The organism is Echinicola marina, assembly GCF_020463795.1.
GTDB classification, from domain to species: domain Bacteria; phylum Bacteroidota; class Bacteroidia; order Cytophagales; family Cyclobacteriaceae; genus Echinicola; species Echinicola marina.
In genome coordinates this window covers 3,493,945-3,551,615 of the sequence record NZ_CP080025.1, presented here as the reverse complement: position 1 = coordinate 3,551,615, position 57,671 = coordinate 3,493,945, and the positions used below count along the sequence as shown (strand labels likewise).

The following is a 57,671-nucleotide window of genomic DNA, read 5'->3' as shown; positions in this document are numbered from 1 at the left end:
AGCAACCAAAAAACTGGCACCAATGCAATCCCCACATATTCGGCATTCACAATGGATAACATGAGCCCCAAGTCATCCACAACCACCATCACCCCATCTGAAGCTGCCCAAATACTTACAGCTACCATCATTGCCCCAAACCATCTCACATTTTTGTTGAGCCCAATAAAAACCACCACTGACAAAAAAAGTGTTAAAACGGAAAAAATCAGCAAGGTAAGCGAATATGCGCTAAGGGTAAATTCCATTATAAAATTACTTGGTGTGCAATAACATTCCGAAAATAAATAAATCCCACATAATATATGCGAATTTCACAATTCATTTTTCACATTAAGATTAAGCGAGCTTAACATTTCCATTTTAATTTAAAATTACGATCATCAACACTAAGTTTAATTCCCATCGCATTTTTCATTTATAATTTCAGGTAAATAAAACCAATAACAAATTACATTATTAAACATTCAAACTACAAATATACCATTATATTGTTTCCATTAATAACTATAGCACGCAACTTTACTTACCTTTCTCATTTTTTCACTCCTATAATGTTCCAAATATTCAGCAGTAAAAATTACCAAATATTTTATTTACTCCTTAGTAAATACCATTTTAAAATACATGAAACACAAAAAACAACTACACTTTCCTCCAAATAAAACATCAAGTATCAGATAAATTATGCTCTTATGAGATAACAATATGAAAATCATTCTGTATTTTAATTGGACATTCTACTTAACTCAGGGAATATCACAGTTCCATTTTCAAACTACTCACGCACTTACTCAACTCTCAAAACATGGACAAATTTCTAAAAGCAGCTATAGAAGAAGCCCAAAAAGGACTTAATGAAGGAGGCATTCCAATTGGCTCCGTCCTAGTCTATGAAGGCAAGATAATAGGAAGAGGACATAATCGAAGAGTTCAAAAAGGAAGTGCCATATTGCACGGAGAAATGGATGCCATAGAAAATGCTGGAAGACAAGCTGCTAAAGTTTATCAAAATAGCGTTTTGTACACCACCCTTTCTCCATGCCCCATGTGTTCCGGAACCATATTACTCTATCGTATCCCAAAAGTTGTCATTGGTGAAAACCAAACATTTATGGGAGAAGAAACGCTTCTAAAATCAAGAGGTGTGGAAGTTATTGTCAGCAATGATAATACCTGTAAGCAATTAATGGAGACTTTTATCACTAACCATCCAAGCCTGTGGAATGAGGATATTGGCATATAATTTCCAGACCTTTATACGTCAGTTGCCCGCAACGAAAAGGGCTTTACAGCTCATCTCTTTGAGCTATTTCACCCTCTTGGGAAACCTGCTGTATGCGCAAAAACAAAACCATATGGCACCCCAAAACCCATCACCTATGACAGAAAGTATTCGTCCCCATGAACGGATAGCCCCGGTTGACCTTCCGGGGAAACATTTAGATCTTGACGTAGGTTTGCCATATCCCGCCCATCTTTATCTTCCTGACGACGAAATCCGAGACAGTGTTTCCCTATTGATCCATTTTCACGGTCCCCACGAAATAGCCGATCATGCTATAAAAAATAAAATACACTGGGCTGCTTTGACTATCAATCTGGGCAGTGGTTCGTCTGCCTATTCCCGCCCTTTTGACCAATCAGATGCTTTTGGACAGTTATTAACGGTAACAGAGAAAGCTATTCAAAACCCCATAAAAGCCATTTATCTATCTGGATGGAGTGCAGGATATGGAGCAATAAGATCCATTCTGAAACAGGAATCCCATCCCAAAATGGATGGGGTAATACTTTTAGATGGAATGCACGCCGGATATATCCCCAAAAACCAAACCTTAGCCACTGGTGCCAAAATCAAGGAGGAAGATTTAGCCGTTTTCCTTTCTCTTTCGCATGAGGCCATGAAAGAAAATATCTCCTTTACATTCACTCATAGTAGTGTATTTCCAGGGACTTATGCAAGTACCACGGAATGTGCCGACTACTTGATCCATAAACTTCAATTAGAGAGAAATCCAGTCTTGAATCATGGGCCATTGGGAATGCAACAGCTAGCTGATAATCATGTAGGAAAACTAAGAATAAAGGCCTTTGCGGGCAATTCAGCCCCTGACCATATAGACCATTTGCATGCTCTTTTCTACTTTCTTGAAGAATTGACACGGTAAATACACATAACCTCAGTGCTAAAATAGCCAGAAGTGTTTTACCAATCACCCTAAGCATATATCTTTGGGCATGAAAACAATCCAAATTATAGGCGTTCCAGAACATTTTAATTATCCCTGGATCCAATTGGTCAATGAACAACCTCTGCTGGAAAAAGGCATCAAACTTGCGTGGAAGGATGAATCCAAAGGTTCTGGAGCCATGAACAAGGCCATTAGAGAAAAAGAAGCGGATATAGCCATTATTCTCACAGAAAGCTTTATCAAAGATAAAATTGAAGGAAATCCAGGCAAAATAATTGGTTACCATGTCCTCTCGCCTCTCACATGGGGAGTCCATGTTCCTGCTAAAGCAGGAGTTAAAACTGTAAATCAACTACAGCATACACCTTTCCTCATCAGTCGATATGGATCAGGCTCCCATCTGATGACCTATCTACTGGCCAAAGAAAAAGGTTGGCAGCCTGAATCACTGCAATTTGAAGTAGTAGGGAACATGGACGGTGCAAAGGATGCCTTTGCTGATCAAAAGCCAAAAGGATTTCTATGGGAGAAATACACTACCAAACCTTTCGTGGATGAAGGTTATTTCGACAGAATCGGCGAAATCCCCACACCTTGGCCTTGCTTTGTTCTTGTAGCTCAAGAGGAACTTGTTGATTCGCATGAAAATGAACTCAAACTTATCCAAGACTTGATTTACCAAAAGTCCATGGAAATCAGAAAACAAGATAATTTATCACAAATACTTTCTGAGGCCTATGGTATTCAGGAACCCGATATCAGTGCATGGTTAGAGCAGACCACCTGGGCAACCAACAATCAGCTTAGCACAGAAAGCTTGAACAATACCATGGACATTCTATTTGAACTGGGATTGATCAAGGAAAAAACAACCATAGAAAACCTGACAGCCAAAGAACTGGTAGACCTGATATAATAAAAGCCCCAGAATTGGGGCTTTTTGAATCCATTTTCGAATCGATCTCCATTTTTATTTCTGATCAATCCTTTTTATCAAATCACCATCTTCCAACTTTTTACTTACAATATGGTAAGGACCGGCTACAATCTCCATTCCTTCCTCCAGCCCTTCTAATATTTCAATATTTTCAAAGTCTGATATTCCCGTCTTTACTTCCTCTAATACTGCCTTATTTTCCTGGATTTTAAACACCAGTTCTTTTAAATCACTGGATTGATCTGTGCTATCCTTCTTCATATTTTCACGGGTAGTTACCGACGCAAGGGGCACAGATAATACATCCTCCTTTTTATCGGTTATGATCTCCACGCTGGCGGTCATCCCCGGCCGGAAAGGAAAGCGATTTTCTTCCGTGATCAAATGCTTATAAGAATCATTGATGATTCTTATCCGAACTTCGAATTCTGTCACAGCGTCTTGGCTGGCCTTTTCATTGGCCGAATTGGCAATGGATGTCACGATTCCTCTGAATTCATCTCCAGTACTCGAGTATGCATCGACATCGATAAGTGTTGTATCCCCCAAAGAAAGCCTCACAATATCATTTTCATTCACATCTACCCTTACCTCCATCTTACTCATGTCAGCTATCCTTAGCATCTCTGTACCTGCCATCTGTTGGGTACCTACCACCCGTTCACCTTTCTCCACCAACAATTTTGAAACCACTCCATTTACCGGCGCAAAAACATTGGTCAAGCTCAAATTCTCTGAAGCTTCATTTACGCTCGCTTGGGCACTTTTCACAACATACTTGGATGCTTCAACAGATTGCTTAGCCGCAGCCAGGTCATTTTGTGCAGATATATAATTGGCCTTTGCTTGCTCAAATTCCGAATCAGAAATCACCTTGCTCTCATATAGGTCCTTATTTCTTTCGTATTCAAGCTGAGCCCGTTCAAACTGGGCTTCAGATCGATTCAGGGCAGCTTCTGACTGGGCCAAATTAGCCTTTTGCTGACTCAGATTCGCTTTGTTTCTATCTAGTACTGAAATAAAATTATCAGGACGTATTTTTACCAGCAGATCATTTTGCTGCACCGAATCTCCTTCATTTATATTCAATTCAATAATCTCCCCTGCTACATCTGGACTAAGCTTAATTTCTGTTTCAGGCTGAATCACTCCGGAAGCACTGACTTTTTCTACTATCGTCTTCTTGGATGCTTTGATGGCTTCCACTTCCGTCTCTGAAGGGCCACCTACCCAGCCCATAGACTTACCGATCAAAATCACCACTACCAACAGCACCAGTGCGCCAGAAAGCCAATAAATAAGCTTGTTTGATTTCTTTTTAGCCATGGTATAATTTTATTAAAGTGTTAAGGGATTGCCCACATAAAAATCCAATACTTTTACACTAAAAATATATTGGTATTTTGCCTGAAGCAAATCTGCCTGTGCATTAAATAAGTTGTTTTGTGCTACTTGAAAATCAACAGCATTGATCATGCCTACTTCAAATCTCTTCTGAGCCATCCTAAAAGCTTCATTCAAAGAAGACACTCTCAAAAGTGAAGATTCATAAGACTGCTTAGCAGACAATGCATTGGTATACGCCGTCTCAATATCCTGTCTTAACCTGTTTTGGACTTCTTTGACATTGATCTTACTTAATTTCTTTTGAACCTTGGCTCGTTGCAAGTTAGCTTTGTTCGAAAGGTTGGAAAAAATAGGAATATTTAAATTGACGCCAATCACCTCACTTAAATTCCCATCAAACTGTTCCCAAAATGGTACAACATCCTTATAGAGTTCATTAAAGTTTGTGCTGGCATTAGCACCAAAACCCAAAGTTGGATAGTAAGCCCCTTTGGCCATTTTAACGCCATACTCTGCACTTTCAATCCCCAATTGCGCGGCTTTCACCTCAGGCATAAGCGCCAAGGCTATGGCATAAACCTCATTTACACTGTGTTCTCCTATCAAATAGTTCTCTGCTTCCAAATCAGGTACAGATACATCGAATTCCTCCTCATAGGGAATTTGAATGGCCTGCATCAAATTCAACTTGGCCAACCTGAGATTATTCTGGGCATTGGTCAGTTCCATATTGCTGGTCGCATTCTGGGCCTCCAAATCATACTGGTCTGAAATAGGAAGCGCTCCCACTTCCACCAACTTCCTTGTCCTCTCCAACTGGTTACTGGTAACTTCCAACTGCGATTTAGCCACGTTCACCTGCTCCTTGGCAAATACTACATTGACAAATAGATTGACAATATTCAGTGTGATATTGTTTTTTGTGGCCTCCACATTTAATTCTCCCGTTTCCAAATCTACCGCGGCCTGGTTGATGCTATTATTAATTCTACCGCCAGAAAATAAGCTTACATTACTTCTAACACTGAAACCGGCACTACCAAAACTACTACTTGGTAAATAATCATTGGTGACATTATCAAGTGCGCGTCCCCAACTATAGTTATAAGAAGAGGTCATGGAAAGTGAAGGGTAGCGTTGCCCTTTTGCTTCCATCAGATTGGCTTGATTATTTTCTTGGTTCAAAACACTACGTTGGAGTTCCAAATTGTTTTCCAAGCCTATCTGTACACACTCTTCCAAGGATAAATTAGAAACATTACCTTGACTCCAAGCATCTAAAACATTAAAAACAATTACGGTTAGGGTTATAAAAAATCTCATAATCATAACAAATACTAAAGGTCTATTTTTGGAATATAAATCAATTCATGAATCCATCCAATACTTTTTAGATATTGTACGGTAATCGGGTTTAATCCTGAATCCATTTCTATCACATGACATGCTATTTCCCGCTTACCTTTTCTGGACACGGACATGGTAGCTATATTTGCTTTCTCTTGGGCCAGAATACTTGTAATAAAGGCTATGGCTCCCGATACATCATCCGCTTTTATAATCAGGGTATGCTCTTGTGCTGAAAAATCTGCATGAAAGCCATCAACCGCACTGATATTGATCAATCCTCCTCCTAAACTTTCTCCAATTACCTCCACTTTTCTTTCTCCTTTTACCAGATTAAGTTTTATGGTATTGGGATGATATACAGAAGCGTTGCCGATTGATTTAAAAGTAAATTCAAGTCCCCTTTCTTCTGCCAAATCCAAAGACTGCTTGATCCTTACATCATCTGTCTTGAAATCCAACAGGCCGCCGATCACTGCTTTATCACTCCCATGCCCCTCATAGGTACTGGCAAAAGAATTATAAAAGGTTACTAAAGCCTGATCGGGACTTGATCCCAATACCTTTATTGCCGCACGGGCAATTCTTACTACTCCTGCGGTATGTGACGAGGAAGGACCTATCATTACTGGCCCAATCATATCAAATACACTACTTTTTCTAGCCATGTCTAAGCCCAGTTCACTAATTAATATGCTAATCTACTATTAAAGATTTAATTATCACTCAATCTTTCCTTTAATTCAAGCTAAGCCCCACAATTTGATTTATTTTAACTTAATTTTAGCACTATTGATTAAAAAACGAAAATAGCGCCTCTATTTCTAACCTAATATGTCCATTATTGAAACCGTCTTTTTATCTCCAAATCCAGACAAACAATACCACCAAATAGATCAGCGGCTTGCTAACAGGGCCTCTTTTTTTGGTGATGGAATTTTTGAGACCATGATTTTTTCTAATGGGAAAATCAGATTTGCCCATGCACATGAGGAAAGGTTAAATATTGGACTGGAAAAATTAAAAATCTATCCTAAAGGGCTTTCCTCACTGAAGCAGCTGGAAGGATTCCTTATCAAAGAATATGGAAAAGACTGTATGCTCAGAATCAGATGGAATGTTTTTAGGTCCGGCCTAGGGAAATACACTCCCCAACAATCCGCTACAGGAGAAATCATTATGATACAAGCTCATTCCCCTGGCTTTTCAGTTAAAGACCAAGCCTATATAAGTACTAGCATAAAAATCTCATCTTCACCTTGGGCCAATTGTAAAACCCTTAATGCCCTTCCCTATGTCATGGCCAATATAGAGCGTGTAGAAAAACATATGGACGAGGTGATTCTACTGGATGATCAAAACCACATATCAGAAGCAGGTGCTGCCAATATCTTTTGGGTTAAAGACGGAGAATTTCACACCCCTTCGCTCAATTGTAATTGCATCGCTGGAGTAGGGAGAAAAATGATCATTGAAACCATAAAAAAAGCTGGTAAAAAACTAAATATCGGTGAATACAATGAGGAAAGCCTATTAAGTGCAGAACAGGTTTTCACCAGTAATGTCACAGGCATTGCCTATATCAAAAAAATAAAGGAAACAGACTTTGACATCAAGCCCATTTCCTTTATAGAAAATATCTTCTATTAATCCCCTTGCTATACGGCTACCGGAGCCTTGATATGCGGGTGAGGATCATAATTCAATAGCTCAAAATCCTCGAATTTAAACTCAAAGATATCCTTTACATCAGGATTGATTTTCATGCTTGGCAATGGCCTACAGTCTCTAGTAAGCTGTAATTTGGCCTGCTCAAGATGGTTAGAATATAAATGGGTATCACCAAAAGTATGGATAAACTCTCCCGGCTCCAATCCACATACCTGTGCTATCATCATGGTAAACAAAGCATAGGAAGCAATATTAAAAGGCACCCCCAAAAACACATCAGCACTCCTTTGGTATAACTGACAGGAAAGTTTTCCCTCTGCCACATAAAACTGAAACATGGTATGACAGGGAGGCAAAGCCATATTGTCCACGTCAGCCACATTCCAAGCACTCACCAATAACCTTCTGGAATTAGGATTAGTTTTTATTTGATGGATGAGGTGCTTTATTTGGTCAATTTCTCCCCCTTTCCCATCAGGCCAATGTCTCCACTGATAACCGTACACGGGACCCAAATTCCCATTTTCGTCAGCCCATTCATCCCATATCGAAACTTTGTTTTCTTTAAGGTATTGGATATTACTTTCTCCCTTCAAAAACCACAACAACTCATGAATAATTGACTTTAGGTGGCATTTTTTGGTGGTCACCAAAGGAAAGCCTTCCTGCAGGTCAAACCTCATTTGATAGCCAAAAACACTTAAAGTCCCAGTGCCTGTTCGATCTCCTTTTTGGGTACCATTATCAAGAATATGCTGTAATAATTGATGGTATTGTTTCATTTTTATGGGTATTCAGTAAATCTCTATGCGGAAGTATTATCAAAAGCAACATGCCAACGATTATATAATATTCAGCGCCTGCTCTTTTATTTTTTCCAATTCGTCTTTCATGATAATCACATGCCTTTGGATATTGGCATCATTGGCTTTGGATCCTATGGTATTAATTTCCCTGCCAATCTCCTGACCAATAAATCCTAATTTCTTTCCTTGGTTGGTACCATTTGCCATGGTCTTATCGAAATATTCCAGGTGAGTCCCTAATCTGACAATTTCCTCGGTAATATCCAATTTTTCAAAATAGTAAATCAACTCTTGCTCAAAGCGGTTTTCGTCAAAGCTATTTTCTTCCATCCAATCCTTAAAATTGTTACGGATTCGAGCTTTGATTCTATCTTTACGCTTCGGTTCCTCTTCTTGGATTTGCTTCAAACCTGAAGTAATTACCTGCAGATTTTCCTTGAATTTACCAAATAAGGTTTCTCCCTCATCTTTTCGGAATTCATCGCATTTCTCGGCAGCTTCAACCACCACTTTTTTCACAGCATCCCACTCTTCTGGGTCATCGGACTTTTCACTTAATGTAGTGACCACATTGGGCGCTTGCGCTGCCATCCTGAACAAATCCATTCCTCCATCCAGACCGACTTTGTCTGCCATTCCTTTATAGGTTTTGAAATAGTTTTCAAATAGGTCCTGGTTGATACTTACAGGCAGGTCACTGCTGGATTTAGCTGTAAATTCTATAGTCAAACTCACCTTGCCTCTACCCAAAATATCTCCGACCAAGGCCCTAAGCTCTATTTCTCGATCGGAAAATTGTCGCGGACTTCTCAGACTTAAGTCCAAAAACTTTGAGTTAAGGGTTTTGATCTCAGCACTTATCGTGTAGTGTTCATTTTCAAAATTGGCTATACCATAGCCTGTCATGGATTTAATCATGCCACAAACTTAAACAAATAAAATAAGAATCATTCTAGAAATTATACCCCAGGGTCACGTAAAACTTGGTCTCTTCCACATCATAATTACGGATGGGACGTGCCATATCAAACTTCACATAGTAATTCAACAATACTGTCCTCAAGCCTCCACCAAAACTCTGTAACCAAGGGTTGTTAAAATTATTAAGGGTGATCACAAAGGGAGAACCATCTGTATTGATCACCTCTGTATTTTGATCATTTATCCGCTCCCAAGGTGCTGCTTTATCCCACGAAGAGCCCGCATCATAGAATCCAACCAACTGGAAATTCTTGATAAAATTGGAAGCTATATTCCCCCTGGAAAGGTAAGAAAACAAGGGAATCCTCAATTCAGCAGAAAAGGTGATCACGTTACGCCCTCTTATTTCATCATAATCATAGCCCCTTAAGTCCACAAATTCTGCAAAAAGGATATTGGAATTTTCTCGCCCATCATTGTTTCTGATAGGGGAAGACTCGGGCCTGTTGGATGGTGGCTCATAAAACTCATTAAAGAGCCAGTTTTTCATCCCTCCCACCAAATAACTTTGTGGATTGTTTCCCATAAAGGACCCTGCATATAATCTGGTGGCAAAAGTGATGTTCTTGTGGATTTTTTGATAATTTCTTAAATCAAGGTAAAAATTACTAAACGAGCGATCTGCCTTTCCAATACCCTGATAATGCTGAAAACCTGCTTTTCCTTTGAAACCTTGCTCCATATACAAGCCCAACTGTCTGGTCTTGTCCACCACAAATTCAGCCTTACCGCCGATATAATTCACATCAAACCTATTCTGAGGGCCATCACCTCCCCTGATCAATGAATCGGGATTGAGGTTATAATACTGGGTTTTGGCGAAGAAAGGTGCAGCTGTAAACCTACTATGTACCGTAAATGGATAAGAAAAACCCAATTCTGTCTTGGTCAACACATACCTTTGATAGGTAACATCTCCCTCTGCCATTACCAATGCCTTACGGTCAAACCTGCCTCTAAAGTCTATCCTACTTTTTAAATACTGGTATTCAAAGAAGATATCACTTCCTGACCTAAAATCCAAGGTCGTCATTATTCCGCCTTTGAAAATATGGTTATCCAGTAAGTCGGCCATTTGACCGTCAATATTGATTCCAAATCCCCTTAAAGGATCTACCACAAAAGTCGTCCTTAAACTATGTGCCATAAACTGGGAAGTATAAGGACTCGGCCCTCTCACGGTATTTTTCAGACTCTGTTTTCTAAAGGCCTCCAGAATACTGCTCCGACCGGTAGTCCTTGGACTTGGTTGTTCTTCGCTAGGAACAGGTACGGTATCGAAAACATAATTTTCGGTATTAATACCTCCTTTGCTTTCAAAACGAAGCCTGTCAATATTGATCGCTCCTGTTGATTTACTAGGCAACGTAACTGTATCCTGCGCGAACTCTTTCAGTTTCTCAATTACGGGCTCCTCAACCACGACTTGATTATTGTCTTTTTGGTTTTCTAACCTTCTAGCTGCCAACCTTTCATTCAGGGCCTTCGCCTGAGAAAGCTGTACCCTGGGGGTTCCTGGCGTAAATTGATCCCTGTTGGGATAAGACTCCAACACCAACTTACTGCCAATTCCGTCCTTAATGGCGTATGCCCATTTATTAGAAATGGGTGAATAATCAAAACTTTCCACACTGGCGTTAAACGCAGACACTTGACTGGAAATATCACTTCCAATACCAAGCCTCATCACATTGCTGATCCCACTTTGGTCACTTAGGTGCAATACAAAGTTCTGGTTCATCACCCTGGGCATATAGTTTTTGGAATTCATATTGGTCAACTTCGTTATGACCATACTGTCTCCCAGATCAATTTTAAACAGATTAAAATATTCTGGCAATTTCCTCACGTCCGGAGCCTTGCTCATCACGCTATCCGGCAAATCAGTTTTATTAGAAGAATAGATTATCGTGGAATCATTGATAAATACTGGTGTAATATCATCAAACACATCATTGGTCAGCCTTCTACCCTGCCCCCTTAAATTAAGGGTATAGATATTGGTTCTTCCCCCCGCCATTGCTGACAGCACCATATTTTTCCCATTGGGAGAGAAATCCAAGCTTTTGATTTGGGTGATGTTCCTGAGGAAAATCTTATCTTGATTGCTTCCATCGATACTCCTCATTCTGAGTGTTGTGAGTCCCTTTTTAAAGGTAGCGATAGTAAGGTTCAAAGTGTCTCGCCAAGCTATTACCGGCGTGGTGAAATTAGGTTCTTGATCATCTGCCACATAGCCGCCTTTGTAGATTGTTACCTCATTATTGGTACCCAGCTCTCTCACGATGACTTTATACTTTCCATCATTATTGATGACATAGGCTAAATGCTTTGCATCAGGACTAAATTTAATATCATTGATCGCCCCTTCATTGTTCTTTTGGGTACGCGCAATGCTACTTTCATCATTGGCTTCCTTGAAAGTCGAAAAAACCGGTTCATTGATCCTCTCATAATACTGCTTCCACTGTTCCACAAAGCTCTTGAAGCTGACTCCCAAAGTATTGGCTATACTGTTTTCCTCGTTTCTGTTGATCCTGCTAAGGTTCAAGACACTGGAAATATACCTCTTGCCATATTTTTGAACCACAAAATTCCAAATGGACTGTCCCACCAAAGCAGCTTCTTTTTGGTCCAGCTTAAATAGTTTGGGCTGATTATTATCATTTAGGTAATGACGTACATAATCATCCATTTCCATGCTCCACCCCTTGGCCAAATACAGCGCTGCCCCATCAATGAACCAATCCGGAAAACTGGTAATCAAATTGGACTGAAAAGCATCGGCTATGGTACTCCCAAAAAGCATTTCTTCTAAAATCACCTTGCTCGTACGGTACAATAACTCTTCCTTGAATGAAGCCATGTCCCCCGTATATGCCACTTCAGCCAACAACTTAGAAAAATAGGTTTGGCCATTTACCGTATAATTATTCTCAAAAAGATCCTTGTTACTCTGCAACCATTCCTCATGGCTATTATATATATAGATCTTGGGCTTGGTATAGGCTACATAACCAATCAATTGGGTTATCCTTTCGAATTCATTCTCCAGATAATCTATCGCCATCCGGGCATTGTCCCTACCTCCGCCATAATAATAAACTTCAAAATTATTGGAAGTGAAAAAATACCAATCAAATTCTTGGTGCTGGATGCGATTTTTTCCAAATCTTTCCTGGTCAAATTGGGCCTTTGAAACACTGAAAGAACCAAGCCATAATATTGTAAAATAAATAAAAACTAATTTTACCTTCATTTAACTTTTATGTTGTCTTTGTTCTAAATATACTTAAAAAATCGACTTATGTTCACATCTTTTTCAGGTTCAATTTGACTTTCCAATAAGTCGAACATCATATTACTGTAATAAGGTACTAAAGAAACACCCTTGGCTCCAAAGCCATTAAATATATAAACGCTTTCGCCATCTGGATGTTTTCCCAAAAACGGCTTTCTGTCTTTGGTCGCCGGTCTGATTCCTGTTTTGTGACTACACAATTCCTTTTCCTCTGTAGGGACTATTTTATTCAACCGCTCAAAAATCTCCTTTTTTGCCCTCTCCGTGGGACCGGTATCCAAATCATGCCAACTGTAAGTAGACCCTACCCTAATGGTATGATCTGGCATGGTAATTCTAAAAACACCCCGATTAATGATTTCATTGGGCGTAAAATCATCCTTCATTTCAAGGATTTCTCCCTTCACCGGAGCAAAAGGCAGGAAATCAAAAAAACAACTTTTCATGGCTCCCAGCCCATTGCAATAGACAATTTTCTCAGCTTCAATATCCTTATATTTCCATTTTCCTGCTTTTTTCCCTAACTGGGTCTCATCATAAACCTCATCCCTTATACAAGCAAATTCTTCGAACCATTCCCTATACCCATCCAATAATGTATTAATATCCACATATCCTGAATTCTTGAGCATGATCCCCCCATAGGGATCATTGACTTCGGGGTAAAGGGAATTGAGCCGAACCTCCGACAAGTATGCCTGCAAGCCTGCTTCAATACTCTTTCCCATCCATTCATTTTGCTCCTCTATAGTATTAAAAGGTCTATAAATAGGCTTGGAATAAATCACTCTCTTTCCTATCAATTGCTCTAGTTCTGCATACAAGGGTAATATTTCCGGAAACAAATTATCTGCGTTCCAGGTCTTTACCATTTTTCTCCCGGTAACGGGGTTAAACAGGCCTGCAGCCACCCGGCTACTATTGTTATCTGAAGCCTTATCCAAGATACATACTGACTTCCCCGCCTGATGCAATTTATAGGATAATACTGTCCCAGCAATCCCTTGTCCAATGAGTAAAAAATCCACTTCCATACCCAAAATTAAATTCTTTCTTCGTTATTTTGGCATGAATTCAAAAATGTTTAGGACATGCTCCACATTAAAACTTTTACCTTTAATCCTTTCCAAGAAAACACTTATATCTTATACGATGATACCAAAAAAGCCGTCATCATAGATCCAGGCTGTTATGAAAAAAGTGAAAAGGATCAACTGATAAACTTCATAGCATCTAATGAGCTTCTACCGGTAAGGTTGCTCAACACCCATTGCCATATTGACCACGTTTTGGGTAATGATTTTATCCATCACCAATATAAATTACCCTTGGAAATCCACCCAAAAGAAGAGGTGGTGCTAAGATCAGTAAAAACTTACGCCTCTAATTATGGATTCCCGGCTTATGCTGAATGCGAACCAGATACTTTCTTTGAAGAAGGAGAAAAAATCAATTTTGGCAATACTGAATTGGAAATCATCTGGGTACCGGGCCATGCTCCCGGACATGTGGTGTTTTATCATCCAGCATCCAAGACCTGTATCGGGGGTGACACCCTGTTTCAAGGAAGTATAGGCAGAACAGACCTCCCTGGCGGTGATCATAAAACTTTACTTGCGGCCATTAAAAACAAGCTTTTCACCTTGCCAGATGATGTAAAGGTTTATCCGGGGCACGGTCCTGCCACCCAAATCGGTATTGAAAAAATCCATAATCCATTCGTAGGTAAAAACGCACAATTTTGAACATTAAAAAGCATATCCCAAATGCCATTACCAGCTTGAACTTGATCAGTGGAATGGCAGGCATCTTCTTTGTACTAGATGGAAGGATACTTTATGCCGCTTATTTTATCATAGCTGCCGCCATTTTCGATTTTCTGGATGGTTTTGTTGCCAGATTACTCCAAGTCCACAGTGAAATCGGAAAGCAATTGGATTCTTTGGCTGACCTGGTCACCTTTGGAGTTTTGCCTTCATTCGTGATATTCAAAATATTAATGGAAGCATTTCCCGGTAGTCACATTCCTTTTCTAGCCTTTTTTATTGGCGTTCAGTCAGCGATGAGACTGGCCAAATTCAATATCGACACCCGGCAAAGTGACCAGTTTATAGGAGTCCCTACTCCTGCCAATGCCCTTCTTTTATGTACCTTGCCTTTTCTGGCCAATAAATTTATGTGGGCCGAAAACCTCATTTCCAATGGTTATATCCTACTTGGATTTTCCTTATTAATGGCTTTTTTGCTGACAGTAGAGTTACCACTGATTGCTTTAAAATTCAAGAATTTTGGTTTCAGGGACAATATTTTCCGTTACTTGACCATCTTGATAGGATTCATTAGTATTATTTCCTTAGGCATTGCTGGTGTTCCATTTGTCATTATAGGTTATATTTTGCTTTCTTTGGTAGAGAGTTGGATAAAACCGCATGAAATTTAATCCTAACATAGCTTTTTTATACCTGTTGACTAGCCTCATACTATGCTGCCAGTCAATAACCCTACATGCCCAGTCCAGCTATTTTAAAATCCCTATCAATAAATCGGGCATTTATAAGATCAGCCAGAGCGATTTACAACAATTTGGGGCATCACAGATAGATCAAATTAGCATCTATGGAAGGAAGGGAATGTTGCCTCAAAAGCTAGCTCCCTCAGAACTTGAACTTCAAGAAATCCCCACGAAGATCGTCAACGACCAACTTTTTGTGTTCTTGGAGGGCCCCCATTCTCTTGGGATCAGTGCAGACTCAATCCATTATCAACACCATTTCTATTCTGACACCGCTTTTTACTTAATTAAAACTAATAACGAGCAGCCCAAAAGAATAGAGAATAAGGACTATTCAAGCCCAACAGTCAAACAGGAGTTCTTATACCAGATTTATGCCTATAAAGAAGCAACTCAGAATCTATTATCATCTGGCAGAAAATGGTACAGCAACAGACTTTTCAATGGTGGCATTTCCAGTTTTAATATTGACATTCCTTCTTATGATCAAGGGCCACTTTATTACCAAGCGCGGGTAATGGCCCAATCCCTTTCAAATAGTACATTAAGCATTCGAACAGGCACCAATACATTTTCCCAAATTGACATTCCCTCCGTACCCAATTCAACCTATGGACTCAAAGGCAGGGAAGGATTTGACCATGGGTTTATCGCACATACCGAATTGGGGAATATATCCAGCTTCAACCTTGAAATGAAGGGAAATGATAATGGAATTGGCTTTTTGGATTATTTCCTACTCGGCCTGCCTTTTGACACCCAACAACTGGAAGATGGAATATACTTTGCCTTAGGAAATCCGGCCATATCGATCAAGCTAAGGGAAAACCTACACTACTGGGATGTAACTGATTTCCACCAACCTGCAATCATCAAAAGTCAAGGAAACAAAATTAGTCTACCTCAAGGAAGAATAATGGCCGTCTTCAACCCAGAACAAGTTCAAAATATTCCCCTTCCTGAAAACATCGATCTTAGTGCTAGAAACCATCAAGGCAAAGCTGAGTTGATCATCATTGCTGCCCCTTCACTGTTATATCAATCCGAGCGGTTGGCCGAGCATAAAATGAAAAAAGGTATTAGTTGCCAAATCATAACTCCTCAGGAAATCTATGATGCTTATAATTACGGCACCAGAGATATTACAGCCATCAGAAATTTTTTAGCGGATCAGTACCATACATCCGGACAATTAAAAAATGTACTTTTAATGGGAAAGGGAACTTTTGACTATAAAAACATCATTGATGGCAGACCCAATTTGGTCCCTACCTACAGCTCTCGAAATAGCCTTAACCCATTAACCTCCTACAGCTCAGATGATTATTTTGGATTTCTGAAATTTGGCCAAGGAGATTGGCTGGAAAATGAAACTGGTGACGAAGTGTTGAGTATTGGAATAGGCCGGTTACCGGTGATCAATCCGCAGGAGGCGAAAAATATAGTGGATAAAATCATCCATTATGAAAACACAGCGCTGCAATTGGGGAACTGGAAATCAAAGCTACTTTTCCTGGCAGATGATGGAGACAATAATATTCACTTAAAACACAGTGAAGCCCATATCGAAAGGATAAGGGAAGAGCATCCAGAATTTATGACTGAACAGTTGTACTTGGATGATTTCAAACAATTACAAGAAGGTGATTACCAAAGCGCTCCTGCAGCAAAGGCTGCTTTAACCGAAAAACTGGAAGAAGGCGTTTTACTCCTCAATTATATTGGTCACGGAAACGAAAACACTTTGATGGCTGAGCGGATCTACCAAACCAGTGACCTGCAAAATTGGCCAGAAAGCAAGCACTATCCGATTTTTATAACAGCCACCTGTGAATTTGGCAGACATGACAGTCCCTTTATCCGCTCTGGTGCAGAAGAACTATTAATGGGTCAAAAAAAAGGGGCTATAGCCTTATTGACCACCGGAAGACCCGTTTTTAGCAGTATCAACTTTGACCTGAACAAGGCCTTTATTGCAGCACTTTTTAGTCAAAAGAATGGTCAATATTTAAGTTTGGGTGAAATATTCAAAATCACTAAAAACAATAGTCTCAATGGCCCATATAACAGAAACTTCTCTCTATTGGGCGATCCAAGCTTAAGGTTGGCCTTGCCGGACTTGGCGATTCAAACAGCCATTGAAGCAGCTGAAATCACCATTACAGCAGACAGTCTCAAAGCTGGCAATAAAGCACTTATAAAAGGAAAAGTGATCGATCCCCTCACAGGTGCTTGGATGCAGCATTTCAAAGGTGAATTTCACCTGACTATTCTGGATAAACCCATTGAAGTGGAAACCTTAGGTGATGAAGGACCAACAATTAAATACACCAAAGACAACAATAGCTTATTCCGAGGAACAGGCGAAATCATTGCCGGGGAATTTGAATTGGAAGTATTAATCAGTCCACAAATCCATCAAAACTTTGAAAAGGGAAAAATCAGGATTTTCGCCATTGACAGTCAGAGTAAGCTGGAAGCTTTTGGTGCCAAATCAGTCCTTCTAGGAGGAAAACCTGAAGCTGCTACTGATGATAGTAGTGGGCCAATTATTCGATTATTCGCAGAGGATAGCCTCAGAGACATCCATACCATATCATCTACCCAAATTCGATTATTGGCACGGCTCAAAGATGAGAGCGGCATTCAAATTTCCAATCACCCCGAGGGCCAAAATATATCCTTAAAGGTAAATGGGAATGCAGCTATTGATATTAGTAAATATTACCATTCCATCAACAGCTCCTTTAAAGAAGGATTTATAGACACTACGGTGAAGGGCCTACAGGAAGGTATTAATATACTGGAACTAACTGCTTATGATCAACTTGGAAATAGCAGCACGGAAAGTTTGGTAATTACAGTTGAAGGCAGCAATCACTTAAAGATCCTGGATCATAAAACCTACCCCAACCCTACCAATAGTATCAGCCATTTTTATATCAGGCACAACCGTCCGGATGAGAACATAAATTTGCAGCTCAACATATATAATATGATGGGCAGCATAATATATTCAACAGCCGAACGTTTAATTAAAGCTGATCCCGAAATCAAAGATTTAGAATGGATATTTTTGCGTGACATCACCAAAATTCCCGCAAAAGGAACTTATATTTACAAATTGCAGCTATTCAGTGAAGCGGATGGAACATCTGATCAAGCTATTGGAAAAATAAATATTCAATGAAGATATCAAGTGGTTATTTAAAAGGCTTTATTTTTTTAACTGGACTTAGTTTAACAGTTTTTACTGCTAAAGCTCAGAACAATTCTGTTATCCTTTCTGGTCAAGATGATGGTCGAAGAGTACTCATTGCGGCTGTCCCCTTCTTGAATTTTGCACCGGACAGTCGCCACTCAGCAATGGGTGATGCTGGTGTAGCGACATCACCAGATGCGAATTCTGCTCATTGGAATGCAGCAAAGTTAGCTTTTGTAAAGGATAAAATGGGCTTTTCACTATCCTACTCTCCTTGGTTGGGGAAATTAGTACCTGATATGTCCTTAAATTACCTAAGTGGCTATATGAGAATAGACGAAATGTCCACTTTTGGATTAGACCTCAGGTACTTTAATATGGGCGATATCCAACTCACCAATGGTTCTGGGCAGGACATTGGACAGTTTAACCCACGGGACATTGCCATTGGAAGTACTTATGCGAGGAAATTATCCGAACAACTTTCTTTGGGTATTTCTGCAAGATTTATTCATTCTAATCTTTCTGGCAATATTAGCTCCGGTGGTGGCAGTGATAGTAAACCCGGAATTAGTGTGGGCGTTGATGTTGGCGTGTATTACACCAAGGAAGTTTTGTTTGGAGGAAAGGAAGCCAACTGGTCACTTGGCGCCAATATCGGCAATATAGGCCCTAAAATCACTTATAATAGTGCCGATGATTTAGATTATATCCCCACCAATTTACGCTTGGGCACTGCCTTGGAAATAGCATTAGACGATAACAATGATTTGACATTTGCCTTTGACATCAACAAGCTATTGATACCGACACCTCCTATTTATGATAGAAATGAAGACGGTTCCCTCAAAACAGATGCTGAAGGAAACCCCATTATCCTAAAAGGAAAAGACCCAAACAGACCCTTATTAAGCGGAATGTTTGGCTCCTTCACTGATGCTCCTAATGGCTTCAGTGAGGAAATGCAGGAATTGATGATTTCTTTTGGCGTCGAATATGAATACGCTGAAAAATTTGCCGTTAGGACTGGATATTTCCACGAAAACAAGAACAAAGGTGGAAGACAATATTTCACCATGGGTGTAGGCTTTGATATCAAACGCTTTGGCTTTGACTTCTCCTACCTTGTACCCCAAAAACAAAATCACCCATTGGCAGAAACATTACGCTTCTCCCTAGCTTATAATATACCACAGTAATGATAACGCTTGACCGCTCAAAAGCTCCACAATTCAAAATACCGGAGCATATAGAACTGATAAAACCTGAAAAGCGGACTCTAAAAAATGGAGTCCCTTTGTATTTTATTCCCACTCCAGAAATTGATGCCATCAAGCTGGAAATAATTACCCGCTCAGATAAATCACTCTTGAAAGAAGAAGATTCTTTGGTACCCTTCTTTGCCCTTCATATGCTTTTGGAAGGCACCAAGGAAATGAGTTCTCCCGAACTCGACCACTTCTTCGATCATTATGCCTCTGAAGTGGACATCATCTCTTCTTTTGAACAACAAGGCATCTCCCTCCTTACCACTAAAAAGCATTTTGGAAATGTACTTCCTGTATTCAGATCATTGCTCACGGAAGCTATTTTCCCAGAAAAGGAATTAGAGAAAAGAAAATCCCAGAAAGCCCTTACGATTTCCTTGCAGTTGGAGCAAAATGGAGCCAGAGCAAATCAATTATACAGAAAAGCTATTTTTGGTACGGATCACCCCTATGGATTTATAGCGGAAGAAAGGCATGTCAATGCGGTAACAGCCGAAAAATTAAGTGATTTCTACCAACAGAAATTCTTGGTGAAACCAGAAATATTCGTCATAGGCAATTTAAACGAGCTTGAAATTGAGGCGATCATCTCGGAATTTGAAAACCTGGAAATTATTGAATCTCCAAATGTATCAACCGATTTTCAAATTTGGCCTGATAAAAGGATCAGTGAAATAAAAGAAAAAGCAGTACAATCCAGCATCCGATTAGGACAGCACCTCATCCCCAAAACCCATCCAGACTATCATCCCTTGACAGTGTTTAACACCATTTTGGGAGGATATTTTGGAAGCAGGTTAATCAAGAATATTAGGGAAGATAAAGGACATACATATGGCATTTACAGCTCCATTGGCAGCTTGGAAAAATCCGATTATTGGGTGGTCATGGCTGATGTCCAAAAGGGATATGCTGATGAGGTCATCGAAGAAGTTTATAAGGAAATTGAATTGTTAAAAACAGTTCCTGTCGGTAAAGAAGAATTAGAAACCCTTAGAAACTATATGATCGGGCATTTCCTGTCCAATTTCAGCAATGCCTTTGACTTGATCAATCGTTTTAAGGCAATTCATCATGCTGGCATGGATTACGATTTTTACGAAGCTCAACTCGATTATTTCAGGTCATTCCAGCCTGAGGAAATCATGGAAATCGGCCAGAAACATTTTGACAGAAAGAACATCATTGAGGTGGTTGTAGGTTAACTTCCTGCGTAAAGTCTATAAAAAAATGAGAGGTCCAGTTTCAGAAAAGCCCAAGCTTTAAGCAAAATAAATCCAAAGCCTTTTGCTCCAGACTCATCTGCTAACTGCAATAAACATTTGGCAACCTCAAAATTAGCCGATGAAAGGGCATGCTTGGCCTCATACTTACATCTTGAAACCAAGGCGCCCCTCTCTACCTCGGACTGATTCAACTGGACAATTTTTTGACAAACCCTGTAGGTCGACCAAAGCATTTCGGACTTACGGACTTTATATTGCTGCTGTGCAAAGGCTCTTGAATGTATCCTTTTCTTCACCCCAATATGCGGACTGAAAGTAAAGCTATATTTACGGGCCAATCTCACTATAATATCAAAGTCCTCATAAACCAAACGATCATCATAGCCCCCCTCTTGTCTTAAAATAGCTGAACGAAAAACCATCGTTGGCGTGCACAAACAATAGTTCCGAACTACCTCTTTATAAATATCACCTTTAGGTTCCCAGTCAGCAGGGACTTGTTTATTGGAGAGCGGAAAAAAGTAATTGTTTTTCCCTTTCTCTTCATGATACAAAACCGCATTGGATGAACACAAGGCAGATTGAGGGGAATTTTGCAAGGCCATTACAGACGCTTCTAGATGTTCAGGATAAAGCACATCATCCCCAGAAAGATCTATTACAAATTCTCCTTTTGTCAATTCGAGGGCCTGATTAAAAACTTTACAATAATTAATGGAATTGGGATAAAAAACCGTCTTCACCTCTTCTATCAGACCATTTTCTTGTAACCATACTTGAATCTTCTCCTGACTTGAATCCGTACTGCCATTGTCCACCATAATAAGCTCAAAAGCTTCGTATGATTGCTTAAACACACTTTCAAGGGCTGCTAAAATATAATCCTCTTGATTATAGCAAATACATATTATGGAAACTAATTTTTTTTCCATCATTGAATCTAAAGCTCCAAAATCCAAGTTAGCTTATTAGCTGTGGCATTAGCAAATTTACTTTTAAATCGTATCAAACTATGGTTTGTGGCCCCATCAAGATCCGACGAACCAAAATCAATGAAATCTACTCCCAAAGCATCTCCCAACTGAATCACTTCCAACATCATGGCCTCGCCACTATAGGTTACCTGCATCTGTGGATTAATCGCCGGAAGGTAATAATACAAGCTGTTACTGGTTAATTTCACGCAAAGCACATGAGAAACAGGTGTCTCATCATGATAAATTGAAACCAAAAAATACCGATCTGGAAAGCTGCTGATTTGATTGATTAAACTTTCTTCCTGGACATTGTATTCATGCCCCCTGATCCTACGCCATTGCTGGATGTCCTTTAAAAAATTGAAGCTTTTGATGCTTCCTTGCTCTACGCTATAACCCAGCTTCTTCATTTTCTTTTTGTGCTTAGGCAGCTTGGCCATCAATAGCCCCTTAATAATTTTCCTATCTTCCAAAAATTGGTGCAAAAGCATCCCCTTAAGCTCAAATCCTTTGGAATATAAAATATAATGGATCAAAGCATTATTACTTTCATATAAACCCGGTGCCTGTACTACTTTTAAAGACCTGCAAGGTATTTTTTTCAGATGAACAATCAGCTCCTCCAAGAAATATTGGACAGCCTCAGATGAGACCTTCTTCTCTACCCAAAAACCACCAAAAGGGGTGTTTTTAAGCGATACTGCCTGACCATTGGAGAGCAAAACAAAGTACAATAACATCTTGCACTTGTTCTTCTTCAGTAGTTTAGCACAAAAATACCTGTCTCCCTTAGACAATATCCCCTCTTGCAAAAAGTAATCATGAACATCACTAGGATTTTCATGAAGTACAAAATCATAGTTTTTAGGATCCATTTTGGAGTTTTTCAAAATCAACTTTGTTTCTAATATAATCAGCCTCTGAAAAAGCCTTATTGGAAAGCACCAATAAAACACTGTTTGCCTCAAAAGTAAAACTGGACCATACCAAAGCAGGTAAATAAAGCGCTTCTGCAGGATCATCCAAAATAAAATGGTATTCGTTCTTCGCTATATCTTCCAATTCCACAGTTACCTTTCCCTGCAAACAAATCGTAATTTGCTCATCAGCATAATGGGCATGCACTCCTCTTTTCTCTCCAGCTGGAACCCCAGTTATCCAAAAAGAACGTGCGACTTCAAAAGGGAATATCTCCTGATTCCAAAAGCAAAGGTTACCGGAATCCCGCTTCACTGCACCCAAAGAAAAAACATAAGGTTTAACCATTTTATTGATCTGCAAATTGCTACTTAAACTTATCATTCTAATGGCTAATTTAAATATTTTCACCATCCCTCCTTAGGATATTCCTAAAGAATTAGTGTCCTTTTTCAAATATTCTCCTTCATGAAAATACAGGGTATTAATAGCCATTATTTTTGCCAATCCATAAAAGAGGTTTTACTTTTGGCTGCTTGAGCAAAAAAGAATCCATCAATATGAATGCAGAAGATACTTTTTTAACCTTGGAAGGGGAATCAGAGGGATTGTACAAGGAAAAAGGCAGTAAGTTTTTGGCTTATGCTTATCCTGTCCATGATGAGGATGAAATCAAAGAACATATAGAGACATTAAAAAAGAAATACTATGATGCGAGGCACCATTGCTATGCTTATATCCTTGGCAAGGATCAAGAACAATTTCGTGCCAATGATGATGGAGAACCAAATCATTCAGCAGGGGACCCTATCCTCGGTCAATTAAGATCAAACAACCTAACCAATGCACTCGTGGTAGTGGTCCGGTATTTTGGAGGTACCAAACTGGGAGTTGGAGGGCTTATCCATGCTTATAAAACAGCCGCAGCAGAAGCCATCTCCAATGGCAAAACCATTACTGCCATCGTCAAAAAGACCGTAAAGTTTTACTTTGATTATCTGGACATGAACGATGTCATGAGGTTAATAAAAGATTATGATCTGGAAATAAAAAAGCAGGAATTTGACAATACCTGCCTGATGCATCTCTCCATTAGGGCATCGCTATACGAAGAAGTCATGGATAAGCTAACTGATATCGGATCTTTTAAAGCTATTGATTAGAAAAAAGTTGATCCAAATAGCCTTTTTTATAAAGTTCTTCAAAGATTTCCAAACAGGCCCAAGCATCGGTAGCCGCGTATAATTGCTGTTTCATACTCAATTTTTCTGCTTCCCAATTGGATACTTGCTCAGATTTTGAAATCCTGATATTAAGCACCATGGCACTGAGGTTTCTCACCCCTACATTATGAAAGCCCACTTTTTTAAGTTCCTCATTCAAATCAAAGAAACTGGCCTGTTTAAAAGAGGGATCTAGCTTTTTCAAGGCTTTGATATCATCCCTTACTGCCGCACCAATTTTCACCCTGTTCGGATCTTCCAAGAGCATCTTCACCTCACTAGGAAAGCCTACATGGTTTAGGCGAAACAAAAAGGCCTTTTCAGGTGTAGACAATTGCAATAAGGAAACATCATATTTCACCCCTTTTCTAAAAGATGGACGGGTCTCCGTATCAAAGCCGATCAACCTATGTTTCCTTAGTTCCTGAATGGCTTCGGGAACCAGTTTTTCATCTTCAATCAACATAATATCGCCCTCAAAATGCCCCAAGGGCAATTCGTTTACTTCTTCTTTTGCTATCTTAAAAGGTATCATACAGCCAGTTCTTTTTGAATTTCTCTCATTTCTTCTTCTGTATAATAATTAATCCCCAATTTCAAATAACCATATAATACAGTCATAAAGGGGCTAATTATATTAAAAAAACAATACGGTGCATAGGTCAAGGTAGCCACGCCCAAAACAGAGGCTTGGGTAGCTCCACAAGTATTCCAAGGAACCAAAACGGAAGTTACCGTTGCACTATCTTCCAGCGTACGGCTCAGGTTCTCCGCTTTTAGGCCTCTTTTCTTATAAATGTCAGCATACATTCTTCCCGGCACCAAAATGGCCAAATATTGATCCGAGGTCGTCAGGTTAAAGAACACGCAAGTAGCAGCCGTAGAGGCGATCAAAGAGCCTAATGAATGTACTTTTGCGATAACTGCTTCTGCAATGACAATTAACATGCCGCTTTTCTCCATAATTCCTCCAAAAATCATGGCACTAATGATCAACCAAATGGTATATAACATGCCAGCCATCCCTCCAGTGGATAGAAGCTCATTCACCATATCGTTACTGGTCACGATACTTATATCTCCATAAAGTGCCATCATCACTGCCTTGAATGACTGATAGCCATAATTCCTACCTGACTCATCAGCGATAGTCTGGATAATATGTGGTTGGAAAATCACCGCAAAAACACCTCCCAAAAGTGCTCCTGAAAGCAGTGCAGGTACCGCAGGCACTTTTTTCACAATCATGCCCAAAACCAAAACCGGAACAATAAATAACCAACCAGTGATATTGAATCGATCAGAAATCACCTCAGAAATCCCCTTCACCTGATCTACAGACCCCTCCGCACTGATGGTATAGCCCATAACCCCAAAAATCACCAGGGTAATCAAGATAGATGGCGTGGTGGTTTTGGTCATGTGCTTGATATGGGTAAACAAATCTGTCCCAGCCATGGCCGGTGCCAGATTAGTGGTGTCTGATAGTGGTGACATCTTATCCCCAAAATAAGCTCCTGAGATAATAGCACCTGCTATTACCCCCTCTTCAAATCCCAATGCCTTACCTATCCCTAATAATGCTACCCCCACAGTGGCCACGGTTGTCCAACTACTTCCTGTAGCAATGGACACAATAGCACTTACCACACAGGCTGCTAGCAAAAATATTCCTGGACTTAATATCTGAAGGCCATAATATATCATCGCAGGAACGATGCCACTCAACAGCCATGTACCAGCCAAGGCGCCGATCAAAAGTAAAATAAGTATGGAAGGCATAGCCGCTCCTATGCTATTTACTATTCCTGTTTGAAGGGCTTCCCAACCAATTTTCAGCCTAAGAACCGCCACCAAACCGGCCACAGCTGATGAAATAATCAAGACCATTTGGTTAGAGCCAGATAAACTGTCTGTTCCAAAAATACGGATATTGATCACCAATAATAAAATCAGAAATATAATAGGGACTAAAGCCTCTCCCAAACTGGGCTTTCTTTGAAGATTGGTCATTGATATTGGATCAAAATAAAATTACAAAGTCAAAATTAACAAAAAATATGATTTTTTTAAGAACCCAGAAGATGGGCAAGCTCCTTTCCTGCCTCCCACCCAATAGCGACCCCCATCCCTCCTAACCTTACTCCAACTGCGACCCTAGCATTAACCTGCTGTATAATAGGTCTTTTCATTTCCCCAAAGGCCATTGATCCAGACCATTCGTTTTCCCACAGGAGATTTTTACCAGGAAAAACAATATTCTTGGCTTGCTCGACCAAATAGTTCTTTATGACACTATTGATACCACGATCAGTTGTCATCTCTGTGGATTCATCCAAGTTCCTTCCACCACCTATCAAGAGCCTATTATCCACGTTTCTAAAATAAACATATCCCTTGTCCATATGAAAAGTACCCTGCCATGGAAAATCGGGTATGAATTCACTGACCATGATCATCCCCCTTCCAGGCTTAATATCCAAACCTCCAATCAACTGGTTCACAAAGGCATTGGTACATACGGCAAGTAACCTTCCTTGGAAAATGATATCCTCATCATAAAAGGAATGTACATGGACTTTACATGATTCCTCCTCCAAACTTGTCACCTCTGCACCTGTAAGGATATTGATTTGTAAGTCCTGGCACTTTTGCCAGAGACATTTTAAATATTTTGCTGGATCCAGTTGCCCCTCATACCTGTTTTTCACCAAATGAGATATTTCTTTCCCAAACCCAAAACTTTTGGGCTTGGCCATCTCAAAAACTTCTCCACCAAAGACTGTCCTAAGCATACCATTTACATAGCCCAATTTGCCTAGACATGCCTCATCTTGGGGTCTGATCAGGTCAAAACCTCCTGAGGGAGCATAATCCAAAGCTTCATCTCCAAAAACACTCCTGATATTCTTTAAACCTAATCTACGCTTTACGAGCAAATCAAAAACAGTCTCTTCTGATGTTTTCTCCAAATCATCTAAAATTTCTGTAAGACTGCCAAAACAAGCAAAACCTGCATTTCTGGTACTGGCACCACTCGGAAACACACCCCTTTCCAATACCAACACTGATCTTCCGGGAAAATTTTCTTTATAATGAATGGCTGTGGACAATCCCACAAAGCCTGCCCCAATAACCACTAAATCATAATTTAATAGGTTTTTCTTCTCCCAGTAACTTAACATATCTGCATAGGTAAATTATTTTTTGATTAAGATTCCTTAAATTAATAGAAAGTATTAACCGTACCAAATACCACTACAATGCCCCAGGCCACAACTAGAAAAATAGACCAATTGCTTCAAGAATATGGAAAAAGCCATCAGCATCCAACCAACAAAATGATACATTGGATATGTGTGCCAGCCATATTCTTCAGTATTGTGGGGATGATCTTTAGCATCCCGGTTGGCCCCATTGACTTTCTGATCGATTATCTTGGGCCCTTTGCCAACTGGGCCACTTTCGCTCTTATCCTTGTTTTGTGCTATTACTATTCGCTGTCGCCACCTTTAGCACTTGGTATGTTTTTGTTTGTTGCACTATGTGTATTCCTGTGTAACCTGATCACCATTGTCTCACCTGTTCCCCTTTGGCAGATTAGCATAAGCTTGTTTATTTTATCCTGGATCTTACAGTTTTATGGGCATAAAATCGAAGGAAAAAAGCCCTCTTTTTTCAAGGACATTCAGTTCCTATTAATTGGACCCGCGTGGTTAATGCACATGATATACAAAAAATGGGGCTTTGCCTATTAATCGGAGAATATCAGCACTTTTTATGTAATTCATAGATGATGTTGTATTTTTAAACCATTAATCACTAAGCCTTTTATTTTACCATAATGATTTATTCTTTATTAGCTGCCGCGCAGCTTCCCATGTTGCAGGACATCGTCATCATTTTCGGATTGGCAACGCTGGTGATCCTGCTATTTATGCGCCTAAAAGTGCCCACCATCATTGGCTTTCTTTTTACTGGTGCTCTGGCTGGTCCTTATGGTTTGTCCTTGGTCAATGCCTCCACTACGGTGGATGTGCTCAGTGAAATAGGTGTGATACTTTTACTGTTTGTAATAGGGATGGAATTCTCGCTGAAAAGCCTCATGTCCATAAAAAAAGCTGTATTTATAGGGGGAACATTACAGGTCGGTCTAACTATTTTTGTAACTGCTCTTCTCGCCCATGCTTTTGGTTTCAACTGGAATGTAGCAGTTTTTATTGGCTTTCTTTTGGCACTAAGTAGCACGGCCATTGTCTTGAAACTATTGCAGGAAGGTGGACAGGTCAACAACCTTTCAGGCAAAACTATTTTGGCAATTCTGATATTTCAGGATATCATCATCGTCCCTATGATGTTATTGACGCCCATGCTGGCCGGAGAGTCTGAGAACATTGCTCTTTCCTTGTTGCTCATGCTATTTAAAGGAGCACTGGTGGTCATTATGACCATTCTTTCAGCAAAATACCTGGTCCCTAATTTATTATACAGAATAGCAAGAACCAGAAATGAGGAATTGTTTCTGCTCAGCATCATCGTCATTTGTTTTGCTGTTGCATTTTTGACTTCCCTATTGGGCTTATCTTTGGGCTTAGGCGCCTTTTTGGCTGGCCTGATCATTTCTGAATCGGATTATAGACATCATGCCACGGGAAAGATCCTCCCCTTCCGGGAAATTTTCCTCAGTTTCTTCTTTGTATCTGTGGGGATGCTCTTTGATGTAAGTTTTCTGTTTCAGAACATTTTGGTCATTTTGACCATTGTGCTGATTGTCTTCCTTTCCAAATTTATCATGACCACCATATCGGCCAAAGCTTTGGGAATGAGTTTTAGAGAAGCCTTCATCGTGGCCTTTTCAATCTTTCAAATCGGTGAATTTTCTCTCTTATTGGCCAAAGTAGGCATGGATTACGAACTCTTGGATGACACCAATTACCAATATTTTTTGGCCGTCTCTATTTTAACCATGGCCATTACCCCCTTTGTATTGAGCAACAGGGAAAAGCTTTCCTATAAATTGGTCAATCTACCTTTGCCCAAGGGCCTTAAGACACATTTTGTCCGCACTACAGAAAGTATTTCGATGGCCAATGTTGGAGGGGAAGAACTGAGCGACCACCTGGTCATTATCGGCTATGGGCTAAATGGACGTAATCTTTCCAAAGCAGCCAAAAGGGCAGAAATCCCTTATGCCATTATAGAAATGAACCCTGAAACCGTCAAAATAGAAGGGGAAAAAGGTGAACCCATTATTTTTGGCAATGCCTCCAATGAAACAGTATTGAAACATGTCAATATCCACCGGGCAAGGGTAATCGTCATCGCCATTTCAAATAGCAATGCCACAAAAAGCATCATTGCGGCTATTCGTCAACTGACTCAAAATGCTTCCATAATCGTAAGGACCCGTTATGTAAATGAAATTTCCGATAATCTATCCATGGGTGCGGATGAAGTTATTCCAGAGGAATTTGAAACATCCATTGAAATTTTCACCAGGGTACTGAACAAGTACCTGATTGCCAAAGATGAAATAGAAGATTTCACAGAGGAAGTCAGGTCTGGAAATTATGCAATGTTTAGGTCATCCCTTACCAAAGGACGAGACCGCTTAAACATTGACCTTCCCGAAATTAATTTTGTTAGCCTTCGGGTCGGAAGGGACTCTGGCAACTATATCAACAAGCCCTTGAAAAAAGCAAGGATCAGAGAAAATCTAGGCGTAAACTTGGTGGCCATCAAAAGAGACGGAAAAACCAGCTCAAAAATAGATGGAGACACCAAACTTCAATTGGGAGATGTAGTGTATGTAGTGGGAAAACCCGATGCGCTCAACCAATTCGAAATGGAAGTAAAGGAAAAATAAATGGCGGTACCAGACCATTTAATACGCTTCAAAAATGGTCTGGAGCTCCTGAAGCGCATTCCGATTTTGTGTACTGCCTATGCAGTCAATTATATCTTTCTTTTCTCTTGAAGTTAACCTCCAATTGAGTGATGCCCTTTGGATTTCCAATTCTTTTAAAGTGACATCATCACTAATGCCATTTTCCTTTTTGGCTTCCAGATAATCCTTGGATGAATATTCAAACTCCACCCGCTCGAGAGCAAAAGGCATGGTTTCCCTCATATAATTATAGAGGGTTTCATTATTTAAGGTCTGTACATTGTCCCAATTGATATAGATATTTTTTAGAGGAGTCACTAATTTTTGAAAGACTGTAGGTGGGGTTTTCTGTTCGATTTCGAGGATTTTCTCAGAATCACGAATGGTAATCAACAATACCCCTGAAGTATTTTCAGCAATCCATTCCTCAAACACATAAATAAAGCGCATGGCATCACCGATCCCAAAATTATCTGATAAACCGGAATCCATTATTTCCATTAATGGGTCAGAGGGCAGCTGTATATTCGGTGTAATAAAAGGAAAGGTAGCCCCCATTCTCAGCGCACTGATAAATCTTAAATTTTCTGCATCCTGCTCCCTAAAGAACCTCATAAAATCTATGGCCTGACTTTTTTCCTCTTTGTCCAATACCCCATCAAGGAATGTCCCCATATAACTCATAGAATGTGGGGAAATAAACAACTTCCGCCCATCATTAACGATCAACGGAGTGATAGGCAACATGGGAATGACAGCTTCTCTTTCTGGTTTTTCATAAGCTATAAGCGGCTTATCCAAGACCCCTTTTGTATTTATATTCAACTGATTTTCAAAAGCAAATCCCCTATCCTGCAAGTATTCTCGTCCATTATACTCCACCTTTTGATTTCGGATCAACAAGTCATTGACCATCAATGTAAAAATGATAGGGTTTAAATTATCTGCAGATATTTGATCAAGGTAAATTTCATCGCTCAGGTCAATATGCCCCCCCTCCTTAGACCTAAGGTAAAGCTCCCTAAAAAACGCGGCACCGACCACTCCACCAGATGCCCCAGTAAAGAGTCGGGTGTGTTTCATAAACTTCCCCTCAGTCACTAAATGGATTTGCTGCAAGACATGCAAAGTCCATAAAGCAGCACGTTGTCCACCTCCGCTACAAGTGATCAGTACCATCTTTGGCTTCTCTTCAGCTGGAAACTGTGCCCTCCAATTATCCAGGATTTGAATGGTATTGCGCTTGTCTTTTTGAACTGTATCTGGATGCACCAGACTGTCCAGACGATTCAAGTTATACACTGCTTCTGTATCATAGTCCATTCCCAAAGCAGAATGGGGTCTGTTCATGAACTCCGTTTTGGAAGCACTGTTGAATATCAAAAAGATGGCTATGGCCGCAAATGTGGACCAGCTTCTCAACCAAAACGTAACAGCGCCTACCAACAATGTCAAAATAGAGAACATCAGCATCACGCTCATCCCAGCAGGAAACTGTAATAATTCATTGTCCCTGAAAAATCCTAGAAACAAAATAATGGCCACCAAGGCTATTTCAATGATAAATAAATTAAGGTGATTTTGATCAAAAACCTTCAGCAGCATATTCCCTTCAAATTGTGACAGGTCCGGCCGGACCTCTTTGAGCCTGAGATCAATATCCAAATAAGTCCCCACTGAGTCCAAAGCCCTCTTCCGGTCCTTATACCGCTTGATCACATTGGCACGGGACACCTTAGTCTTTCTCAGTTTCTTGTCCAATGTATCAGTAAACATCAAAAAGAAATGCTTATTGGTCAAAGCGAAATAGGCAAATAATAACAGGAAAGTCAGCAAACTCCCAATCAAAAATCCGATTACATATCTAAAAATCTCCCAATTGCTCTCCAACTCATTATCCAGTTGAAAATTGACAATACTAGCGATATAGACCAAATAAGCCATTAATGGAATCAGACTATTGTTGATACAAAACCTGATAAAAGGCCTGGAAAGGACCGCCAAAAATTTAAATCGGGCAGCATCCATGATATAAGTGGTCATATGAAAGGCCATGGTAAAAATGGCCAAGCCTATCCCCATCATAAAAAAACCAATCCAAGAAACTTCATTGAGGTACTCTGGATCCAAAAAAAGATAGGGAATACCCAAAACCTTACCGAAATTATTGGAAATCACCAGTACCAAAAGTCCCCAAATTGCCACCAAGGCAATATTCTTTTTGAAATGGAGCATGAGTAATTGAACTGGGAAACTATGCAAAAGGCTATTCCACATAAATTGTATTTTTGTAATAGTTAATATACACTTTTTGGCGGCTTATCAGTAAGGATTACCTAAAAAAGAATAGACATCTGCTCACCTTTTAAGCCTTGTCATAAGGAATATTAAAATTTATATTTGGGCTTTCTACAATAGGTATTACCTTAGTCATCCGAAAAGTCTAAAGAGGAAAAATATGAGAATTTGGTTTTTGTGCAAAGTAAAATATGCCAAGGAAAACGAGCAGGGATTGCTAAAGAATGTAAATGAACAATACCTCATCGACGCTGTGTCATTTACTGAAGCAGAGGCGAGGATCTACGATATGCTCGGTAGTGTGATCAGGGGCGATTTTCAGGTGACCAATATCAGCAAAAGTAATATTGTTGATGTATTTTTCTATGAGGATATTGATATCTGGCATAAGTGTAAAATCACTTACGTGGTTACAGATGCTGATAGCGGTAAGGAGAAGAAGGTCACCCAATACATGTTGGTTTCTGCACATGATGTAAAAGAAGCCTATGATAGGATTCACGAAAGCCTAAGCAATATGCTGGTAAGCTTTAGGGTACCTGATATCAACGAAAGCCCTATCGTAGAAATATTCCCTTATGAAAGTGAAGATGAAGAATTACTTCCCCCTCCACCTTCCAACCTTAAACCTGTCAGTGAAGTAAGGGCTGATCAAGCCAGAAGAGAAGAAGCAAGAGCTGCCAATGCTCCCGTAAACACTCAAGAAGAAGAGGAAACTGAGGAGGTTATTGCTGAAGATAATTATGAAGAATCTTTTGAGTCAGAGGAAGAAGAGCCAATTGACCAAACTGATGAAGAGCAACTGGAAGATGAGGAGTTGGCTTCTGAATCCGAAGAGGAAGAAAAATAAAAATCGAATATGCACGTACCTGCTTTAAGGTATCACCAATAGAAAAGGGGCTTGACAGCCCCTTTTCTATTGGTGATAAATAAGTATATCTTTATCGTTTAGAAGGAATTTTCAGCTTCAGATTGACCAAGTGATTTACGACACGGTAACCTTGCAATCAGGAAATCACTGCTCAACCAATCACCACTTCATCTATAAATACCCATCCCTTACCTCCAGCACTCCTATGCCATGATGGTAAATGCTGATTTGGGTGAATTTCTATCCTGAGATGATCATAATGGGCCCCATCTAATGGATAACTCACCTGTTTCATTCTACTAGCCCTTCGCTTCTCAGGAACTTTCGGACTGTCTTCTATTATGGTCTTCCAAGCACCTTCCCCCATTTTACCCTGTACCAATATTTTTACTGGGGGAAAAATATGGGCTTGCTCATGATAAATAAAACTGAAAGCAATATTTCCTGCATTCCCCCCCTCCGGAATACTTAGCTCCAAAATCATGGGTTCATCCTTAAAACCTAACCAGTCCCCGGAAGCATAATTACTATCTCCTTTTTCTAAATCAAATAGGGTTTCCTTTCCTTTTCCCTGGTATTGACCTGAAGGAGACGTTTTTAGATCCACATTTTCTGGTCGAATCCCTGATTTATAAAAATAGGCTTCCGTCAAGTTACTTTTGGTCCAGCCTGTAGCAAAAGCCCTGGCTTTAAGGTTTGAAGTTTGATCAATTATTATCGGAGATTCATATTTGAGACTATTAATACTATCAGGTTCTGATCCGTCCAAAGTATAAAACACTTCCACAGAACTTATACCATGTTTGATTTCAACCTTTTCTTTCTGGTCAAAAATCACTTTGCTGTATTTAATCTGTGGGGGATTGAGGGCATAAACTATCCCATCATCACTGAATCCCCATTCCAACATTACATGTGGAGACTCCTTTTGATACCTTTTGGCATCTTCTTCACTAAGTCCTGTACTCCATAGATATACATACGCTAAGTTGTCAGCTTTGGCAAGAGTTTGGAAAATATCAGGACTTAGCTTATTTCCTGCCAAAGATAAACTTCTTAATCTTGGCATAGCCCCCAGTACTTTGAGCTGCTCTGTACCAAGATCACAAAAATTAAGCTTTAATTCTTCTAGGTTCTTAAATTCGGCCAATACTGATAAATCCACCTCTTTCAATGGCATCTTATTCAGGCTAATCCCAACAATTTGGTCTTTCACTTTCTTCAAGTCTTGTAATGAAGCGGGATCAAAAGCACTTGCTCCAAAATAAGATACCTCCAAGGCCGGTGACTCAGGATAAAGCGGTGCTACCACTCTGTAAAAATTGTTTAAAGAGGCTAATAGATCAGCATCAGCAGTTTCAAAATCATATGGAGCCTCTTTTTGTAATTGTAAACTGGCCAATTGGAATAGTGGACTTTCCTCTCCAGTATCCTTTAGTTTTTCATCATATTTAGCCCCTCCTTTTACCCATTCCTGTAAGATCTGTAGTTCTTCGGGACTCAATTGAGCCTTTCCTTTAGGTGGCATATGCCCCTTTTCTTCAATTGGCTTTACCAAACGTTTTACGAACAAAGAATTCTCCCAATCCTTTTCATCAAATAACACACCGTTTTTGCCACCCTTCTGGATCATTTCGACTTCATCCAGCCTCAATTGTCCTTTGCTCTTACTGGCTTGGTGACAGGAATTGCATTTTTGTTCTAAGATAGGCTGCACCAAATGGGCAAATACTTCGGCTTCTTCCAAGTTCACCTGTACACCATCATTTGAAGTAATAGGAGCCATCAAAAAATCAGTGCCGTGGGTTAGGTTAGCTCCCCAGTGCCCAGCACCAATAAGGACCAACAATAATGCTAAGCCCATCCCTTTCTGCATTTTGGGCTGCTTTTCCATCAAGAAATAAATCAAAACGGCCAGAAAAAATACCGCCACCCCCATCCATTTGTGAAGTATTAAATTATCTCCTTCATAGCCTTCTTCCTGACTCAGCATCCAGCCTGTTAGCACAGTAATTCCCGCAAAAAAACAGGCAAATAACAAGGACCACCTTGCCACTTTTTGTTGATAAGGCGAAGGAAGTAGATTGGGAACCAGAACAAAAACCAAGGCCAATACCATCAGTACTATGGGGAAGTGCAAAATCAAAGGGTGACTTCTCCCCAAAACCTGTAATATTGGAGGCACCAGCATCCTGTCCCCTCCAATGATAAATATGATAATCAGACCTGAGAAAACAATTAAGAGATTTTCCAACCAGCCCTGTAGGTTATTTCTAATATTCATTCTTTATTCAAATATACTTAAAGGAGATGCCCAGAAATGAACAGCCTAATTTCTTTATGGATGATAATTCAACTATACAATGATTTCTTTCACCACAGTCCCTGCTACATCCGTGAGTCTGTACCTTCTTCCTAGATGTTTATAGGTCATTTTTTCGTGATTGATCCCCATCAAATGAAGAACGGTTGCCTGAAAATCATGCACATGTACAGGATCTTTGGTAATATTATAGCCAAAATCATCAGTTTCTCCATGCACAATACCGGACTTCACTCCTCCTCCGGCCATCCAAATAGAGAAAGCTCTAGGGTGGTGATCTCTTCCATAGTTTTCTACAGACATCTTGCCCTGGCAATAATTGGTACGTCCAAATTCTCCACCCCAGATCACCAAAGTTTCGTCCAGAAGCCCCCTTTGTTTCAAATCTTTGATCAAAGCGGCTGAAGCTTGGTCCACATCCTTTGCCTGCCCGGCCATTTCATTGGGCAAATTCCCATGTTGGTCCCATCCTTGGTGATATAATTGGACAAAGCGCACACCGCTTTCAGATAGTTTTCTGGCCAAAAGACAATTGGCCGCATAAGTACCTGGCACTAAGCAGTCTGGACCATACATTTTAATGATACTGTCCGGCTCCTTACTAATATCTGTAACCTCAGGAACTGCCGTTTGCATCCTAAAAGCCATTTCATATTGCTGGATTTTGGCTTGAATTTCAGGATCACCAAACTGATCATAAGATATTTGGTTCAATGAAGCTATTTGATCCAGCATCCTTCTTCTATCTGATCGCTTCATTCCATCGGGATCACCCAAATACAATACGGGGTCTTCAGAATTGGAAAACTGAACACCTTGGTGCACAGCATCTAAAAACCCATTGCTCCAAAGCTTGGAATAAACTCCCTGGCCATTACCTTTCCCCCTACTCAGAAGCACACAGAAAGCAGGTAAATTATTGTTTTCACTTCCTAAACCATAACTCAGCCAAGACCCCATACTTGGTCTATTCCCTACTTGTGCTCCAGTTTGGAAAAAGGTCAAGGCAGGATCATGGTTAATCGCCTCTGTATGCATGGATTTCACGATACATATATCATCTACTATCTTAGCAGTATGCGGAAAAAGGTCACTGATCCAGGCCCTTGCCTCTCCATACTGCTTAAAATCATAATAGGAACCTACCAATGGAAAATTGGTTTGGCCAGCTGTCATCCCTGTCAATCGTTGACCATTCCGAATACTAGCAGGAAGGTCTTCCCCCATCCGCTCACGCAGCATAGGTTTATAATCAAAACTTTCTAGTTGACTGGGAGCACCATTTTGAAAAAGATAAATGACCCTTTTTGCCTTAGGAGCAAAATGAGGAATGGCCGCCATCAATTCATCTTCCATTCCTCCACTCCCCTTAAACAAATCAGGAATAAGCAATGACCCCAAAGCCATACTTCCCACACCTAAACTTAATTTGGAGAGAAATTTTCTTCTATTCTGATTTAATCCGTGCTCTAATATTTCCTTTTCCATATCAAATCTTAGTGATGGTTTCTTCTAAATTATACAAAGAGACGATTACCTGCATCATCGCAGCTGACTCAGCACTGACGCCTTCTTCCAGCAATGGCTTTTCCCCAACATCCAAACTTTCTTCTATTACTTCAGGATTTCCTTCGAAACGCTCTTTCTCCTGGACAAAATAATCCATCAAAACTTCCTTCTCCTCATCTTTTATGTTTCGGCAAAGGATCTTTTTAAATGCCGTTTCTATCCCTTCCTCAGGACTTAAATTCTCCTTCTCCATCTGGGTACTCATAACCCTTGCTGCTTCAAGTACAAATGGATCATTGAGCATCACGAGCGCCTGCAATGGCGTATTCGTCCTGCCTCTCGTCACCTCGCATCGGTCACGATTGCTGGCATCAAAGATGATGGCTTTTGGTGGTGGTACGGTTAATTTGATAAAGTGATAAAGTCCTCTTCTGTAAATCTTATCTCCCTTATCCTGAACATATTTTGCCAAGGAACCTCTTCCTGAAGTGGCCGCTTCCCATAGTCCCTCTGGCTGATAAGGCTTTATGCTCATCCCTCCTATTTCCTTGTTCAAAAGCCCACTGCTGGCCAATACTAAATCCTGGATATTTTCAGCAGTCAGTCTTAACCTTGGCGCCCTGGCCAAATAAAGATTACTTGGATCCTTGGACAGCTTTTTCTCTGTGATTATTGAAGACTGTCTGTAGGTAGCAGATGAATAAATCTGCTTCATCAGTCTCTTGATGTCCCAGTCATTTTCCATGAAATCCACTGCCAACCAATCCAATAGCTGGGGGTGGGTTGGCAAGTCTCCCTGCATCCCAAAATCACCGGCAGAGGCCACTATTCCCTGACCAAATATCTCTTGCCAAATAAGGTTCACAAATACCCTCGCAGTAAGTGGGTTTTTCTTATCGGTGGTCCATTCGGCCAATCCCAGACGGTTTTTTGGCAGTCCTTCAGCATATTTCATGATGGATGGAGGGGTCGAGGCCTGAACCTCCACTGTAGGTGCATCATAAACACCCCTATCCAAAATATAGGTCTTACGAAGGGTATCCAGTTCGTCCATCACAGAAACCATAATCTGTGATGTATCAGGAGCATTCAAATAACTCAAAACTCCATCTGGATCAGTATCTTCTTTGTCAATCCATAAGATAGGAGTTTTGGCAGGTTTACTTCTTGAAACATCTCCTTCAAACCCTTTTTCAGGAGTGTTATTAAAGAAGGCGTACATTTGAAAGTAGTTCTCCTGAGAAAAAGGATCATATTTATGATCATGACATTGGGCACACTCCATGGTGATACCCAAAATACCTTTCGTGAATGTATTGGTCTTGTCCAGGATATATTCTACCCTATATTCTTCATGAATAATCCCGCCTTCTTCTGTGTATTTATGATTTCTGTTAAATGCCGTAGCTAATATTTGTTCCTTGGTGGCATTTGGAAGCATATCTCCTGCAAGCTGCCAGGTGATAAACTGGTCATAGGACATATTCTCATTGAAAGCATGAATTACCCAATCTCGGTATGGCCATTGGGTGCGCATTTCGTCATCCTGATACCCATAGCTATCCGAATACCTGGATACATCCATCCATAGCACAGCCAGTTTTTCACCATAGGATGGTTTAGCCATCAACTCATCTACCAATGCCTCATAATTATCTCCACTTAGATCTGAATACTTATCGATCAATTCCAGACTTGGTGGAAGTCCAGTGATATCCAGACTTAATCGCTTTACCAATGTAGCAGCATCTGCCTCTTCATTGGGAGAAAGCCTGTATTGCTTCATTTGAGCAAGGGCAAAATTATCTATTTCATTTCTGCACCACTCGTCCTCTAATGGCAATGCTGATTTTTTGGGAGGTGTGAAAGCCCAATGGGGCTCATATTTAGCTCCCTTATTGATCCATTTTTTAATGAGTTCGACTTCTTCTTCCGAAAGTTTTAGGTTGGAATCAGGCGGGGGCATTTGTAAACTGGGATCTTCCGTACTTATCCGCTGATAAACGGCAGATTCATTGGCTTTTCCAGGTACGATCACATGCGCATCAGGAGAATCCTTCAATGCTGCATAAGCGCCTTCCTCGGTATCCAGTCGTAAACCGGCTTCTCTTTTATTGGCATCTGGCCCATGGCAGGCAAAACATTTATCTGACAATATCGGTCGAATATGAAAATTATAACTGATCTGATCCGATGCCAATAAGCTTTTGTTTTCCTCAGATGGCCCATCACAAGCGGTAAAGATCACTATCCCTGCCAATACTGCCAACAAGAAATTATTATGGGTTTTCATCTATAATATATTGTACTTTTGTTCAAACAAACATATTCAATTATTTCACAAATTAAAATAGTTCTATCTATCCAGAAGAAGAATAAAACCATATTATCAGACCATTTACAATAGCTATTATTTCGCAAACAACCGAATGTTCACTATAATTTATAACGGAATAATAAAAGCTTTGTCCATATAGACTCTTCTTTATTATACTCCTAACGCTCACCATTACATTATTCTATAACCAAAACCATTGATCATATGACTGGAAAGTCAAATATATTTAGATCACATGCCCTAAACTAACAAATATTTCAACTAACACCAAAAAGAAAAAATAACATATTAGAAAAATCTCATTTGTATAGTATCAATTAAAATTAATACCTCCATGGCCCCCTATTTTATCCACCTCAACTTATTCTATCCCTGCATGCTGCCCCCAATGACCAGGATTTCCCGAGAGCGGTGTCTCTTTATAGGCCTGTTTGAATGGTGATGTAATTGTAGATTTACAGAAAAGCCTTACTCAAAACAAACTCATCATTATTGCTTTTAGCTTAATATGTATATCCGCAATTACACCAGTAAAAGTTAAAAGCGAATCGAAATGTTCATTTTAATTAAAACATCCCCATCCAAAGGAAGGGGATTTGTGATAACCCCCTATGTTAAACTTTATTTACTTTTCAAACTTCTTTTCTTGCTTTTCCTGATATTCCACATATCGTCTGATCATTTCCGAATCAAGACCTATCGTATCTACACAGTAGCCCTTGGCCCAAAAGTGATTGCCCCAATAGGGGCGCTGCTTCAACTCCTTGAACCTACCAAAAACCCTTATTGCAGTACGTCCTTTTAGCACACCTACAATTTCTGATATGGATACTTTTGGCGGTACCTCGATAATCAGGTGAACATGGTCCTCCTAAACATTTAATGCTTCTATCTTGCAACGCTTTTGCTCGCTGAACAGATGAATGCAGGTTTCTACCTCTTCCTTTATTGTGCCCTTAAGCACTTTATACCTATATTTAGGCGTCCAAACTATATGGTACTTACAATGCCAAATGGCATGAGATAATCTATTGAATCGACTCATTTGGTTACTTTCTTTTGTTGTGGGGACAACATCTTGAAAGTTAACCTTGAGTCGGTTTTTAGGCAAACCCGTGAAACGGTCTCTGACCACGTTCACAGAACGTGGATTTCTAAGTGTATATTAAAATATCAACTCCTTCGGTCTTCAGTCTTCAAACTCCCAACCACTTAAGCAAAGGATTTAAGGTTACTGGCATCATTGCGGATAATCAGATAGCTTAAATACCTAAAATAGTAAAAGGGGAAGCCAAAATCATCCATTTGATGGTAAAGTTCAAAGCCGTTTATCGAATACCATGGCAAATTCCTTTCTGAAGACGTTTCAAGATATAGATGCTTATTTTCCCGTTGACTTTTAACTTTAATCTCTTAGGGTCAAATTCCCCGAGGCTAGCCTCGTTTTACTATCTTGTGACTCGATGTCGCAAGAAAGTAAGTATATCCATAAGAGTCATAATGTATCAGTTTTGCTGTACCATATAGTTTGCTCAGCAAAATATAGACGAGTAGTGTTCAGTAAAGAGGTTGATAAAGTTCTGACATCGACGTGTGAACAGATAGAACTAAGATATGAGATTAAATTTCTGGAAATCGGTACAGATGCTGACCATGTACATTTTCTGATCCAATCGGTTCCAACGTATAGTATAACCAAAATAGTGAGAACGATAAAGAGTTTAGTGTCACGAGAGGTGTTTAAAGAATGCCCAGAGGTGAAAAAACAGCTCTGGGGAGGGGAGTTTTGGGGTAAGGGATATTTTGTCAATACGGTAGGCCAACATGGAACAGAGGAAAAGATCGCTAATTATGTAAAGAGTCAAGGGCTGGAAAAAGGATATAAAAAACTGAAGACCAATTATCAATTAAAAATATTCGATTGACCAATAATGCCTCGTGGGCTTGCCCCGAGGATTATTTACTATAATCCAATAAATGACTCCCCATTCCTTCTCCTTGATTCTCAGGCAGCACACCAATAAACCACAAATAATTACCCGAAATACCTTTTGGGTAATTTTTCTTTAGTTTCGCCTCACGTTTCAATGCCTTCAACACATTCCCCAAGCCAACACTTTTTACAACCAACTTTAGGTCTAGCCCAATGGCCTTTATGAAATTCATTTTTTTTACCGAACGTTTGAATTAAGACACAAGCTCTTTCATCATCTGTTAGGTAAACCTCGCCCGGTCCAAGCAAATTTCAAAGGAATAATCCATCATAGCGGCCATCCTTATTATAAAATAAGGCAGCAAAGCATTTAATTTCCACATCATCCATATAAATACAGCTAATGTGGAAATTAAAGTTTTAGTCCTATTGATTATTGCTTATCTAAATAAAATCCGACTTCGGAAATCTCCGGAGACAATCTACTATCTTGAATTTTCAGTCTAAATTGACTCCCATTTACCTCCTGAAGCGTTGATATTCGTTTATACCCAATAGTTGTTCCGTTTACAACAGATTGCCATTTTCCATCTTTTAGGACTTCAAGTTGAAAGTTCTCCACACGCTGCCCTTTGGTAATATTTTCTTGAAGTACAAGGACATTAAAAGCGATCGGATTTTTAAAATCAAACCTTATCTCATAACCTTCTTTGGTTTTAGAAGGAACAATAGAGGTCTCTAATTGTCCATCTACAAGGCTTTTGTTGAATTTCTTATTACCTGTCGCACGCTTTAACAAGTTCTCATCAAACAGCTCATCAATTAATGCCTTCCATGCCTTTAAATTTTTTACATCTTCCTCATGAATCAATCCTCTTTTATCCGGTGGTAAGTTCAAAAGCAACACACCATTTTTACCAACGGAATTAAAATAGATATCCAAAAGCTTTTCCGGGGATTTTACTTTATCGTCCTGATTCTTGTGATAAAACCAACCTGGCCGAATGGACACATCAGTTTCTGCGGGATACCATACCAAGCCTTTGGCATTGAGTAAGCTTTCCCGGCTTCCCAAGACTTCCTTGGACTTGTCCCAAGTAGGTTTCACATTTACATTTTGCTGAGAATTAGCCGCTATTTTTTCCTGATCAAGGTTATTGACAGGAACTACACTCCATTCCGTATCTTTTCCATAACCGGTTTCTGTTCCTACCCACCTCACATCAGGCCCCATGATGGCAATGACAGCCTCAGGCTGCAATTCCCTTATTTTTTCATAATAACGATCAAAATCATAGACCTGTTTTTTACCATTTGGTCCTTCCCCATTAGCTCCATCAAACCATACTTCATCTATTTTCCCATACCAAGTAAGTAGTTCTGTAAGCTGATCTATAAATAAATCATTATAAGCTTCTGTTCCATAGCTCGGCGCATTCATATCCCAAGGGGAAAGGTATATACCAAATCCCATATCATGTTTCCTACAAGCTTCTGCTAAGGCTTTTACCACATCTCCTTTACCTGATTTCCATGGACTTGAAACCACCGAATGTTCAGTAGTCTCGGTAGGCCATAGACAAAATCCATCATGGTGCTTTGCAGTAATGATCAACTGCTTGATTCCGCCAGCCTTGGCGGCCAAAACCCATTGTTCTGCATCAAGGTCAGTAGGATTGAAAATTTCAGGTTTTTCATTTCCAGTTCCCCACTCCTTTCCAGTAAATGTGTTGACACCAAAATGGATAAAACCTGTGACCTCCAGCTTTTGCCACCTGAGTTGCCTCACCGTTGGAACCACATTGGCAGCCTTTTCAATAATGTCTTCTTGGCTATCCCCTGGGGATATAAACTGAATATGATTGGGCTTAATCTTTTGACCATAGGCATAAAACGCCAACATCTGCAAGGGTAACAACACCTTAATTAATAATCCGAACTTTTTCATCTACTTTTAATAAAGCAACCCACTACCGAACCAAAGGTACAATAGCGGGTTACTATCCTGTTTAATTTTTATTATAAGGCTAATATCTCTACCTCTGCCAAAGCTAATGGCGTATTCCCTTCTAGTTGTACCCTCACATACCTGCCTGTCCTGCCTATTTTGATTTCAGTCTTAGCTCCACCTACTCCTGCAGTAAAATAATCAGATACCCCTTCTTGGGCCTGCGTTTCTTCTAAAGAAGTGGATTCAAATGGCACATCTGATACAAATACATGGAAATCCACCAATCTTTGTGCACAACAATCTGTACGGTTATATATATTGATCTGGGCAATCAATGGTGATATAGCTTCTAGGTCTACCTCCCACCAATCCTGGCCTACGCCGGCTGTATGGGTTACAGATCCTGCACTCCATGCTCCATTGGTATTGCCATCAACAGCCCTTGGGCTAAGTCCACCAGCGGTAATACTTGACTGATTAGTTGGTTTACCTAAAGCGATATTTGGTGGTGGCCCGCCTTTCAAGCTAAAATACTTTACATTCATCGCCTTGTTTAATACGATATTTCCACTGGCATTGGTAATTTCCAAAGCCAGCATATAGGTTTTATCCTCATCCAATAGATCTGAGTTGATCAATGCCTCAATTTCCGCGGAATTCTTTTCTCCCTTCTCGATCACTGGTGTTTCTGAACTAAAACGGATACTTTGTTCAGGTAAAGGCTCATATTGCGTCCCATTGGTAGAATTATATTGGCTTACCAATTCATTATTTTGCCTTATGGCCACCTGTATTTCTTCTGAAGCGGGCTCATAAACTGCCACGGAAAATGCAATGGAGGATTCATAATTTTCCACAAATACAACATTCCTTGGTTCCACGATGTCCCTGGAGTTAGGTGCTATAAAAATACCTGTAGGTATTTCTTGCTCATCTTCCTCACAACCTGCCCCAACAATGAGACACAGTAGGAGAAAAAAAGAATATATTTTATAAGATATGTTATTCATATGTCAAGTTTTTTTGTTTGTAAATCGGCAATGGACGATCAACTTAAGTGCTTACCACCCGGGGTTCTGAACCAGCCTTTCACTTTTCTGAATTTCATTTAAAGGAATAGGATACAGATACATGGCTTTTTCCCAGGCCCTTACTTCATAAGGTGTCCTCTCGAAAAAATCTGCCTCCACTTCCGCATTCATGTTCATACCATAAAAAGCGCCTCCCTGTTGGCCTTCTGGCTGTTCAGCAATCATCCACCTTCTAACATCGAAGTAACGCTGTCCTTCTGTTGCCAACTCCACGCGCATCTCCTGTCTCACTGCTTCTCTTTGGGCTTCCTGATCTCCGATAATCTCCGGTTTGATATCCGCTAACAATGGAATTCCTGCTCTTTTCCTTACCTTATCGATATACTCGATAATTCTAGCATCTGATGGGTTTACCTCGTTTAAGGCCTCTGCATAGAGAAGGTAAAATTCTGCCAGCCTAAAGATGATGGATGGACGATATTCACTTCTAGGATAGCTTCCCTCATTATAAATGGATCTGCTTATTCTTTTATACATCAAATAACCGGACCAAGGGTAATTCTGGGAAGAATTATCATTACCGTTTCCTTTATTGAACTTTATTACATTATTGCTAATGTGCCATTTTCTACCATGGAAAAATACTGTCTGATAAAACCTTGGTTCCCTATTGATCCACATTCTATAAGTGCCAATATCTGTTTGGCCACTGAGATCTTCTCCAGGATCGGAAAAGCCTTCCTCACTATACAGATCCGATTCCCCGATAGTTTTTCCATCTATCATAAAAAAGTCATCTACCAACTCTTGAGATATCGCAATGCATGCAAATCCACCGCGCTCTGTTCTAGGAGTCGCTCTCCTATCCACCCCTTCTCCCGTTAGGTTTCCAAAACTATGGTTCGGATTAGCCCAAATAATCTCATCATTATATTCCATAAACAGGTTATAAAGTGAACTATACGGATCATATTCCCCATCGTCATCGAGCTCTTTATACAGTTCATAATAACCACTTTCTGCAAAATCAATAAATTCTTGAACTGCGTCAAGGGCCTTTTGCCACTTGCTAGAATCGTGATCTGGGAAAAGCCTATTTCCACTTTCTGGATTGGTCAATGACAATGCTTCTTCATATCCTCCATTGAATAGCGGACTGGCAGCATACATCCATAGCCTCGCCCTTACCGCTAGCGCAACACCTTTCGTTGGTAATGCCAAAAAGTTTTGCTCTGTTTCTTTATCATTTAATTGCTCAGATACCTCTACCAATTCTGAATCAATAAAATTAACCACCTCATCTACAGGACTTCTTGCAAAATCAAGATCGGGAGACGAAGGATCTGCCGCTGCATCCATGATGGGAATTGGCCCATACAATTCAAACAGCAAATAATGATAATATGCCCTTAAAAACTTCGCCTGGGCTTTCATTTCGGATAGTTCATCTTCATCTATAAAATCGGCAATACCACTTTTGGGAATTACCCGGGCATTTTCCAGAAACAAATTGGCCTGACGTATCAGCTGATACAGTGCCCCCCAACGATGAAATGAAGCATTCCCAGAATTAAATCCATTGGAGGTCAAGTTCCTTAATGGACCTTGGGCCATTTTAATCTCATCTGTAGCCCCTGCCCACGGATTATCAAGCCCCCCTATATTAAGCATCATATTACTGCTATTAGGAATTCCCGAAAATATATTTCGATGAAACTGCCTTGTCGTGCTAGGGGTATTAAAAACTTCCTCCATGGTCAATTCCCCCGCCAACTCATCAGAAACATCCAAATAATCCATATTGCAGGAAGACAAAATTACGGTCAGTAATAGTGCTAACTTTGTCGTTATTCTATATAAATTCATGATTGTTTTCAATTTTTAAAGTGTAAACTCCAGTCCAAAAGTGAATGTCCTCGGTAATGGATAGTTCATCCCCGCATTAGCATTGCCCATTTCAGGGTCCCACATTTTGATTTTGTCCCAGACATAAATATTATTGCCCATTAAATAGACTCTACCTGTAGTTACTCCTATTTTTTGAAGTAGGCTCTTTTTAAATCGATAGCCTATCTCCGCATTTTTCAGCCTAACAAAACTAGCATCTCTTAACCACCAAGTGCTTTCCGCTCTATTATGCCAATAGGAAGAGGTCCTAAGTCTAGGAAACATGACATCCTGAGAAGGATTTTCCTGAGTCCATCTATTAAGGGCATCTACCCTTACCGAACTTTCATCTACTCCCCAGCTGAAAGGGAAAAAGCCTTGACCATTCGATGCCCCCAAAACTGTGGAAACTTTTCCGGCTCCTTGGAAAAACATATTAATATAGAAGTTCTTATACTCTACATTGACCCCTGCACCATAAATCATCTCAGGTACAGATGGTGATGCCAGTCCTCTTGATTGGTCAAACTGATTAATGACCCCATCCCCGTTGAGATCCTTATATCTAATATCGCCTGGCATATTATTGGAACTTAAGGATGAAACCGGAAGCCCTTCCTTCAATGTATATACTTCTGTTCCATTTTCTACCGTAACATCAAAGTCATCATAGGTATATAATCCCTCCGCCACATATAAGTTTGGAGTATTCAGACTAGTCCCTGTAACATTCATCCAAGGGTAAAGTTGCTCTATCTCATCATATTCAATGATTTTGTTTTTGGCATAGGTGAAGTTACCTCTCAAGCTTACCAATACCTCTCCAAAATATTTTCTGGCATTAAAGCTTGCATCAATCCCCTTATTGGACACTTTTCCATAATTTTGCCAAGGTGCCTGCCTAAAACCAGTGGCTGCTGAAACAGTCCTTCTTTGGAGCAAAATATTATACCTGAAATTATCAAAATAATCTGCTTGGAAAGTAATTCTGTCTTCAAACAAACCAAGTTCTAAACCAACATTCCTCTTGTTCTCGATTTCCCAAGACAAAGATGGAGCAGCAAACCGGCCTTCAACATACCCGCCCATACCATTTAGCGCACCACTTCCTCCTATTCCTATCGGGTAACCTGAGCCACCTGTGAAAGTCCCTCTATATAAAAACCTCTCTCCACCTGTATTATCATTACCAGTTCGACCAATAGAGCCTCGCACCTTCAAACCAGAAATCACATGCTTTAGGTTATTCATAAATTGCTCGTTTTCAACAATCCACGAAACCCCTACTGCAGGGAAAAAACCATACCGATAACCTTCCGCAAATGTCTCACTTCCTGTAAGTCCAAAATTGGCTTCCAAGGAATACCTTCTATCATAGGTATAGGTTCCTCTACCAATATAGGCCTGTTTCCTAAAGGCCAAGGCCTGATTGTGCAGTTGCTGTTCCTTTTGATAATAAAGAAACATCCCACCTACGGCATGCTTTTCATCAAAAGTCCGGTTATAGTTAATAGAGGTTTCTAAATAGATATTTTTATTCCCACTATTTGATTCAGAAGGTTCTCCAAAGGGACTTTCATTAATGGTCTGATTAAAAATCAAATCACCATTTATATCTCTCCCCGCAGCAATATACTGTGCTGGGGTTTTGGTGCGGTTCATATTAAAGTTAAAATTGGCATCATAACTTATTACTCCTCTTACCTTAAGCCCTTCAGTTAAAACAGATATATCTTGTTCTATAGCTACCTTGGATTGAATACTACTTCTCCACTCCTTTGCATAACCCGACTCCATTAAGAGATTATAAGGATTCACTCGGTTACCACTTGGAACAGGATGTGAGGCATGTGAACCATCGGAAAAAATCATGGGAAACAAATGAGGTGGAGCAATTGTCATCCTTTGGAAAATAGTACTAGTCCCCACTCCTGGATAGCTGGTTTCCAAATATTGTCCACTTAAATCCACCATTAATTTAGTGGTTTTGGTCACATCAAAGTCTACATTACTTCTTAAGTTGTACCGCTTTAAACCAATATTATTGTCATATTCTGCAACTGGATTGGATTCAAAAATGCCACTTTCACTAAAATAAGCACCTGAAATAAAGAACCTTGCCTTTTCTCCTCCTCCTCTAAAATTCAGCGTATGACGGGTGTTATTCGTAGTATTGCTCAGTAAATCCAGCCAGTTTACATCAGGGTACAAGTCAGGATCTTGGCCTGATTTGTAGCGGGCAATCAGGTCTTCACTAAATACGGGCTGCTTTCCTTCATTTAATAAGGCTTCATTATAAAGACTCATATAATCTGCCGAACCTAAAAACTCTGGCAATCTTGTTGGCTGAAGCACACTGTACTCTCCTCTATAACTGATTTGGGTCTTTTGGTTCTTACCTCTTTTGGAAGTAATGATCACTACCCCATTGGCCCCCTCTGCACCGTAAATAGCCGTGGCGGCAGCATCTTTCAATAAGGTAAAGGTTTCGATTTCATCAGGTTCGATATCATTCATGTTTCTAGGCACACCGTCTACCAAAACCAAAGGACTGGTTCCTCCGGCAAATGAACTGATACCTCTGATCCAAAACTCCGCATTATCGTATCCTGGCTCCCCAGAGCGCTGTACAGCAATCAGACCCGGAACCTGTCCTGCCAGGTTATTACTTAAACTTCTTGTTGGCATTCTGAGCTCTTCTCCCTTAACAGTAGCTATGGAACTTACAAGACTTTCCTTCTTTTGAACGCCAAAACCCACTACTACCACTTCATCTAGAGCTTCCGAGTCCTCCTCCAATATGATTTCGTAGAATTCCTCCTCTTTGATGGCCACTTCTGTCACCTCATATCCTACAAAGGACACTCGGATTTTCGGGTTACTAGTGATCAGATTGATGCTAAAAGATCCATCAATATCTGTGGCCACACCATTTGTGGTCCCCACCTCCATTACGTTGGCGCCAGGAATGGTTATTCCTTTGGCGTCTTTGACCACTCCGCGTATAGTCCTTTCTTCGCTTTGCTGAACTAAAGTGTTTTCTGCCTTGACTATCGTAATGGTTTCACCACGAAGACGGTAATCTAAGCCCTTGCTTGTCAATAACTCTTTTAAAAAGTCTTCTAAATCTGCATTTTTAATGCTAAAGCTCACCTTACCTGATTCATTCAGATCCGATTCACTATAAAAAAAAGCATAGCCGGACTGCTCTGTCACTTCATTGAAAATCTCCTTCAATGACTTGTTTTTGGCAGAAAGTGTAATTTGCTGTGCTTCTGTGGATGCATAAACACCTACTTGAAAAGCCAGCATCAATATCATCAGTAATTTCATGATTTTTAACAGTTTGGGAACACCACTCCCAGATCCCCGAAACATCGGGAATAGGTTATCGTACAATAATTGCATACTTTTGTATGGTTAAGGTTGAAAATAAAATTTGAACGTTTTGACGGCCTTAATAAAACCGGGAGTGTTGCCGCACGCTCGGTTTTTTTTATGACTCTTTTAACCCGGATTATTCATTAGTGATCGTATTAAGGACTGATTTTAAAGCATTTTCGGCCCCTAATACTTGTTCGCCGAGGCGTAGATAAGCTAATGCATATTCCGGATTTAATTAAGAACTATTAATTTTCATGATCTTGGGTTTTTAATTGTTTATTAACTTATTGATTTACTTTTATCATATCATTTTCATAGCTAAGCGAGACACCACTTACATCATTGATAATTAACAACATTTCATCCAGTGAAGTATTTCGCTTTATTTTACCAGAGAACTTTCTGTCGTTTAATTCATCTACATTCCCGTTTAGTCTCACGCCATACCACCTGCTGATTTCATCCAATACTTCCGAAAGTGCTGCTTTTTCAAAAAGAAACAAGCCATTCTTCCATGCCACAGCTCCGGCTACATCCACTGCCTCTTTTTTTAATTTAAAACCATCTGCTTCTGCACCTTCTCCTGGTTTCAAAATGACTTTTTCCTGGTTTTGAGAAAGTTCAACTTTTCCTTCTAATAAAACTGTAGTGGCCTTTCCTTTAAAAGATTTCACATTGAACTTGGTACCTAGGACTTTTACTGAACTTTGCTCTGTATCCACGATAAACGGTCTAGATGCCTCATGTTGAACCTCAAAAAATCCTTCGCCCTTTAGGGACACCTTACGCTGTTGTTCATCAAAATTGGCCAAGAAAGAAACGGAACTCTGTGCATTTAACCAAGCATTCGTTCCATCTGAAAACTTGACTTTTATAGTCTTGCCAGCAGGTACTGCTATATGCTGTTTTAGCCTTTTCTTGGAATCATTGACCAATTCCTTATAGATGATTTGTTGATTATTGGCCACTATCAATACTTCCTCGCCATCCGTTATACGAACAGTCTCAGCAGATAAGGAAATCTTTTTCCCAGAAGAAAGGGTCAATGAAACATGATCTTTGGAATCAATTACCAATCTATTATTTGAGTCCCTATCCTCTCTAGATGGCTCATTTCCAATATAGAACCAATACCCAAGGAAAAACAATCCAAATAATAAGACAGCAGCATATTTGAACTTGAATAGCCTGTCTATAAAATTACTACCTTTGCTTTCACTGACTTTACGCCAGGCCTCTTCTATGTTTAGCCTATCCATAAAATCCAATTTCTCCTGGATTTTCTCTCCTCCTTTGTAATGCTGTAGTAAATCTTTGTATTCCTCTTTTCTGAGTAAGGAAAACATTTTGCTTTCCTCTTCTTCGCTTGTCTTTTCCTGAAGAAATTTTGCAATAAGGTCCGCTAGCTCAAATAGCTCTTTGTTCATTTCTCTTAGGTATTTCCTGTTTACAATACCTAAGAAACTTTAAACCGAAAAATGGGTGAAATAAAAACTAAAAAAATATAAAAAAATTCTATTACCAAGTTTTATTTTGTATCAAAACCAATAACAACATTAAAGTAGAAGTATCCAATTTCTCCCTTAAAATCATCAATCCACGTTGTTTCTGGGTTTTCACAGTATTGACACTGATATTAAGCACTTCAGCAATTTGGGGATTTTTCAAACCTTCCAAATACCCCATTCTGATCACCAAAGCACAACCTTTAGGCAATTGGCTGATGGCCTTATGAAGTTTACCCAGAACTTCAGCATGTATAATATTTTCCATACCATCCACACCTTCCTTAAAGTTTGAAAAGACCTCTTCCCTGTGTTTGACTTTTACCTTTTGATGCCGAATTAGATTCAAGCAGCTATTTCTTACGGAAGCATACAGAAAAGCCTTGATAGCATTCCTGTCTTCTGAAAGCTCACCTTGTTTTTCCAAATAAACTTTAAATACATCCTGAACAATATCTTCAACCTCATCCTCATCTTGCACATAATTATAGGCATATGCGCACAAGCGAGGATAGTATTTTCTGAATACTTGCTCTATCTGAACCTCAAACTTCATACTCCCTTACTTTTAATATTGACATAAGCAATTTACAAACTCATCACTGGACATTGCTGATCTTAAAACTCCAAGCATGCTTGCAAGGCAATTCATCATATGACAAGGCAGGCACGCTGATCAATAAGTCCTTGCCCTTTTGGACATACTCAAGTTCAGCATCGATGCCCAACAACTTCACCTTGGTCCCTGTAGAAGCTTTTACATCTTTGATCAACAATTCCCCCATGGGAAACTTCGGACTGATCGCATAAAGATCATCTTCTTTTTGCGTAAAAAACAGTTCTTTCACTGCCTTTCCAGGAGAAGGATCTATCGTCTGTTTAAGAATATAATCTCCTCCCAAATATCCCTTTTCATGGTCTATCTTACGGTCTCCTACAGACCATTGGGCAGATTGTCCCCACTTTCTTGTACCATAAATAGCTTCTCCATTAATGGAGAGCCATTCACCTATTTCCAACAGCCTCTCCTGCATAATGGGAGGAATATTTCCCCTGGCATCTGGACCGATGTCCAATAAGAGATTCCCTCCATTGCTCACGATATCCACCAGCATCAGTATCAATGCCCTAGTGCTATTATAGTCCTGCGCATCTTCATTTTGATTATAACCAAATGAAAAGCCCATGCCCCTACATTCTTCCCATGGCTTATCAAACTCTTTGCCCGCCTCATACTCCGTGGTATAGTATCCTCCATGTTTTTGTCTCAGGCCTTTACCCCAGCGATCGTTCACAAGAATATTATCCTTGGCGGCTGATTCATTGTACAACCAAGCCAAAAATTCCTCACTTTTCCATTTTTCACCTTCCATTTCCCATTCTCCATCCGTCCAAAGAATATCTGGTTGGTAATTTTGTACCAAATCCTTGATCTGAGGCAGATAGTGCTCATTGACAAACCTCTCTTTATCAGACTGCCACCATGGATGATACCATTCATAAAGTGAATAATAAAGTCCCATTTTGACTGAAGTTTTTTTAACCGCCTCAGTCAACTCTCCAACCAAATCCCTCTTGGCACCTACTTCCATGCTATTCCAGGCAAATCCCCGGTCATTGGCCTGCTCGTTGGGCCAAAGTGTATATCCGTCATGATGCTTAGAAGTCAAAACAATGTATTTCGCACCCGCTTTCTCAAAAAGCCCTGCCCATTCTTCAGGATCAAATAGATCTGCGGTAAACATTTCACCAAAATTATAATAGGGAAAATCTTCTCCATAGGTCCTTTTATGGTATTGATAAACTTCGTCCCCCTTGAAATCCCCATTTCCAAAAAGCTTCTTGCTCTCCATCCAATATTGATACCATTCGGAATAGGTTCCCTTAGGAGACCAAGCTGGCACAGAATAAGGACCCCAATGAATAAAAATCCCAAACTTAGCATCCTCAAACCAGCCTGGAACTGGACGGCTGTCCAATGATTCCCAATTGGCTTGATATTCCTGTCCAACAGTCAAATGGCTCCATAAGAGCAATAAATAAAACAAGATACAACGATATACTTTATTCATGGCATCAATAAAAAAAGATTAGTTTTGATTTATTTCGATTCGCTTCGAAACAATTTTATTCTACCAATCGGAATTTACAAAAAATTTCATTTCCCAAAACCATGAAACATTACTTCTGCTAAAATAATATGCAAAACAGCAAACTTTATCTAACAACCTGAATCATTGCTACTAAATAAAAACCATGGCAGAACGTTACAGAACACCTCTATAGGCCTAACAAATCCAATAAAAAATCCAAACTGCCCTTTAATCCCCTTTCTCTAAGGCCTCTATTTTAGCAAACATCCTTCTAAAAGTATTCCAAGCAGTATCCTCTCCGCCCTCCCCATCAGGCTTATGCTCATAAAAACCATCCATAAAACTTCCCGTATCAGACCAAACGGTTTGCATGACACCATAAAAACGAGGCTTCATTTCCGTAGTTGCAGCTTCTCTGAACCTATACATATCTTCTACTTGGGCTACTGAGACCCTCGGCCTTCTCCAATTACAGGTCAAAACCCGGAATCCTTTCATGGCAAAATATACAGCCGTTGGGTCTGCCCGTTCATAATGCCAATCACCAATCACCACATCTTTAGGTATCATATCAATGGCCCTGTGCGTATTGTTCATACTGGCCTCCCACATTCCCATGCCGGTAGTTTTTCCATCTAACAACCGGTCTCCCCATATCCATAATGCCCTATCCTTCTCTGCTAGATGATTCCTGATTTTGGTAACTTCTCCAGCAAACAAAGCCGCCTTGTCCCTCCCTGAACACCTAGGACACTTATCATCTCCAATATAAAACACTTCATCCATACCTGCATGAAAAGCATCTGCTTCAAACACCTCACAAATCTCATCCACCATATCAAATACCACCGCATGCACACCCGGATGAAGGGGACAATAACTTTTGCAATAAAGTCCATCCTTATTAGGCCATTCATATTTCTCGGGGAGCCTCACATGGGGAGTTTCATCAAATTCAGGATATACTTCCAATAACTTCCCTATTTTACTGTGCCATGATTGATGCCCTAACAGGTTGATTTGGGGAATCAGTCTAATACCATGAGCATTACAGGCAGCTACCAGTCTTTTTACCGCTGCTTTACTCAATGGATCTTCTCCGATCAGCTCCGGGTGCCCCTCATATTCATACCTATAATCAACCCTCAAGATTAAGGTGTTGATGCCTCTTTTTCCCAATTCCTCATCAATAAACTTTATAAATCGGTCCACTTCCTCTGGTACAGGTGCAGCTATAGCAAAACCTTTTACCGGCAAAGGCTCCTTGGGCTCCTGAGCCATAACAGCCTGTACACAACTGATCATGATCAATAATAAGGTCATGACTATTTTCATATGCTTGGATCTTGGGCTAACAGCTGTAGACATGGACTATTGGCTTGTTTTTACTCAATTTATCCAAAAAAACAGAAATAATGATTATTCCTGTGAAATATAAACGACAGGTTAAGACCAAAATCGAAGCAATCAAGCCTCTTTTATCAGATTCTTTGAACATAAATCACTTTTTGCTGAATTTATAAACAAATGCAATTAATTTTACACAATAAGAACCTAGAGGTCTCCGCTTAAAACCATGTGCTATCCATGGATAAGAAACGATTTGTTTTATCCTTGTAATAGGCTGCTGTACCAGCCCATTGACATGTACACAATTTCCAGCAGCTGCTGTAATCACCCTTACAGATGGCCATTGGACTAAAATGAAGTGCTATTCGCCATAGCATAACATATGCTAATAAAAATCAGGAGACACTTTGGACAAAAGGATGAATTTTCACATTTATCAGCGATTTCGTGCTAGGAAAGAAAGAGTCTATGGAACATAAAAGTCTAAAAAATCAGGAAATTATTCCTTTTGAAGAAACAGTTTCCATTTTGATGGCAGAAGACAATATGATCAATCAGTTTGCTGCAAAGCATGTCATGAAAGATTGGAATGTTAATCTTGAAATAGCGGAAACTGGCACTCAAGCGGTTGAATTATTCAAGGAAAAAAGTTTTGACATCATTTTAATGGACATGTATATGCCAGAGATGAATGGATTCGAAGCAACACAAATCATTAAAAATGAAATGATTAAAAAAGACCTTGACATCCCGATTATTTGTCTCTCATCTGTCGTGATGGAAGATGATATCCAAAAGGCTGAATCTGCGGGAGTATGTGACATCATGAGTAAACCATTCGAACCTGCAAAACTTTATGCCATGATCAAAAAACACCTTGGGAGAGTACGCTAAATCAGGATCAGTCCTAAAAATTAGGAATCAAACAATATTTCTGGCGGTGAATAATTTCAAACTTATATTTTGTCTGTCCTTTTCAGATCAGGTGTAGTTTAACCCGCAATATGCATTAGCTTATCTACGCCGCGGCGCACAAGTATTACGGACTGAAAACGCTTTAAAATCAGACGCTTTGCTGCTGTTTTCGACTCTACCTGGCGGAAGACAGGTTCACCATAGCGGTGCTATGCCTCAGTTTCCAAACAGCCTGATTTTCTTGCATTTTCAGCCCTCACTACAATTGCTAATGCATAATCCGGGTTAAAAAAGAAGCGCCCAGACCTATTATCTGGGCACTTCAAAAAGGATCACGCTTATCAAAAAGCATCCCTAATATAAGGTGATCGCAACTTTGGAAGATTAACGATTGAGGGATATTGCTATGAGGACCACCAATCCTGTGCCAATCTCAAAATCAAGTGAAAAAGGCCAGATAATGGATACCAAACCATTATAATTTCCAATTTTTGGAATACAATTCAATTATTAGAAAAACCAAGATCAACAGATATACTTTTGGAAATCTCACATGCCCCTAAAGCCAATTTAAGAAATACAGCATCAACTCATTTTCAACCGCCCTAATTCCTTATTCACTTCTCCCAAAACTGCTTTCAACTTATTGAAAATCCCTGCTACCTCTTCATGGCTAAGTTGAGCTTCTTCCAAGGCAATGACTTCCTCCACTATGCTATTGATGCCCATACTATTGAGAGAGGGTTTTAACCTATGGGCTATTCGCCGTACCTCTTCCCAATCATGTCCCTTTATGGCTAGGCTCATCTCATCCAAAGAGCTATTGGATACCTGAATAAATAAACTTATCATATGCTGCATAAAGTCCTGGTTGCCATTACAGATACGCTTCAAATTTTCCAGATCATATAATAACTCCCTAGAAGTCCCTGTAGGCTGGCTCTTGGCACTGTTGCTTCTCCCTAACTTTTCTAATAACTCAGACTCATCAAATGGTTTGATAAGATAATCGCTCATCCCCGATTGACTAAAATCTTCTACTCCTACCATATCCACTCCTGAGAACAGACCGATAATAGGTAGGTCCTCACCTACCTTTTCTCTGATTATTCGTGCAGTCTTCAATCCATCCAATAAGGGTAAATCCTTGGTCAATAGCACAAAGTCCACCAAATTCCCCTCCAACTTTTCCAAGACCTCCAAACCGTTTTTACAGAGCAATACTTCCGCTCCTACTTCCTGAAGAATTCCCCTGATCAAAATACCATTCAGCTCTTCACTCTCTGCAAACAATACTTTCGCTCCCCTCAGAAAATCTGCTTCTGTATACTGAGCCATTAGTTGGCCTTCAGGTTTTACCTTCATAAAATTGACTTCCAAACAAAGCACTTCCTGCCAATGCCGATCAATAGTATAAATCAGATGTCCTTGGACCAATGCAACCAATTTGTCATCCGTATGCTGATTATAAAAATTAAAAAAATCGCCAACTGATCGCTCAGAGCTTTCCCTTGAAGAATGATCGAGTGGCGAAGTATTTAAATCGGTCAAATCGTGATCCATAAACTTTATTTGAACAATTTGAACCGATTCAGTTTCTTCTTTGAGCGTACAGCTGATTTCCAGTCCTCCTTTTTTGCAATATGTCAAGCCCTGGTGAATGAGCTGACAAACAACCTGGTTAAGGCGAAATGGATCACCTGTAAAAATAGATGGAAAAGGTGTTCCAACAGTCAAACGAAGGTTTTGTCCCCTTTCTAGGGCATAAGGCAGCATAAGCCTTATCGTCCTTTGCAACAGCCGATGGAGATCAAAGCCAATATTTACCAAAGAGAAATTTCCTCTTTCAATATCTGCTTTGTCTATATGGCGATCTAAAATTTTCAGCAATTCATAGATATTTAAAGTAGTTAAAAATTCATAGGAAAGGAGTGATTGGAATGGATACAGTTCTCCTCCCCTTAATTGTGCACCGTTCTATATGCCGATCAAAGTTCTCCATCCTTCATCATTTTATAAATGGTACTCTTTCCTATTTCTAATTGTTTGGCAGTACTGACCACATCATTATTGTTTCTATTCAAATAATATTTAATAATATCAATGGTATGATCCCTCAAAGACTTCTGCGTGGATAAAAACACCTCCTCTTTTGCTATGCTGTTAAAGGAGAGGTCTTCTGCGCTTATTTCCTTCTCATTGGACATGACTATGGCCAGCTCGATCACCGATTTAAGTTCCCTGACATTACCCGGATAGTGATATTTCAACAATTTATCTTTGGCAGATTGACTTAAACCAATGGCAGCCATTTCATTTTCGCGGGTAAATTCATCTATAAAATACTTCGCCAGTACCAAAACATCGTTCCCTCTTTCTCTCAGAGCAGGTAATAATATTGGCAGCCCCATTACCCTATAATACAGGTCCTCCCTGAATTCATTTTTCTTGACCTTTTCGGCCAAATCCTGGTGGGTTGCCACGA

The 57,671-nt window shown here is 39.9% G+C and carries 44 protein-coding genes and 1 pseudogene (2 of these 45 only partly in view); 15 read left to right on the top strand and 30 right to left on the bottom strand.

Going from position 1 to position 57,671, the window contains the following annotated elements:
• A protein-coding gene (locus KZP23_RS14390) for a sensor histidine kinase (RefSeq protein ID WP_226332478.1) crosses the window boundary here: on the bottom strand, positions 1 to 248 show its 5' end (the start). 1,537 nt of this gene lie to the left of the window's left edge; 248 of the gene's 1,785 nt are visible here — the first part of the coding sequence; its start codon is at positions 246 to 248; its stop codon lies off the left edge, out of view.
• Between the two features lie 560 nt (positions 249 to 808).
• Here KZP23_RS14390 and KZP23_RS14385 point away from each other — a divergent pair.
• From KZP23_RS14385 to KZP23_RS14375, 3 genes are all read left to right on the top strand, one after another.
• Positions 809 to 1,246 carry a nucleoside deaminase gene (locus KZP23_RS14385; protein ID WP_226332477.1) on the top strand — a complete coding sequence of 146 codons (438 nt, stop codon included), beginning with the start codon at positions 809 to 811 and terminating at the stop codon, positions 1,244 to 1,246.
• Positions 1,227 to 2,171 carry a hypothetical protein gene (locus tag KZP23_RS14380; protein WP_226332475.1) on the top strand — a complete coding sequence of 315 codons (945 nt, stop codon included), beginning with the start codon at positions 1,227 to 1,229 and terminating at the stop codon, positions 2,169 to 2,171. Before KZP23_RS14385 ends, KZP23_RS14380 begins: the two co-directional genes overlap by 20 nt.
• Before the next feature lie 70 nt (positions 2,172 to 2,241).
• Complete coding sequence (locus KZP23_RS14375) at positions 2,242 to 3,111, top strand: type 2 periplasmic-binding domain-containing protein (RefSeq protein WP_226332469.1); 870 nt, start codon at positions 2,242 to 2,244, stop codon at positions 3,109 to 3,111.
• Positions 3,112 to 3,165: 54 nt separating this feature from the next.
• Here KZP23_RS14375 and KZP23_RS14370 read toward each other — a convergent pair whose 3' ends face one another.
• Genes KZP23_RS14370 through sdaAB form a run of 3 tightly spaced genes read right to left on the bottom strand, consistent with a single transcriptional unit; the run spans position 3,166 to position 6,494 of the window.
• Positions 3,166 to 4,458, bottom strand: coding sequence for an efflux RND transporter periplasmic adaptor subunit (locus KZP23_RS14370; RefSeq protein WP_226332467.1), 1,293 nt, complete (start codon positions 4,456 to 4,458; stop codon positions 3,166 to 3,168).
• Positions 4,459 to 4,470: 12 nt separating this feature from the next.
• Complete coding sequence (locus KZP23_RS14365; protein ID WP_226332465.1) at positions 4,471 to 5,802, bottom strand: TolC family protein; 1,332 nt, start codon at positions 5,800 to 5,802, stop codon at positions 4,471 to 4,473.
• 14 nt (positions 5,803 to 5,816) lie between these two features.
• Positions 5,817 to 6,494, bottom strand: a complete 678-nt coding sequence (sdaAB, locus tag KZP23_RS14360; protein ID WP_226332463.1) for an L-serine ammonia-lyase, iron-sulfur-dependent subunit beta — start codon at positions 6,492 to 6,494, stop codon at positions 5,817 to 5,819.
• Between the two features lie 166 nt (positions 6,495 to 6,660).
• Between sdaAB and KZP23_RS14355 the strand changes: the two genes are divergently transcribed.
• Positions 6,661 to 7,476: an aminotransferase class IV gene (locus KZP23_RS14355; protein ID WP_226332462.1), complete on the top strand. Its 816-nt coding sequence runs from the start codon at positions 6,661 to 6,663 to the stop codon at positions 7,474 to 7,476.
• Positions 7,477 to 7,484: 8 nt separating this feature from the next.
• On the opposite strand, the gene KZP23_RS14350 is transcribed toward KZP23_RS14355, so the two are convergent.
• The 4 genes from KZP23_RS14350 to KZP23_RS14335 are packed head-to-tail and all read right to left on the bottom strand — an operon-like array spanning position 7,485 to position 13,619.
• A complete protein-coding gene (locus KZP23_RS14350; protein WP_226332461.1) occupies positions 7,485 to 8,279 on the bottom strand; it encodes a thymidylate synthase in 795 nt (264 codons plus the stop codon).
• 60 nt (positions 8,280 to 8,339) lie between these two features.
• Entirely contained in the window at positions 8,340 to 9,221 is an 882-nt protein-coding gene (locus KZP23_RS14345; RefSeq protein ID WP_226332459.1) for a YicC/YloC family endoribonuclease, read from the bottom strand.
• A 34-nt stretch (positions 9,222 to 9,255) separates the two neighbouring features.
• Entirely contained in the window at positions 9,256 to 12,543 is a 3,288-nt protein-coding gene (locus tag KZP23_RS14340; protein ID WP_226332457.1) for a biopolymer transporter Tol, read from the bottom strand.
• Positions 12,544 to 12,566: 23 nt separating this feature from the next.
• On the bottom strand, positions 12,567 to 13,619 hold the full coding sequence (locus tag KZP23_RS14335) for an NAD(P)/FAD-dependent oxidoreductase (protein ID WP_226332456.1): 1,053 nt from the start codon (positions 13,617 to 13,619) through the stop codon (positions 12,567 to 12,569).
• A gap of 57 nt (positions 13,620 to 13,676) precedes the next feature.
• Here KZP23_RS14335 and KZP23_RS14330 point away from each other — a divergent pair, with 57 nt between their 5' ends.
• From KZP23_RS14330 to KZP23_RS14310, 5 genes are read left to right on the top strand one after another with little or no spacing between them, the layout of a single operon-like run.
• Entirely contained in the window at positions 13,677 to 14,330 is a 654-nt protein-coding gene (locus KZP23_RS14330) for an MBL fold metallo-hydrolase (RefSeq protein WP_226332454.1), read from the top strand.
• Positions 14,327 to 15,025 carry a CDP-diacylglycerol--serine O-phosphatidyltransferase gene (pssA, locus tag KZP23_RS14325; RefSeq protein ID WP_226332453.1) on the top strand — a complete coding sequence of 233 codons (699 nt, stop codon included), beginning with the start codon at positions 14,327 to 14,329 and terminating at the stop codon, positions 15,023 to 15,025. Before KZP23_RS14330 ends, pssA begins: the two co-directional genes overlap by 4 nt.
• A complete protein-coding gene (gene porU / locus KZP23_RS14320; RefSeq protein ID WP_226332452.1) occupies positions 15,015 to 18,287 on the top strand; it encodes a type IX secretion system sortase PorU in 3,273 nt (1,090 codons plus the stop codon). Before pssA ends, porU begins: the two co-directional genes overlap by 11 nt.
• Positions 18,284 to 19,498 (top strand): type IX secretion system outer membrane channel protein PorV, encoded by a 1,215-nt coding sequence (porV, locus tag KZP23_RS14315; protein ID WP_226332451.1) that lies wholly within the window; start codon positions 18,284 to 18,286, stop codon positions 19,496 to 19,498. The genes porU and porV overlap by 4 nt, the downstream gene beginning before the upstream one ends.
• The gene (locus KZP23_RS14310; protein ID WP_226332450.1) at positions 19,498 to 20,772 is read left to right on the top strand and encodes a M16 family metallopeptidase; all 1,275 of its coding nucleotides are present in this window, start codon (positions 19,498 to 19,500) and stop codon (positions 20,770 to 20,772) included. Before porV ends, KZP23_RS14310 begins: the two co-directional genes overlap by 1 nt.
• On the opposite strand, the gene KZP23_RS14305 is transcribed toward KZP23_RS14310, so the two are convergent.
• Genes KZP23_RS14305 through KZP23_RS14295 form a run of 3 tightly spaced genes read right to left on the bottom strand, consistent with a single transcriptional unit; the run spans position 20,769 to position 23,072 of the window.
• Entirely contained in the window at positions 20,769 to 21,728 is a 960-nt protein-coding gene (locus KZP23_RS14305; RefSeq protein ID WP_226332449.1) for a glycosyltransferase, read from the bottom strand. The genes KZP23_RS14310 and KZP23_RS14305 overlap by 4 nt on opposite strands.
• Positions 21,729 to 21,733: 5 nt before the next feature.
• Positions 21,734 to 22,660, bottom strand: a complete 927-nt coding sequence (locus KZP23_RS14300; protein ID WP_226332448.1) for a GNAT family N-acetyltransferase — start codon at positions 22,658 to 22,660, stop codon at positions 21,734 to 21,736.
• Positions 22,635 to 23,072 carry a sugar 3,4-ketoisomerase gene (locus tag KZP23_RS14295; protein ID WP_226332447.1) on the bottom strand — a complete coding sequence of 146 codons (438 nt, stop codon included), beginning with the start codon at positions 23,070 to 23,072 and terminating at the stop codon, positions 22,635 to 22,637. The genes KZP23_RS14300 and KZP23_RS14295 overlap by 26 nt, the downstream gene beginning before the upstream one ends.
• 176 nt (positions 23,073 to 23,248) lie before the next feature.
• On the opposite strand from KZP23_RS14295, the gene KZP23_RS14290 reads away from it, so the two are divergent.
• Positions 23,249 to 23,851, top strand: a complete 603-nt coding sequence (locus KZP23_RS14290; protein ID WP_226336533.1) for an IMPACT family protein — start codon at positions 23,249 to 23,251, stop codon at positions 23,849 to 23,851.
• On the opposite strand, the gene KZP23_RS14285 is transcribed toward KZP23_RS14290, so the two are convergent.
• Genes KZP23_RS14285 through KZP23_RS14275 form a run of 3 tightly spaced genes read right to left on the bottom strand, consistent with a single transcriptional unit; the run spans position 23,841 to position 27,096 of the window.
• Positions 23,841 to 24,446, bottom strand: coding sequence for a 3'-5' exonuclease (locus tag KZP23_RS14285; protein WP_226332446.1), 606 nt, complete (start codon positions 24,444 to 24,446; stop codon positions 23,841 to 23,843). The genes KZP23_RS14290 and KZP23_RS14285 overlap by 11 nt on opposite strands.
• Positions 24,443 to 25,924: a Na+/H+ antiporter NhaC gene (gene nhaC / locus KZP23_RS14280; protein WP_226332445.1), complete on the bottom strand. Its 1,482-nt coding sequence runs from the start codon at positions 25,922 to 25,924 to the stop codon at positions 24,443 to 24,445. Before nhaC ends, KZP23_RS14285 begins: the two co-directional genes overlap by 4 nt.
• Positions 25,925 to 25,980: 56 nt before the next feature.
• Positions 25,981 to 27,096 carry an NAD(P)/FAD-dependent oxidoreductase gene (locus tag KZP23_RS14275; protein ID WP_226332443.1) on the bottom strand — a complete coding sequence of 372 codons (1,116 nt, stop codon included), beginning with the start codon at positions 27,094 to 27,096 and terminating at the stop codon, positions 25,981 to 25,983.
• Between the two features lie 78 nt (positions 27,097 to 27,174).
• Between KZP23_RS14275 and KZP23_RS14270 the strand changes: the two genes are divergently transcribed.
• Entirely contained in the window at positions 27,175 to 27,669 is a 495-nt protein-coding gene (locus KZP23_RS14270) for an Mpo1 family 2-hydroxy fatty acid dioxygenase (protein WP_226332441.1), read from the top strand.
• Between the two features lie 86 nt (positions 27,670 to 27,755).
• Entirely contained in the window at positions 27,756 to 29,777 is a 2,022-nt protein-coding gene (locus tag KZP23_RS14265) for a cation:proton antiporter (protein WP_226332439.1), read from the top strand.
• Positions 29,778 to 29,795: 18 nt separating this feature from the next.
• On the opposite strand, the gene KZP23_RS14260 is transcribed toward KZP23_RS14265, so the two are convergent.
• On the bottom strand, positions 29,796 to 32,075 hold the full coding sequence (locus KZP23_RS14260) for a patatin-like phospholipase family protein (RefSeq protein ID WP_226332438.1): 2,280 nt from the start codon (positions 32,073 to 32,075) through the stop codon (positions 29,796 to 29,798).
• 181 nt (positions 32,076 to 32,256) lie between these two features.
• On the opposite strand from KZP23_RS14260, the gene KZP23_RS14255 reads away from it, so the two are divergent.
• Complete coding sequence (locus KZP23_RS14255; RefSeq protein ID WP_226332436.1) at positions 32,257 to 32,946, top strand: DUF4494 domain-containing protein; 690 nt, start codon at positions 32,257 to 32,259, stop codon at positions 32,944 to 32,946.
• A gap of 172 nt (positions 32,947 to 33,118) precedes the next feature.
• On the opposite strand, the gene KZP23_RS14250 is transcribed toward KZP23_RS14255, so the two are convergent.
• The 4 genes and pseudogenes from KZP23_RS14250 to tnpA (KZP23_RS14235) form a co-directional block, all read right to left on the bottom strand.
• The gene (locus tag KZP23_RS14250; protein WP_226332435.1) at positions 33,119 to 35,251 is read right to left on the bottom strand and encodes an FN3 associated domain-containing protein; all 2,133 of its coding nucleotides are present in this window, start codon (positions 35,249 to 35,251) and stop codon (positions 33,119 to 33,121) included.
• A 72-nt stretch (positions 35,252 to 35,323) separates the two neighbouring features.
• Entirely contained in the window at positions 35,324 to 36,778 is a 1,455-nt protein-coding gene (locus tag KZP23_RS14245; RefSeq protein ID WP_226332433.1) for a DUF1501 domain-containing protein, read from the bottom strand.
• Position 36,779: 1 nt separating this feature from the next.
• Positions 36,780 to 39,092 (bottom strand): PSD1 and planctomycete cytochrome C domain-containing protein, encoded by a 2,313-nt coding sequence (locus tag KZP23_RS14240; protein ID WP_226332432.1) that lies wholly within the window; start codon positions 39,090 to 39,092, stop codon positions 36,780 to 36,782.
• A gap of 670 nt (positions 39,093 to 39,762) precedes the next feature.
• Positions 39,763 to 40,182, bottom strand: a pseudogene (gene tnpA, locus KZP23_RS14235) (IS200/IS605 family transposase).
• Positions 40,183 to 40,600: 418 nt separating this feature from the next.
• Here tnpA (KZP23_RS14235) and tnpA (KZP23_RS14230) point away from each other — a divergent pair.
• Complete coding sequence (tnpA, locus tag KZP23_RS14230; protein ID WP_226332430.1) at positions 40,601 to 41,062, top strand: IS200/IS605 family transposase; 462 nt, start codon at positions 40,601 to 40,603, stop codon at positions 41,060 to 41,062.
• A gap of 31 nt (positions 41,063 to 41,093) precedes the next feature.
• Here the strand turns inward: tnpA (KZP23_RS14230) and KZP23_RS14225 are convergent, their stop codons facing one another.
• The 9 genes from KZP23_RS14225 to KZP23_RS14185 all read right to left on the bottom strand — a co-directional run bounded on the left by KZP23_RS14225 (position 41,094) and on the right by KZP23_RS14185 (position 54,289).
• The gene (locus KZP23_RS14225; RefSeq protein WP_226332429.1) at positions 41,094 to 41,303 is read right to left on the bottom strand and encodes a hypothetical protein; all 210 of its coding nucleotides are present in this window, start codon (positions 41,301 to 41,303) and stop codon (positions 41,094 to 41,096) included.
• Between the two features lie 200 nt (positions 41,304 to 41,503).
• A complete protein-coding gene (locus tag KZP23_RS14220; RefSeq protein ID WP_226332428.1) occupies positions 41,504 to 43,018 on the bottom strand; it encodes an alpha-L-fucosidase in 1,515 nt (504 codons plus the stop codon).
• 71 nt (positions 43,019 to 43,089) lie between these two features.
• Positions 43,090 to 44,031: a BT_3987 domain-containing protein gene (locus tag KZP23_RS14215; protein WP_226332426.1), complete on the bottom strand. Its 942-nt coding sequence runs from the start codon at positions 44,029 to 44,031 to the stop codon at positions 43,090 to 43,092.
• A 51-nt stretch (positions 44,032 to 44,082) separates the two neighbouring features.
• Positions 44,083 to 45,918, bottom strand: coding sequence for a RagB/SusD family nutrient uptake outer membrane protein (locus tag KZP23_RS14210; protein WP_226332424.1), 1,836 nt, complete (start codon positions 45,916 to 45,918; stop codon positions 44,083 to 44,085).
• A 15-nt stretch (positions 45,919 to 45,933) separates the two neighbouring features.
• Entirely contained in the window at positions 45,934 to 49,347 is a 3,414-nt protein-coding gene (locus tag KZP23_RS14205) for a TonB-dependent receptor (RefSeq protein WP_226332423.1), read from the bottom strand.
• A 260-nt stretch (positions 49,348 to 49,607) separates the two neighbouring features.
• The gene (locus KZP23_RS14200; protein WP_226332422.1) at positions 49,608 to 50,750 is read right to left on the bottom strand and encodes a FecR family protein; all 1,143 of its coding nucleotides are present in this window, start codon (positions 50,748 to 50,750) and stop codon (positions 49,608 to 49,610) included.
• A 91-nt stretch (positions 50,751 to 50,841) separates the two neighbouring features.
• Positions 50,842 to 51,384, bottom strand: a complete 543-nt coding sequence (locus tag KZP23_RS14195) for an RNA polymerase sigma-70 factor (RefSeq protein WP_226332421.1) — start codon at positions 51,382 to 51,384, stop codon at positions 50,842 to 50,844.
• A 43-nt stretch (positions 51,385 to 51,427) separates the two neighbouring features.
• Positions 51,428 to 52,900 carry an alpha-L-fucosidase gene (locus KZP23_RS14190; protein ID WP_226332420.1) on the bottom strand — a complete coding sequence of 491 codons (1,473 nt, stop codon included), beginning with the start codon at positions 52,898 to 52,900 and terminating at the stop codon, positions 51,428 to 51,430.
• A gap of 249 nt (positions 52,901 to 53,149) precedes the next feature.
• The gene (locus KZP23_RS14185) at positions 53,150 to 54,289 is read right to left on the bottom strand and encodes a family 20 glycosylhydrolase (RefSeq protein WP_226332419.1); all 1,140 of its coding nucleotides are present in this window, start codon (positions 54,287 to 54,289) and stop codon (positions 53,150 to 53,152) included.
• A gap of 429 nt (positions 54,290 to 54,718) precedes the next feature.
• Here KZP23_RS14185 and KZP23_RS14180 point away from each other — a divergent pair, with 429 nt between their 5' ends.
• Positions 54,719 to 55,165 carry a response regulator gene (locus KZP23_RS14180; RefSeq protein WP_226332418.1) on the top strand — a complete coding sequence of 149 codons (447 nt, stop codon included), beginning with the start codon at positions 54,719 to 54,721 and terminating at the stop codon, positions 55,163 to 55,165.
• 606 nt (positions 55,166 to 55,771) lie between these two features.
• On the opposite strand, the gene KZP23_RS14175 is transcribed toward KZP23_RS14180, so the two are convergent.
• Both KZP23_RS14175 and KZP23_RS14170 read right to left on the bottom strand, forming a co-directional pair.
• The gene (locus KZP23_RS14175; RefSeq protein ID WP_226332417.1) at positions 55,772 to 57,076 is read right to left on the bottom strand and encodes a response regulator; all 1,305 of its coding nucleotides are present in this window, start codon (positions 57,074 to 57,076) and stop codon (positions 55,772 to 55,774) included.
• A 98-nt stretch (positions 57,077 to 57,174) separates the two neighbouring features.
• Positions 57,175 to 57,671 carry the 3' end of a sigma-54-dependent transcriptional regulator gene (locus tag KZP23_RS14170; RefSeq protein ID WP_226332416.1) on the bottom strand. It continues 853 nt past the right edge of the window, so the window shows 497 of its 1,350 coding nt (coding positions 854-1,350); the start codon falls outside the window, past its right edge; it ends in the stop codon at positions 57,175 to 57,177.

Coding starts and splice junctions, on each gene's coding strand:
- KZP23_RS14385 (WP_226332477.1), top strand. CDS start 809: ATGGACAAATTTCTAAAAGCAGCTATAGAAGAAGCCCAAAAAGGACTT.
- KZP23_RS14380 (WP_226332475.1), top strand. CDS start 1,227: ATGAGGATATTGGCATATAATTTCCAGACCTTTATACGTCAGTTGCCC.
- KZP23_RS14375 (WP_226332469.1), top strand. CDS start 2,242: ATGAAAACAATCCAAATTATAGGCGTTCCAGAACATTTTAATTATCCC.
- KZP23_RS14370 (WP_226332467.1), bottom strand. CDS start 4,458: ATGGCTAAAAAGAAATCAAACAAGCTTATTTATTGGCTTTCTGGCGCA.
- KZP23_RS14365 (WP_226332465.1), bottom strand. CDS start 5,802: ATGAGATTTTTTATAACCCTAACCGTAATTGTTTTTAATGTTTTAGAT.
- sdaAB (WP_226332463.1), bottom strand. CDS start 6,494: ATGGCTAGAAAAAGTAGTGTATTTGATATGATTGGGCCAGTAATGATA.
- KZP23_RS14355 (WP_226332462.1), top strand. CDS start 6,661: ATGTCCATTATTGAAACCGTCTTTTTATCTCCAAATCCAGACAAACAA.
- KZP23_RS14350 (WP_226332461.1), bottom strand. CDS start 8,279: ATGAAACAATACCATCAATTATTACAGCATATTCTTGATAATGGTACC.
- KZP23_RS14345 (WP_226332459.1), bottom strand. CDS start 9,221: ATGATTAAATCCATGACAGGCTATGGTATAGCCAATTTTGAAAATGAA.
- KZP23_RS14340 (WP_226332457.1), bottom strand. CDS start 12,543: ATGAAGGTAAAATTAGTTTTTATTTATTTTACAATATTATGGCTTGGT.
- KZP23_RS14335 (WP_226332456.1), bottom strand. CDS start 13,619: ATGGAAGTGGATTTTTTACTCATTGGACAAGGGATTGCTGGGACAGTA.
- KZP23_RS14330 (WP_226332454.1), top strand. CDS start 13,677: ATGCTCCACATTAAAACTTTTACCTTTAATCCTTTCCAAGAAAACACT.
- porU (WP_226332452.1), top strand. CDS start 15,015: ATGAAATTTAATCCTAACATAGCTTTTTTATACCTGTTGACTAGCCTC.
- porV (WP_226332451.1), top strand. CDS start 18,284: ATGAAGATATCAAGTGGTTATTTAAAAGGCTTTATTTTTTTAACTGGA.
- KZP23_RS14310 (WP_226332450.1), top strand. CDS start 19,498: ATGATAACGCTTGACCGCTCAAAAGCTCCACAATTCAAAATACCGGAG.
- KZP23_RS14305 (WP_226332449.1), bottom strand. CDS start 21,728: ATGATGGAAAAAAAATTAGTTTCCATAATATGTATTTGCTATAATCAA.
- KZP23_RS14295 (WP_226332447.1), bottom strand. CDS start 23,072: ATGATAAGTTTAAGTAGCAATTTGCAGATCAATAAAATGGTTAAACCT.
- KZP23_RS14290 (WP_226336533.1), top strand. CDS start 23,249: ATGAATGCAGAAGATACTTTTTTAACCTTGGAAGGGGAATCAGAGGGA.
- KZP23_RS14285 (WP_226332446.1), bottom strand. CDS start 24,446: ATGATACCTTTTAAGATAGCAAAAGAAGAAGTAAACGAATTGCCCTTG.
- nhaC (WP_226332445.1), bottom strand. CDS start 25,924: ATGACCAATCTTCAAAGAAAGCCCAGTTTGGGAGAGGCTTTAGTCCCT.
- KZP23_RS14275 (WP_226332443.1), bottom strand. CDS start 27,096: ATGTTAAGTTACTGGGAGAAGAAAAACCTATTAAATTATGATTTAGTG.
- KZP23_RS14270 (WP_226332441.1), top strand. CDS start 27,175: ATGCCCCAGGCCACAACTAGAAAAATAGACCAATTGCTTCAAGAATAT.
- KZP23_RS14265 (WP_226332439.1), top strand. CDS start 27,756: ATGATTTATTCTTTATTAGCTGCCGCGCAGCTTCCCATGTTGCAGGAC.
- KZP23_RS14260 (WP_226332438.1), bottom strand. CDS start 32,075: ATGTGGAATAGCCTTTTGCATAGTTTCCCAGTTCAATTACTCATGCTC.
- KZP23_RS14255 (WP_226332436.1), top strand. CDS start 32,257: ATGAGAATTTGGTTTTTGTGCAAAGTAAAATATGCCAAGGAAAACGAG.
- KZP23_RS14250 (WP_226332435.1), bottom strand. CDS start 35,251: ATGAATATTAGAAATAACCTACAGGGCTGGTTGGAAAATCTCTTAATT.
- KZP23_RS14245 (WP_226332433.1), bottom strand. CDS start 36,778: ATGGAAAAGGAAATATTAGAGCACGGATTAAATCAGAATAGAAGAAAA.
- KZP23_RS14240 (WP_226332432.1), bottom strand. CDS start 39,092: ATGAAAACCCATAATAATTTCTTGTTGGCAGTATTGGCAGGGATAGTG.
- tnpA (WP_226332430.1), top strand. CDS start 40,601: ATGTCGCAAGAAAGTAAGTATATCCATAAGAGTCATAATGTATCAGTT.
- KZP23_RS14225 (WP_226332429.1), bottom strand. CDS start 41,303: ATGAATTTCATAAAGGCCATTGGGCTAGACCTAAAGTTGGTTGTAAAA.
- KZP23_RS14220 (WP_226332428.1), bottom strand. CDS start 43,018: ATGAAAAAGTTCGGATTATTAATTAAGGTGTTGTTACCCTTGCAGATG.
- KZP23_RS14215 (WP_226332426.1), bottom strand. CDS start 44,031: ATGAATAACATATCTTATAAAATATATTCTTTTTTTCTCCTACTGTGT.
- KZP23_RS14210 (WP_226332424.1), bottom strand. CDS start 45,918: ATGAATTTATATAGAATAACGACAAAGTTAGCACTATTACTGACCGTA.
- KZP23_RS14205 (WP_226332423.1), bottom strand. CDS start 49,347: ATGCAATTATTGTACGATAACCTATTCCCGATGTTTCGGGGATCTGGG.
- KZP23_RS14200 (WP_226332422.1), bottom strand. CDS start 50,750: ATGAACAAAGAGCTATTTGAGCTAGCGGACCTTATTGCAAAATTTCTT.
- KZP23_RS14195 (WP_226332421.1), bottom strand. CDS start 51,384: ATGAAGTTTGAGGTTCAGATAGAGCAAGTATTCAGAAAATACTATCCT.
- KZP23_RS14190 (WP_226332420.1), bottom strand. CDS start 52,900: ATGAATAAAGTATATCGTTGTATCTTGTTTTATTTATTGCTCTTATGG.
- KZP23_RS14185 (WP_226332419.1), bottom strand. CDS start 54,289: ATGTCTACAGCTGTTAGCCCAAGATCCAAGCATATGAAAATAGTCATG.